A 55,551-nucleotide genomic window follows, 5' to 3' on the forward strand; every position below is an offset into this window, starting at 1 on the left:
TAAGGTTTGAGCCATGCGCGTTCTGATTGCCGAACACGATCACGCTGTTTATGCCCGCCTGTTGCGTCAGGCGGCCCCGGAGCTGGAAGTGCTGACCAGTGGCGACTCCGCCGAGCTGGCACGGTTGGCGGCGGATTGTCCGGTCTGGCTGGGGCAGCCGGACCTGCTGGCCACCCTGCTGCGCCAGGGGCACCAGCCCCAGTGGCTGCAATCCACCTGGGCCGGCATTACCCCGCTGCTGGCCGAGGGCCTGCCGCGGCACTACCGCCTGACCCGGGCCGTGGGCATCTTCGGCCAGGTGATGGCCGAGTACGTGCTGACCTACATCCTAGGCCATGAGCGCGAGGTGCTGGCGCGCCTGGTGAGCCAGGTCGAGCGCAAGTGGGACAACCGTTTGGGCCAGAGCCTGGTGGGGCGCAAGGTGCTGATCGTCGGTACCGGCGACATCGGCCAGAGCGTGGCGCAGTTCCTCCTGCCGTTTGGCGTGAAGCTGTACGGCATCGCCAGCCAGGCCCGGGAGCAGGTGCCCTTTATCGAAGTGGCCGGCCTGCAAGACCTGGGGCGCCTGGTGGGGGAGGTGGACTACGTGGTCAACCTGCTGCCCAACACCCCGAGCACCCACGATCTGTACGACGCGGCGCTGTTCAAGCAGTTCAAGCCCACGGGGTTGTTCATCAATGTTGGCCGGGGTGTGGCGGTGGTCGATGCGGACCTGGTACAGGCCCTCAAGGATGGGCATCTGGCGGGGGCGGTGATCGATGTCTGCCGCCAGGAGCCCTTGCCGCAACGGCATCCGTTCTGGACCGCCTGGGGCTTGCTGCTGACGGGCCACAGTTCGGCGCCGACCTCGCCGGAATTGATGGTGCAGTTGTTCGTCGACAACCTGCGGGCTTATCAGGCTGGGCTGGCCCTGCGCGGCGAAGTGGATTTCGCCCGGGGCTATTGAAACGGACCTGATCGTAGGAGCGAGCTTGCTCGCTAAAGCCGCGCTTGCCAGGCAAGCGCGGCGCCCTTCAGGGCTTCGCGAGCAAGCTCGCTCCTTCAGAGGTGATCGCGGCTTTAGAGGCTGAAATCGCCTTCGGCCACGGTTTCGCTCAGGGGGCGACGCGGGCTTGGCTCTTCCCGGGCCTGGAGGTAGTCGGCCAGGGTCGACTTGTCTCCCAGCTTGCCCACGGCCACGGCGGCGTGCACGGCATAGCCTTCGGGGATCTTCAGTTCCTTGCGGGTCAGTTCCTGGTCGAAACCGGCCATGCCGTGGGTGTGCCAGCCACTGAGGCTGGCTTGCAGGGCCAGGTGGCCCCAGGCCGAACCGGTGTCGAAGGTGTGCCACAGGGCCGGAGTTTCCTCGCTGGCGCCGGGCACGGTGAAGGTGGTCTTGGAAATCACGATCACCAGGGCCGAAGCGTGTTGCGCCCAGCCACGGTTGAATTCGTTGAGCAGGCCGAGGAAGCGTTCCCAATTCGGCGTGTCGCGGCGGGCATAGAGGAAGCGCCAGGGCTGCGAGTTGTAGGCCGAAGGCGCCCAGCGTGCGGCTTCGAAGAAGCTCAGCAGGGTTTCTTCGGGGATGCTTTCGCCGGTGAAGGCCCGGGGCGACCAGCGCTGGGTGAACTGCGGGTGGATGGCGTAGTCGGCAACGCGAGTGTTGGCGCTCATGGAAAAACTCCTGGCAGCATGTGAGATGAGTGGAATAAACCGGCAAGCGCAGATGAGCTGAGCGAAGGGGTATTCCTGACCCCGTGCGGTTTGCCGGGTGCAACGCGGTCAAGCGTTAATGGCACACGGACGCGGGTCGGTCCGAGGGGCAAAGCTACTGTGCCCATGGCCCGCTGACAAGTCCCGGCCTACCGACAGTCGCTAGCGCTTGGCCCGCCGGTTCTTCGGCACTAGACTGGCGGCCTTTTCACCCTCGGATACTGATGCTTGAGCCATGGCCGCCAAAGTCGAACCTTTCTGGATACGCAAAACCCTCGAACAACTCGACCAGGACGAATGGGAGTCGTTGTGCGATGGCTGCGGTCTGTGCTGCCTGCAAAAGCTTGAAGACGAGGACGACAACAGCGTCTATTACACGCGCATCGCCTGCAAGCTTTTGGACCTCAAGACCTGCCAGTGCAGCGATTACCCCAACCGCCGCGACTCGGTGCCCGACTGCATCCAGCTGACCCCGGGCAAGGCCGACGAATTCAAGTGGCTGCCCCCCACCTGCGGCTACCGTCTGGTGAGCGAGGGCAAGGACCTGCCCCTGTGGCACCACCTGGTGTGCGGCGACCGCGATGCGGTGCACCACGAACGTATTTCCCAGTCCGGCCGCATGCTCGCCGAAGGCAGCGTGGCGGAAGAGGATTGGGAGGATCATCTGATTTTCCGCGCAGGCTGAGGGTTCGCCGCGCCGGCTTCAAGGTTTCAATAGCAAGGAGAGGGTATGAGGGTGGGGGCGAAGCTGGCGCTGGCCGCTGCGATGCTGGCATTGAGTGCATCGGCGTTTGCGGCGAAGAAGGTCGATCTGGATTATCACGTGCGCTTCCTGCCCCAGAGCGATCAGGCCGAAGTGCGCCTGACCCTGGCCGACGGCGCGGCGCTGCGCAGCCTGGATTTCGATCTGGGCTCGACCGGCGACTACAGCGACTTCAAGGCCGACGGCCAATGGCAGGCCGCCCCCGCCGGTGCTGGCGGTCAGCGTGGGGTCTGGCGCCCGGCCAGCGGCAAGGCCAGCCTGAGCTACCGGGTACGCCTGAACCACAGCATCAAGAAGGGCAGCTATGACAGCCGCAGTACTGCCAACTGGGCCCTGCTGCGCGGCGAAACCCTGGTGCCGCCGGCGCACCTGGACCAGCAGGACGGCATCGAGCTGGTGGCGCGCCTGGATTTCGAACTGCCCGCCGGCTGGAAGAGCATCGAGACCGCCTGGCCGCGGATCGGCAAGCACCGTTTTCGCATCGACAACCCCTCGCGGCTGTTCGACCGTCCCACCGGCTGGATGCTCGCCGGCACCCTGGGCAGCCGCCGCACGCGCCTGGGGGAAACCGACGTCAGCGTGGTCTCGCCACGGGGCCAGGGCATGCGGCGCATGGATGTGCTGACCCTGCTGACCTTTGTCTGGCCGCAGGTGCAGGCGGTGTTTCCCCGCCAGCCGAGCAAGCTGTTGATCGTCGGCGCGGCCGATCCGATGTGGCGCGCCAGCCTGGCCGGGCGCGATTCACTGTTCCTGCACAGCCGCCTGCCGCTGGTCAGCGAGAGCGGCGCCAGCCCCTTGCTGCGGGAGCTGGTGCAATCTCTGGCACGGATCAACGACAGCCAGCGCAGCGACTGGATCAGTGAAGGGCTGGCGCAGTACTACGCCATCGAGCTGCTGCGCCGTGCCGGTGGCATCAGCGATGAACGTTACCAGGTGCTGGAGAAGCGCCTGGCCCGGGACAGCCACAAGGTCACCAGCCTGCGCGGCGAACAGGTGGACAGCGCCACAGCGGCCAAGGCGGTGTTGCTATTGCAGGAGCTGGATCGGGAGATTCGCCTCAAGACCCGCAACAAGCGCTCCCTGGACGATGTCCTGCAAGCGGCGATGCGCCTGGAAAGCGTCAGCACCGCTGAATTCATCCAGCTCAGTGAAAGCGTGCTGGGCGAGCCCTCCAGGGCCCTCGACACCAGCCTGCTGCGCTGACCCGGCGCGGCTGGGGCCCAGGCGTCCATGAGGACGCCCCGGCCTCAGGCCTTGGGCACCTTCACTTCATCATTGCTGGCGGCCTTGGCGTTGCGGCCGGCGGCTTCGGCATCGGCTTTCAGGTTGCGCAGCTCTTGTGCAGCGCGTTCGATCTTGTTGCGCACGTTGTTCATGTCCTGGCGGCTTTTCTCCAGCAGGCTTTTCGCCGAGCTGTGCCCGGTGATGCCCCGGGCCAGGGCCACGCCGCCGATGGCTACCTGGATCAGGCCGAATACGCCGCCACGGCGCAGGCCCTTGCCCATCATCACCACGCCGCCGGCCAGCGAGCCGATGCGCTCCCAGCCCTGGACATTCTGGGTGGGCTGGCTCTGGAACGGGGTCGATTCGATGGTTTGCAGCTGTTTGCGCTCGCTCATGATCTGTCTCCAAGGGCGGTAAGGGATACAAGGCTGACTGCACGAAGGCGTCACAGGTTCCCGGGCGATGACCGGCGTGTGCTCAGAACTTGGGACCGGAGCGGGTGTTGTTGCCCTTGGCCAGGCGATCATAGAGCACCACGTTGACTGTCGCTGCCAGGTTCATGCAACCGGTGGTGGGGATGTAGACCACGTCCTCGCACCAGTCGCGGATTTCCTTGTCGAGGGAGCCGTCTTCCGGGCCGAAGATGTACAGGGCGCGATCCGGGTGGGTGTATTCGGGCAGTGGGCGGGCACCCTCGACCAGTTCCACGGCCACCGGTATGCAGCCCAGGGGGAGGATTTTCTTCAGGTCGTCGATGCCGATCAGCGGAATGTCCTGGTGGACCTTCTTGGTGTCGGTGACGAAGTCGCGGGCCCGCTCATAGCGCTTGCCGGTGTAGAACACCGAGGCGACGCCATAGCAGCCGGCGGCGCGCATCACCGAACCGACGTTCTCCGGTGACTTGGGGTTATACAAACCGATGCAACTGTACCTTTTGTTTGCCACGAACAAAGCGCCTTGGGGGAAAAGAGCGCGATTATACGGGGATTGCCCACGGCTCGGTGGCTTGTTGTGGCGAGGGAGCTTGCTCCCGACGCCGGCCAATGCGGTATAGCAGGCCGGCCGGGGACACAGGGTTTACGGCTGCCTTGCCGCCGAACGGGAGCACGCTCGCTCGCCACAATATGCCCGGCGGCTGGTGCTTACTCCGGGTCTTTCTTCATCAACCCGGCCAGGGCGGCGAACGGGTTGTGGGTCGCCTTGGCGACTTTCGGGGTGCTCAGGGAGCCTTCGCCGAAGTACTGCTGGTCGGTGTAGCGCGAGTGCTCGTTGTCGTGGCAGTACAGGCACAAGAGTTCCCAGTTGGAACCGTCCTGGGGGTTGTTGTCGTGGTTGTGATCGCGGTGGTGCACGGTCAACTCGCTCAGGCGCTTGCCGGAGAACTCCCGGGCGCAGCGGCCGCAGACATGGGGGTACATTTTCAGCGCCTTGTCGCGGTAGCCCATTTCTCGGTCGCGCTGGGCGTCGGCAAGGATACGGTCCAGCTTGGCGGTGTTGGACGGGGGAGTGGACGAACTCATGGGTTCACCTTTGTAGAAGGACTAATGACGGTAATGGACAAAGTTTAGCTCAGGCCTTGAGCTTCTCGGCAATCCAGATGGTGTGCCGGGTGCCGCGATTGCCATGGGCGAAGACCTGTACTTCCTCGGCCTTGAAGCCGGCCTTGCGCAGGCGCTCGGAGAACTGCCGGTCGGCGCTGGCCGACCACACCGCAAGAATGCCCTTGGGCCGCAGGGCCCGGGCGCAGGCGGCCAGGCCGGCGCTGGAGTAGAGCCAGCTGTTGGCTTTCTGGGTCAGGCCTTCGGGGCCGTTGTCGACGTCGAGCATGATCGCGTCGAAACCCTGGGGCTCGGCCTGCAGGACCTTGGCCACGTCTTCCAGGCGGATCACCGTGCGCGGGTCCAGCAGCGGCCGGCCGGATTTTTCGCCGAGCGGGCCACGGTTCCATTCCACCACCCCGGGCACCAGCTCGGCGACCACCACCTCGGCGCTCTTGCCCAGGTGCTTGAGAGCCGCGGCCAGGGTGAAGCCCATGCCGAGGCCGCCGATCAGCACCCGCGAGTTCGGGCGCCCGGCGACCTTGCTGCAAGGGATCTGCGCCAGGGCGTCCTCGGAACCGTGCATGCGTGTGTTCATCAACTGGCCGCCGTCACCGCCCTGGATCTTGATGACGAAATCCTCACCGTATTCGAACAGGCACAAGGCACCGCCGTTTTCAGGAATCGCAGTAGTGTCCAGCAGTACGAAACGTTTCATGGAGATCTCATTGAGGAAGGCAAAACGCCCCGGTTGGGAGTAGCCTGACGCCAGACAATAGCAATGGAGCCATTGATGAAGCGCACTATTCTAACGGTGATTGCCCAAGCGGCGCTCGCCCTCACCGCAGCCCTGGCGCTTGGTGCCGGCCCGGCTTTGGCCGACGAGCCGCAAAGCGCCCCGGTGGTGACCCCGGCGCCGACCCTCGGCACCCCGGGCACCGCGACCCCTACGCCTTATCCGCAAGTCACCCCGCCCAGCACGCCGAAAGCCGGCAGCAGTGGCAGCGCGCCCCTGCTGCCGCCGATCGACATGCCCAAGCCGCCCAAGGACCAGACCCTGCCAGGGCTGGAGCAGAACGACAGCAAACCCAAGGTTCAGGGTTGATGGAGGTAGCGGGTGATGTGGCGAGGGTACCCCGGGGCTCAGATCTGCTGCGCGAGCAACTGGCCGTCGGCCATGCGCAGCCGCTTTGACAGCGACACGGCCAGGGCGCGGATGATCTTGGCGGCGATCTTTGGCGCATCGTTGAGCATCTTCTCCAGGGAGTCCTTGCCCAGGTTGAGCAACTGGCATTGGCTGGCGGCCACGCAGGTAGCCGAACGTCGCTCGCCATCGAGCACCGCCATTTCGCCAAAGGCCCGGCCGCTGCGCAGGGTAGCGATGGTCAGCAGCTGGCCGTCGTGGTTGCGCTTTTGCACCGCCACCTGGCCGCTGTGGATGATGCACATGAAGCTGCCGGCATCGCCCTCATGAAAGATCGCTTCGCCCTCGGCGATGCTGCTGATGCTGAAGTAGCCGGCCGCAGCGTTGAAGTCGGCGGGCAACAACTGGTCGAACAGGCCGCAGTCCATCAGCCAGTCGCGGATCTCGTTGTTCAGTAAGGTGGGTTCGGACATGGGATCACGGTCTTTTTCTTGTGTCTGTTGCACCGGCGCAGGCCCGGTCCGGCGGTTGCCGGTGGCGTTCTGGGTTAAGACAGGAACGCCGCCGGGAGTTCCTCAGGCCAGGCCCAGAATGTTCAGGATAAAGGCGTATTCGAGGGCTACGTCACGTAATCCCTGGTAACGCCCGCTCATGCCGCCATGGCCGGCCCCCAGCTCGGTCTTGAGCAGCAGCGGGTTGTCGTCGGTCTTGGTGGCCCGCAGCCTGGCCACCCATTTGGCCGCCTCCCAGTACTGCACGCGGCTGTCGTTGTAGCCGGCGATCACCAGGGTTGCCGGGTAGGCCTGGGCGCGCACGTTCTCGTAGGGCGCGTAGGCCTTGATCCGTGCGTAGACCTCGGGCTCCTCGGGGTTGCCCCATTCGTCGTATTCGGTGACGGTCAGCGGCAGTTCCGGGTCGAGCATGGTGTTGAGCACATCGACGAAGGGCACTTCGGCGATGGCGACCTTGAACAGCTCGGGGCGCTGGTTGAGTACCGCGCCGATCAGCAGGCCGCCGGCGCTGCCGCCACTGATGGCCAACTGCTGGGCGCTGGTCAGGCCCTGGGCGATCAGGTGTTCGGCGCAGGCGATGAAGTCGCTGAAGGTGTTGTGCTTGTGTTCCTGCTTGCCGGCGCGGTACCAGGCCTCACCCAGCTCGCCGCCGCCGCGCACGTGGGCGATGGCAAAGGCCACGCCGCGATCGAGCAGGCTCAGGCGGGCGTGGGAGAACCAGGGATCGAGGCTTTCGCCGTAGGCACCGTAGCCGTAGAGGTACAGCGGCGTCGGCTGGCCCAGGCAGTCGCGCTTGACCACCAGGCTGATGGGCACTTGGGTGCCGTCGGCGGCGGTGGCCCAGAGGCGCTGGCTGACGTAGGCCTCGGGGTCGAACGGGCCCAGTACCGGGGTTTCCTTCAGCACCTGCTGCTGGCCGTCGGCCAGTTGCAGCTGGCGCACCTGGGCCGGGCGGTTCAGGGCCTCGTAGCGCAGGCGGATGCGCTCGCTGGAAAACTCCAGGCTGTTCTGCACGTGCAGGCTGTAGGCCGCATCCGGCAGTTGCACGCGGTATACCGGCAGGTCCCGGGGGTGCACTTCGATGATCGGCAGGCCGCCTTCGCGCAGACTCAGGGTCATGGCTGCGGCGTTGAGGGTCACGCCGTCGAGCATCACTTCGGGGTTGTGCGGCACCAGCAGTTGCCAGTCGTCCTGCTCGGGGATCGCGCCGTTGTCTTCTGCCTGGTAGAGGGCGAAGTTGATGCCGTCGCGGTTGCTGCGGATGAACCAGGTCCATTGGCCGTCCAGCAGGCCGTGGTCGACATCGTATTCATGGCCTTCGACCCGTGGCGCCAGGCAAGTGAACGGTAGCTGTGGCTGCGTGGCGTCCAGGGCCCAGGTCTCGCCGGTGGTCTTGCTGCCCAGGGACAGCAGCAGTTGGCGTTCGGAGCTGGAACGGTAGCAATGCAGGAAGAAGCGTCCGTCCGGCTCGTGGAATACTTCCTCGGCGGCGGTGCCATCCAGCCGGTAGCGCAACAGCTTGTGCGGGCGGTGGGTATCGTCCAGCTCGCCGAAGAACAGGGTCAGGCTGTCGTTGGCCCAGGTCATGCTGCCGTCGCAGTTGTCGAAGGACAGCTCGCTGACTTTGTCGCTGGCCAGCTCCTTGACGAACAGGGTGTAGATTTCCTCCCCAGTGGTGTCGAGGCTGTAGGCCAGGCGCTGGTGGTCGGGGCTGATGCTGAAGGCCCCGAGGGAGAAGAAGCCGCCATTGGCCAGGGCGTTGGGGTCCAGCAGCAGTTGCTCGCGGCTTTCGTCCACCGTCAGGCTGTCGTCCGCCGGGCGCGGGCAGCGGTAGTGGCGGGCGTATTCGTCGCCGGCGGTGGTGCGGGTGTAGTACAGGTACGGGCCCCAGGGCGAGGGCAGGGACAGGTCGGTTTCGAGGATCCGCCCCTTGATCTCCTGGAACAGCGTTTCACGCAGGGGCCCCTGATGCGCCAACTGGGCGTCCAGGTAGCTGTTTTCAGCCTTCAGGTAATCGAGCACCGCGTCGGTGTCGCGTTCCTGCAGCCAGGCATACGGGTCAGCGCCTTCGGCCTTGTGGGCAATCGGGGCGCTGCTGTCGTTGGCGGTTAAGGGCATGGGTGGCTCTCGGGCGATGACAAATGAGGGCTGGGCAGACGGCGGTGCAGCCTGACACGGCAAAAGTCGTTATCATAAGCGCCTCTTTGCCTGCCTTGCCATGGACACCATGACCGAGAACGACTATCTGATCGCCTGGGGGCTCTATGCCTTCGCCGCCTTGGGCTGCCTGCTGGTGTGGATGCGCCTGACCCGCTGGATGTGGCGCTGGCTGCGCGAACCGCTGCGAGTGCTGGTGGCGGTGCTGCTGTTCAGCCCGACCATCATCGACCCGGTCAAGGAAAAATTTGCCCCGGCCGTGGCCATCACCGCCCTGGATATAGCCTTCAAGGTCGGCAACAACGCCTGGCGTGCGGTATCCGACCTGTTCATGTACGGCATGATCGCCTTTGGCGTCTACCTGCTGTTCGTGCTGATCCGCTGGCCCATCGAGCGCGCGGCCAGGGAGCGCCGGGAACGCAACGAAGCGGCGAAAGCTGCCGCCAAGGCTGCCGAAGTGGAGGATGACCAGCCCTTCGGTGGCGTCGGCAATGACCGTTACGGCCGCCAGCCTGCAGCCGGCACCCCCCTGAATACGCGGGTCGAACCGCGTTTGTAACGCTGCCCCCGGCATTGAAGCGAGAGTCCGAGCATGTGTGAGTTATTGGGCATGAGCGCCAATGTACCGACCGATATCGTCTTCAGCTTTACCGGGCTGATGCAGCGCGGCGGCCGCACCGGCCCCCATCGCGACGGCTGGGGCATCGCTTTCTATGAAGGCCGCGGCCTGCGCCTGTTCCAGGACCCGGCGGCCAGCAGCGAGTCGGAAGTGGCCAACCTGGTTCAGCGTTACCCGATCAAGAGCGAAGTGGTGATCGGCCATATCCGCCAGGCCAACGTCGGCAAGGTCTGCCTGGCCAACACTCATCCTTTTGTCCGCGAGCTGTGGGGCCGCAACTGGTGCTTTGCGCACAATGGCCAGTTGGCGGATTTCCAGCCCCAGGCCAGCTTCTACCGCCCGGTGGGCGATACCGACAGCGAAGCGGCTTTCTGTGACCTGCTGAACCGGGTGCGGGCCGCCTTTCCCGAGCCGGTGGAAATCGAGGAACTGCTGCCGACCCTGATCCAGGCCTGCAGCGAATACCGCAGCAAGGGCGTGTTCAACGGCCTGCTCAGCGACGGTGACTGGCTGTTCTGCTATTGCTCGACCAAACTGGCGCAGATCACCCGGCGCGCCCCATTCGGCCCGGCGCGGCTGAAGGATGTGGATGTGATCGTCGACTTCCAGGCCGAAACCACGCCCAACGACGTGGTCACGGTGATCGCCACTGAACCCTTGACCGAAAACGAAACCTGGACCCGCTACCAGCCGGGCCAGTGGAGCCTGTGGCGGCGCGGTGAATGCGTCAGCCATGGCCAGACCGAATAAGGACATCCCTATGTTGCTCAGTTATCTGCGGCTGGTGCTGTTCGCCGCCGGCCTGTTGATCGGTGTGCAAGTGCCGGGTTTCATCAGTGATTACGCCAAGCGCGTCGAGGCGCATCTGATCGAGTCGCAGAACAGCCTGCAGGGCTTCCAGGGCACCGCGCAGCAATTCTTCAAGGGCGACATGAACGCCCTGGTGGCCCATTACCGGGCCAGCGACGATCCGGTGTTTCGCAGCGATGCCGAGAGCCTGAGCGGCTTGCTCAGCCGCCAGTTGGCCCTGGACAAGCAATACCAGGCGATGCAGGGGCCCTGGTACATCCGCCTGCTGCAAGTGGCCCTGGCCCCCGACCCGGAAATCCGCAAGGAAACCTGGGACGGCTACAGCTACCAGATCCTGCTGACCCCGGAAGCCATGATCTGGGGTATCAGTGGCGCCTTGCTGCTGTCCTTCGGCCTGGAATGCCTGTACCGGCTGATCGACTGGGTAGTGCTGGGCGGCAAGCGCCTGCGCCAGAGCCGCCCGATTGAAGAGCGCGACCTCAAAGGCCTCTGACCCCCTGTAGGAGCCGGCTTGCCGGCGCAGGGGGCCGCGTGGCTTGTGCCTGGCTGAAGATCGCCTTCGCTGGCAAGCCAGCTCCTACGGGAGCCGTATCGATTTTGTTTTCTGTGTAGGAGCCGGCTTGCCGGCGAAAGCGGCGTGCCTGACACACCGCAGCGCGCGGTTCGCTGGCAAGCCAGCTCCTATGAGGGGGGCGATGGCGATGTTCACTGGGGTTCGCTGAGCACCAGGTAATCCGCGCCGACCTTCTGCCCATAGCGCTGCACCACGCGCTGGCACAGCTCGACTATGTCCTCCACCAATTCCACTCCCACCCGCCACGACACCACCACTTGCAGGTTCGGCGGGCGCTGTTCGATGGCCAGCAGGGTCAGTTCGCCCCGGGCCAGTTCCTCGCGCACCAGCACCGGCGGCAGGGCGCCGATGCCGAAGCCGTCCCGCAGCAGGCGGGTGATGGCCGACACCGAGTTGACGCAGTTGAGCCGCGGCGCCAGCACGCCGTTGGCCTGCATCAGGCTCAGCACCTGCTGGTGGGGCAGGGAGTTCTTCGAGTAGGTGACGATCCGTTCCCGGGCCAGCTCGGCGACGTTGGCGTAGTCGCGGTTGTAGATCGAGTTGCTGGCGGCGATCCAGCCCATGGGATAGCTGGCCAGTTCCAGGCTGCGGATGCTTTCCTGGCGCAGCAGGTCGGTTTGCAGCACCAGGTCCAGAAAGCCCTTTTGCAACTGTTCGCACAGATTCAGCGACGTGTCAGCCACCAGCTCGATTTCCACCTGCGGGTAGTGGTCCATCATCTCCGCCACCAGGGGGCTGAGCCAAGTGTGGATCACCGTATCCATGACCCCGATGCGAACCCGCCCGACCTTGCTCGACGGCGCTTGGATGGACTGTTTCAGCACCTGCAGGGTGTCGAGCATCTGCTCGGCGTGCTCCAGCACCTTGACGCCTTCCGGGGTCAGGCTGACGCCCCGGGAGTCGCGCAGGAACAGCTTCACGCCCAGCTCGCCCTCCAGCACCGCGATGCGGCTGGAGATCGCCGCCTGGGTGGTAAAGAGTTTTTCCGCGGTGTGGCTGAAGCTCTTCAGCCGCGCGACCCAGACGAAGGTTTCGAGGAACTTGAGGTTCATGGGATCAACTTTTCTTATGCATAAGGGCAGTTTTTATTAGTTGGACGCAGTTGGCGCTCGAACCGAAGAATGCGCCAACCCACGATATGCGTCGTCGGGGCCCAGAACAACACCAATAAATTACCCTGGAGATCGCCATGAGTGCGCCCGAAACACTGGCCGCCAAGGCCCCGCGCCGCGCCGGCCCGTTTGACTGGTACCGGGACATCAACCAGCAGGAGCGCCGGACATTCTGGAGCTGCAAGCTTGGTTATGGCCTGGATGGCATGGACACGCAGATGCTCAGTTTCGTGATCCCGACCCTGATCGCACTGTGGGGCATCACCTCCGCCGAAGCCGGGCTGATCCATACCAGTACCTTGCTGGCCTCCGCCCTGGGTGGCTGGATCGCCGGGATCCTCTCCGACCGCATTGGCCGGGTACGCACGTTGCAACTCACGGTCCTGTGGTTCGCATTCTTTACCTTTCTGTGTGGCCTGGCGCAGAACTACGAGCAGTTGCTGATCGCCCGGACCCTGATGGGCTTCGGCTTCGGTGGCGAGTGGACCGCCGGGGCGGTGCTGATCGGCGAGGTGATCCGTGCCAAGAACCGTGGCAAGGCGGTGGGCATGGTGCAGTCCGGCTGGGCCCTGGGCTGGGGCATAACGGCGTTGCTATATGCGCTGCTGTTCTCCCTGCTGCCGCCGGAAGACGCCTGGCGCGGGCTGTTCCTGCTGGGCATCCTGCCGGCGATCTTCGTGATTTTCGTCCGCCGCCTGGTCAAGGACCCTGAGGTCTATCGCCAAACCCGGGCCCGGGAAGAGCCCAGCAACCCGGCCCGGTTCTACGAGATCTTCGCCCCGGGGATCCTCAGCACCACCCTGCGCGCATCGCTGCTGGCGGCGGGGGCCCAGGGCGGCTACTACGCCATCACTTTCTGGCTGCCGACCTTCCTCAAGACCGAGCGCGGCCTGAGCGTGCTGAGCACCGGCGGCTACCTGGCCATGGTGATCTTCGGCTCCTACATGGGCTATGTGATCAGCGCCTACCTGACCGATATTCTCGGGCGCAAGAAGAACTTCGTACTGTTCGCCGCCGGCTCTTTCACCATCGTCCTGCTCTATACGCAAATGCCGGTGAGCAACGCGGTGATGCTCTGGCTGGGCTTTCCCCTGGGCTTTTTCGCCTCGGGCATCTTCAGCGGCATGGGAGCGTTCCTCACCGAACTGTTCCCCACCCGCATCCGCGGTTCCGGCCAGGGTTTCTGCTACAACAGCGGCCGGGCGCTGGCGGCGCTGTTCCCCCTGCTGATCGGCCTGCTCAGCCAGCATGTGCCGCTGGGCGCGGCCATCGGCACCTTTGCCGCGGTGTCCTACGGCGTGGTGGTGCTGGCAGCGCTGAGCCTGCCGGAAACCCGCGGCAAGGAACTTGAGGCACGCTAACTGATAATCTGCCGGGCATTGCCAGCGCTGCCCCGCAGCTGACCCCTTATAAAAAACACAGGAACACTGACCATGAGCCGCCTGTTATTGAATTGCGACATCGGCGAAAGCTTTGGCAACTGGACCCTGGGCCTGGATGCCGAAGTCATGCCCTTTATCGACTGCGCCAACATCGCCTGCGGTTTCCACGCCGGCGACCCGGGCATCATGCGCAAGACCGTGGCCCTGGCCCTGGCCAATGGCGTGCGCATCGGTGCGCACCCGGCCTACCAGGACCTGGCCGGCTTCGGCCGCCGCTCCATGAGCTACTCGCCCGAGGAGATCCAGGACCTGCTGCACTACCAGGTCGGAGCACTGGACGGCATCTGCCGGGCCCAGGGTGGCCGGGTCGAGTACGTCAAACCCCATGGCGCGATGTACAACGACATGATGGCCAAGCCTGCGCAACTGCGGGCGGTGATCCAGGCCGTGGCAGCCTACGACCCGCAACTGCCGCTGATGCTCATGGCCACCCGCGACAACAGCGCGGCCCAGGCCCTGGGCGATGAGTACGGCGTGACCCTGTGGTTCGAAGCCTTTGCCGACCGCGCCTACGACAACGCCGGGCATTTGGTGTCGCGGCAGTTGCCGGGGGCGGTGCACCATGACGCGCAAACCATCCTCCAGCAGGCCCTGACCATCGCCCGCGGCGAGCCCCTGGCCGCCAGCGACGGCAGTGCCTTGCTGCTGCACGCCAACACACTGTGCGTGCATGGCGACAACGCCAGTTCGGTGGCGGCGGTGCAGCGCATTCGCGAGGCCCTGAACCAGCAGTCCGGCCTATGAAGCCACAGGTTGAAGTAGTTGCCATCGACTGCCTGATGGTGCGGCTGTTCGAGGTGATCGCCGAGGACAACATGCCCTGGATGCTGGCCGCCGCCGAAGGGCTGCGGCGGGCCTTCGGCGAGTCTCTGGTCGATCTGGTGCCGTCCTATACCACGCTGATGGTGCATTACGATTTGCTGGCCCTGAGCCCGTCCGAGGCCCGGCAGCGGATCGAGGTCGCCTTGACCGACCTGGCGCCCGGCACCACCCAGGCCGGGCGCGAGCACGTGCTGCCGGTGTGGTACGACCTCAGTGTCGGGCCGGAACTGGTGCTGCTGTCCCGGCGCAGCGGGCTGTCGGTGGCCGAGGTGATCGAGCGTCACAGCCAGCGTGAATATCAAGTGTTTGCCCTGGGCTTCGCTCCCGGGTTTGCCTTCATGGGGCTGGTGGAGGAGGCGCTCGCGGCGCCGCGGCTGAACACCCCGCGCAAGCGGGTGGCGGCGGGCAGTGTGGGGATCGCCGAACGGCAGACCGCGGCTTACCCGGTGGTATCACCCGGGGGCTGGAACCTGATCGGCCGCACCCCGAGCCGGTTGTTCGACCGCGAGCGCGACGGCTACAGCCTGATGCAACCGGGGGACCGGGTGCGCTTTGCCCCAGTGGAGCGGGCCGAGTTCCTGCGCCTGGGGGGCGATGACACGCCACTGGAGGTGCCGGCATGAGCCGACTGACGATCGAGGCCAGCACCCCGCTGTGCCTGCTGCAGGATGCCGGGCGCTTTGGCGTGCGCCACCTGGGCGTGACCCAGGGCGGGGCGCTGGACTGGGTGTCGATGTCCTGGGCCAACTGGCTGCTGGGCAATGCCCTGGATGCGCCGGTGGTGGAAATCACCCTGGGCGGTTTCACCCTGCAGGCCGAGGACTATTGCCTGCTGGCTTTGGCCGGGGCTGATCTTGGGGCCTATGTGGATGAGCGGCCTTTGACCCCGGGGCGCAGTTTCATCCTGCAAAAGGGCCAGCGGCTGCGATTCACCCAGCCATTTTCTGGGGCCCGGGCCTATCTGGCCGCCCCTGGCGGTTTCGACGCGCCCAAGGTGTTGGGCAGTTGCGCCAGTGTGTTGCGTGAAGCCCTGGGTGGCCCCGATGGTTATGGCCGCGCCCTGAGCGAGGGTGGGGTGTTGAGTTATTCGGGAGCTGGCGGTGCGCTCAAGAGCCTGGCGCCTGAGCAACTGCCGGATTGGCAATCCGCTGCACCGCTGGAGGTGATCCTGGGTGCGCAGATCGGCCAGTTCAGCGGTTTGAGCCTGTTCGATGCCTTCAATAGCAGTTGGAGCCTGGACAGCCGGGCCGACCGCATGGGCGCGCGCTTGCTCGGGCCGGTATTGCAGTACCAGGGCCGGCCGATGATTTCCGAGGGCATTCCCCTGGGGGCGATCCAGGTGCCGCCGGACGGCCAGCCGATCGTCCTGCTCAATGATCGGCAGACCATTGGCGGCTATCCACGGCTGGGGGCGTTGACCCCGCTGTCCCTGGCGCGGTTGGCCCAGTGCCTGCCGGGCAGCGAAGTGCGCCTGGCGCCGGTGGTACAGGAAACGGCGCATCGGCAGCAGGTGGCGTTCCTGCGCCGGTTCGGGTGAGGGGCTGAGAGCTTCGCCGGCAAGCCGGCTCCTACATCGCCCTGTAGGAACCAGCTTGCTGGCGAACGGGTTTATTTGGACAGGAAGCGCATGCCTTCTTCCAGGCCACGCAGGGTCAGGGGGTACATCTGGTCTTCGATCAACTCGCGAACGATATTGGTCGAAGCGGTGTAGCCCCAGGTGTCCTTGGGATAGGGGTTGATCCAGATGAGCTTCTTGTACTTCTCCATGAAGCGCTGCATCCACACGTAGCCGGCTTCTTCGTTCCAGTGCTCCACGCTGCCGCCGGCCTGGGTGATTTCATAGGGCGCCATGGCCGCATCCCCGACGAAGATCACTTTGTAGTCGGCGCCGTACTTGTGCAGCAGGTCCTGGGTCGAGGTGCGCTCGGAGCCGCGGCGCATGTTGTTCTTCCACACCGACTCATAGATGAAGTTGTGGAAGTAGTAGTACTCCAGGTGCTTGAACTCGGTCTTGCAGGCCGAGAACAGTTCCTCGCAGATCTTCACGTGGGCATCCATGGAACCGCCGATGTCGAACAGCAACAGCAACTTGATGCTGTTGCGCCGTTCCGGACGCATCTGGATGTTCAGCAGCCCGGCATCCCGGGCGGTGTGGTCGATGGTGCCGTCGATGTCCAGCTCCTCCGCCGCACCCTGGCGCGCGAACTTGCGCAGCCGGCGCAGGGCCACCTTGATGTTGCGGGTGCCCAGTTCCACCGAGTCGTCGAGGTTCTTGTACTCGCGCTGGTCCCAGACTTTCACCGCTTTGCCCTGGCGCTTGCCGGCATCGCCGACGCGGATGCCTTCCGGGTTGAAGCCACCGGAGCCGAACGGGCTGGTGCCGCCGGTGCCGATCCACTTGTTGCCGCCGGCATGGCGTTCCTTCTGTTCTTCCAGGCGTTTCTTGAACTCTTCGATGAGTTTGTCCAGGCCGCCCAGGGACTGGATCTGCGCCCGCTCTTCATCCGTCAGCGAGCGCTCGAACTCCTTGCGCAGCCAATCCTCGGGGATCAGCGCCTGCAGGTGGTCGTCGAGTTTTTCCAGGCCGTTGAAGTAGGCGCCGAAGGCCCGGTCGAACTTGTCGAAATGCCGTTCGTCCTTCACCAGGATCGCCCGGGCGAGGTAGTAGAACTCGTCCATGTCGGCGAAGGTCACGCGCTGCTTGAGCGCGTTGATCAGGTCCAGCAGCTCGCGCACCGACACCGGCACCTTGGCCGCGCGCATTTCATTGAACAGGTTGAGCAGCATGGCATCAGCCTCTTAACGACTACCGCGACGGCTCATGAACGCCAGGCGTTCGAGCAATTGCACATCCTGCTCGTTCTTCACCAGGGCGCCGGCCAGGGGCGGGATGGCCTTGGTCGGATCGCGCTCGCGCAGCACCGCCTCGCCGATGTTGTCGGCCATCAGCAGCTTGAGCCAGTCCACCAGTTCCGAGGTCGAGGGCTTCTTCTTCAGGCCCGGCACTTTGCGCACATCGAAGAACACGTCCAGGGCTTCGCTGACCAGGTCCTTCTTGATGTCCGGGTAGTGCACATCGACGATCTTCTGCAGGGTGGTGCGGTCGGGGAAGGCGATGTAGTGGAAGAAGCAGCGACGCAGGAAGGCGTCCGGCAGCTCTTTCTCGTTGTTGGAGGTAATGATGATGATCGGCCGCTGCTTGGCCTTGATGGTCTCGTCGATCTCGTAGACGTAGAACTCCATCTTGTCGAGTTCCTGCAGCAGGTCGTTGGGGAACTCGATGTCGGCCTTGTCGATCTCGTCGATCAGCAGGATCACCCGCTCCTCGGATTCGAAGGCTTCCCACAGCTTGCCCTTCTTCAGGTAGTTGCGAATGTCGTGCACCTTGTCTACGCCCAGTTGCGAATCGCGCAGGCGGCTGACCGCGTCGTACTCGTACAGGCCCTGGTGGGCCTTGGTGGTGGACTTGATGTGCCAGGTGATCAGCTTGGCGCCGAAGGATTCGGCCAGTTGCTCGGCAAGCATGGTCTTGCCGGTGCCAGGTTCGCCCTTGACCAGCAGCGGACGCTCCAGGGTGATGGCGGCATTGACTGCCAGCTTCAGGTCATCGGTGGCGACATATGCGCTGGTGCCTTCGAACTTCATCTGCAATTCCTCGAACGGTGACGGCGAGCTGCCCGGGGCAGGTCGATTGAATGGGGAGTGATGGCGCGACTATAACGCGCTGCCCGGTCGACTGTGAACGTGGACGCCCCATTCAGTCTCTGAATGGAGCGTCACGGGGTGACTCAGTCAGCCGACGGCTTGGGCTGCTCGTAGCGGGCATTGAAGGCCTGGATGAAACCGTTGCGCAAGATCTGCAAAAACGCCTGGAACGCGCTGATATCTTGCTGGTGCACGCTGCCACTGAGCTCGACCCGGGTGGCGAACTGGTTCTTGCGCTGGTTCTTCAGCAGGGTTTCGCTGGCGCCCACCAGGGCCTCCCACACCGAGCGGAAAATGCTCTTGTTGCGGTTCTCCACGTCCTGCTGCCAGTTGAAGACTTCCACGTCCCGCAACAGCGGCTTGATATAGCCGTGCAACTGGCCCTCTTCGGCCTGGGCTTCGATCACCACGTCACCGTGCCCGGCATTGAAGTCGAACTTGCCGTAGGCCGAGGCGAAGTCGTTGAAGCGCTTGAGCTCGATATCCCGGGCCCGCAGGCGGAACTCGAAGTTCTCGAAGTTGCTCAAGGGGTCGAAGGTGGCGGTGCTTTCCATGGGCGCCTGGCCCTGGAGCAGGGCCTTGCCGTCGAAGCGCGCATCGCGCTTGCCCTGGGTGTCCACCACGTTGGTCAGGTTGTAGAAGCTGGCGTTGACCTGGGTCGCGCCGATGTTCACCGGCGGCTTGGAGCTGAAGTTGCGAAAGTGGATCTTGCCGTCATCGATCCGCACTTCGTCGAGGGTGATGGGCAGCAGCTTGCCCAGTTGGGCTCGCCAGTCGGTGCCCTCACCAGTCTGCGATGCCTGCTTGTCGGCCCCGCCGTCGACGAAGTTCAGCTCCGGCTGGATGAACTGCACCTTGGCCACTACCGCGTGGTCGTACCACAGCGAATGCCAGCTCATCGAGAGGTCGATCAGCGGCGCCTTGACGAAGGGCACCGGCACCTTGCCGCTGACCTTGACGATCTCCAGGCCGTTGATGCGGTAGGCGCCGCGCCACAGGGCCAGGTCGACGTCGCTGATGCGTCCGCGGTAGTCGCCCATGTCCGCCAGCTTGTCGTTCAAGTAGTCGCGCACCAGGTAGGGCAGGGCGATATGCAGGGCCACCAGCAGCACCACCAGGCTTGCCAGGACCCACAGGGGCCAACGGTAACGAGCTTTCATGATCAGCAGCCTCCAGCCGTATACAGGCATTGACTGCGTCCGTTGGCAGACGTTCGAGTCAATGTTCCCGCGGTGGCCTGGGCGCTCCGGCGGGCCGGCGCTGGGGCGCAGGTTCGGGGAACGCAGGAGCCGGGCCATGAACCCGGCGTCGCTGATGTGTCTCTTGCATAGGCTCGACCGACCCGGCTGGCCCGGGTGTTGCGCGACTGGACGCTCAAGGGCGCCAGGCATACCCTTGGGGACTTCTTCACTGCTGCATAAGGACCCAGCCATGAGCCGAATTTTTGCTGATAACGCCCATTCCATCGGCAATACGCCCTTGGTGCAGATCAACCGTATCGCCCCGCGCGGGGTGACCATCCTGGCCAAGATCGAAGGGCGCAACCCGGGCTATTCGGTGAAGTGCCGGATCGGCGCGAACATGATCTGGGACGCCGAAAGCAGCGGCAAGCTCAAGCCGGGCATGACCATCGTCGAGCCCACGTCGGGCAACACCGGGATCGGCCTGGCCTTCGTCGCCGCCGCCCGTGGCTACAAGCTGATGCTGACCATGCCGGCGTCCATGAGCATCGAGCGGCGCAAGGTGCTCAAGGCCCTGGGCGCCGAGCTGGTGCTCACCGAGCCGGCCAAGGGCATGAAGGGGGCGATCGAAAAGGCGGCGGAAATCGTTGCCAGCGACCCGGCCAGGTACTTCATGCCGCAGCAGTTCGATAATCCGGCCAACCCGGCGATCCACGAAAAGACCACCGGTCCGGAAATCTGGAACGATACCGACGGCGCGGTGGACGTGCTGGTGGCCGGGGTTGGCACAGGGGGCACCATCAGCGGTGTGTCGCGCTACATCAAGAAGACCCAGGGCAAGCCGATTCTCTCGGTGGCGGTGGAGCCGGCGACTTCGCCGGTGATCACCCAGAAACTCGCCGGTGAAGAGATCAAGCCCAGCCCCCACAAGATCCAGGGCATCGGCGCCGGTTTCGTGCCCAAGAACCTGGACCTGGCGATGGTCGACCGGGTGGAGCTGGTGACCGATGAAGAGTCCAAGGCCATGGCCCTGCGGCTGATGCAGGAAGAGGGCATCCTCTGCGGCATCTCCTGCGGCGCGGCGATGGCGGTGGCGGTACGCCTGGCGGAAACCCCGGAAATGCAGGGCAAGACCATCGTGGTGATCCTGCCGGACTCCGGTGAGCGCTACCTGTCGAGCATGCTTTTCAGCGACCTGTTCACCGAGCAGGAAAACCAGCAGTAAGCACGGATCAGGCATTCGCCCGCAGGAGCCGGCTTGCCGGCGAATGCTGACCCATATCAGGCCAGGGCCTGGCTGCTTATGCTACTTAACGCCTTTGTTGCATAACCGTTAACGCTGAATGTTGGGTTGTGCGGGTTTTTTAAAGGGCCCAGGAGTGTTTATCATTGCCGGCTGCCAGGTCGGGTGAACGCTCCCCCTACAGGTGCCTATTTCCAAGGAGTCGTTGCATGAGCTTTTCCTTTACCGCCAAGGTCGCGGTGTTGTCGCTGTTCGTCGGCAGCATTCTCTACGTGCACCTGCGCGGCAAGGCGCGTCTGCCGGTACTGCGCCAGTTCGTCAACCATTCGGCGCTGTTTGCCCCCTATAACGCCCTGATGTACCTGTTCTCCGGGGTGCCTTCCAAGCCGTACCTGGACCGCAGCAAGTTTCCCGAGCTGGACATCCTGCGGGACAATTGGGAAGTGATCCGCGAAGAGGCCATGCACCTGTTCGACGAGGGTTACATCCGCGCCGCCGAGAAGAACAACGATGCCGGTTTCGGTTCCTTCTTCAAGAAGGGCTGGAAGCGCTTCTACCTCAAGTGGTACGACAAGCCGCTGCCCTCGGCCGAGGCCCTGTGCCCGAAGACCGTCGAGCTGGTGAGTGCGATTCCCAACGTCAAGGGCGCGATGTTCGCGCTGTTGCCCGGTGGCAGCCACCTCAACCCGCACCGCGACCCCTTCGCCGGTTCCCTGCGTTATCACCTGGGCCTGTCGACCCCCAACTCCGACGCCTGCCGGATCTTCGTCGATGGCCAGGAGTACGCCTGGCGCGACGGTGAAGACGTGATGTTCGACGAGACCTACGTGCATTGGGTGAAGAACGAAACCGAGATCACCCGGGTGATCCTGTTCTGCGACATCGAGCGTCCGCTGAGCAGCCGCCTGATGACCCGCATCAACCGTTGGGTCAGCGCCCAACTGGGCCGCGCCACCGCGCCGCAGAACCTGGATGACGAGCGTGTCGGCGGGATCAACCAGGCCTACGCCTGGAGCAAGCGCTTCAGCGACAGCTTCAGTGGCGTGGTCAAGCAGTGGAAGCGCCGCCATCCCAAGCTGTACCGCATCCTGCGCCCGGTGCTGGCAGTGGTGGTGCTGGTAGTCCTGTGGAAGTGGCTGTTCGGATAAATCTTGCAATGAATATCGGGCGCTGGTTATATTCGGCGTCCGATGAGTCCAGCGACTCAGGTTTTTTCCTCTCTCGAGAACCATCAGTACATGGCCTTTTCCCTCCTCAACGCGGTAGTGGTTTCAGCGGTCAACGCTGGCGTCGTGCCGTGCGGGAATCAGCAGCCTGTGCAGATCGGTCATTACCCCCCACCTGTCAGTAGCACGCCGGTGTACGCAGTCGTATCACCGCCGGGCGTTGGCTTCTCGGGCTGATCAGCAACCGCTGCTGTTCCCTGCGCCCGCCTGAAAAAAACACTACTGAACTTCAGCCTCGGCTGAATTGGCTTCTTGCCTGATTACAGGTGGTTTTCATGTTGCTCATTTCAAAAAAGTCCGCGCTCGCGGCCGCTTCCACGAGCCTGTTCGTCCTGCTCTGGAGCAGTGGCGCCATTTTCTCCAAATGGGGCCTGGCCCACGCTTCACCCTTTGCCTTCCTGCTGCTGCGCTTCGTCATTGCCCTGATCGGCCTGATGCTGCTGGCGCCCCTGCTCAAGCTCAGGTTGCCCCGTGGGCGCCGGGCCATGGGCTTTGCCGTGGCCACCGGCCTGGTGCTGCTGGGGGCCTACCAGATCTTCTACATCCTGGCCCTGGACCTGAAGGTGACCCCCGGGGTCATGGCCACCATCATGGGGGTGCAGCCGATCCTCACGGTGGTGCTGATGGAGCGCCAGCGCTCCTGTAGCCGGCTGTTTGGCCTGAGCCTGGGGCTGGCCGGGCTGGTGATGGTGGTCTACCAGAGCATCGGCCTGGCGGGGATGTCCATCACCGGCATGCTGTGCGGGCTGCTGGCCCTGGTCAGCATGACCGCCGGTTCGATCATGCAGAAACGCATCACCGACAATCCCCTGGGCACGCTGCCGGTGCAGTACCTGGCAGGGCTGCTGCTGTGTGCGCTGTTCGTGCCGTTCCAGCCGTTTCACTTCGAGCACAGTGCAGGTTTCGTGATTCCACTGCTGTGGATGGGGCTGGTGGTGTCGGTGCTGGCCACGCTGCTGCTGTATCGGCTGATTGCCCAGGGCAACCTGGTGAATGTCACCAGCCTGTTCTACCTGGTGCCTGCGGTGACCGCGCTGATGGACTACCTGTTCTTCGGCAACCGCCTGGGGCTGCTGAGCCTGGTGGGCATGGGCCTGATCATCGTCGGGCTGGTGTTCGTGTTCCGCAAGCAGCCTTGACCGTCCTGGGCGGCGTGAGCTCTGCGCACCGTCGCTGACGACACCGGCCGGGTGCAATGCCCGGTCGGTTGTTTTCCCTATTTATGGCATGAAGGGTCGACTTTTATGTTGAATAGTGGCCATATGGCATCATTATCTAAAAGGTACTCGCCAACTGCATTGGGACAGGGCTTCAGCGCCGCGTAGGGCAGCTCGATGAGTCGCCTGAGCAACGCTTGCAGGTGATTTTGATAACCAGCTGATTGGACTTCTTTTCTAATGCTTCCAAACAGTCCATCAGACTTTTCTCAAAATCTAAAGCCCGTACCTAGACTGACGATAAAGTCCTTACACACCAGGAGAGTCAGGATGAACGTAGCGCTTGCTTCCACTGCTTTGAGTCTGTTCCTTGGGCTATCGGGCAGTTGCCTTGCCGCCACTCCCTCAGGGCAAGGCATCATCCGTTTTTACGGCAAGATCGTAGAGTCCAACTGCACCTCCAATGCTGCCAGCGATGGGCTGAACTTGCGGCAGTGCCCTCAGGGCTCGCGTGGGGGATCCATTGACGTTCGGCGGGTCGGCCCGCTGGCCAGCGCCAGCGGCCCGGGAAACACTGTAGTCAAGGTCAAGCTCCTGGCCGACAGCGGGCGCGAGGGGCGCTATTACGACCAGCAATATGCCGTTATCGATCAGGCCGGCAAGGCCGTGACCTCGGGCGCCTACCTGATCACCGTGAGTGTTCCTTGAGCCCCTGGGCGGCATTCAGTCTCGGCTCAGCCCGTGTTCCTTGCGAACCGAGTTCATGAAGGCTTGCATCGCCGATGACTGGATGCGGTGCCGCCGGGTGATCAACCCGAAGGGCGGCAAGCGCGCTTCAAACTGGATCGGCAGCACCGCCAACAGGTGACGTCCGGGATAGTCTTCGACTACCGAAACCGGCGTAACACCGATCATGTCGGTCTGCTGCACCAGAGACAGCAAGGTCATGATCGAGGTGGTCTCGACGATGCTGCTGGGGATATCGACCCGGGCGTTGTGAAACACCTGGTTGATGATCGAGCGCATGGGGCTGGGATGCTGTTGCAAGACCCAGGTTTCGTTCTGCAATTGTGCCCAGCTCAGGTGCGTGGCTTGTGCCAGCGGATTCTGCGCCCCGGCGATCACGCACAGGGCCTCTTCACCCAGGCTGTCGAAGAGCAGTTCCTCGGCCCGTGCGCCGCCGGGAATCCTGCCCAGGACGATGTCCAGTTGATCCTGGAGCAAGGCCTGTACCAGCACGTCGCTGGTGTCGACCTGGATGCTCATGGACAACCGTGGATGGCTTTGCTTGAGAGTGGCGATGGTCCGCGTCAGCAGTCCTGAGGCCAGGGCCGGAATGGCTCCCACCGCTACCCGCCCGAGGTTGCCGGACTCCAGGGCTACCAGTTCCTCACGCATGCCGCTGAGCTCGGCGAAGACCATCTGGGCGTAGTAGAGCACCGTCTCGCCGAAAGGCGTGGGACGCATGCCCCGAGGCAGGCGTTCGAACAGCTCCACACCCAGCAGGTCCTCCGCTTCGTGGAGCATCTTGGTGGCTGCTGGTTGGGTCATGCCAATGTTGTCCGCTGCGCGGCGTAGCGAGCCGAACTCCTGCAAGGCCAGCATCAGCCGCAGTTGTCGCAGGCGCAGGCGGCTGTGGATCACATTGGCATCAGGAATCTTGGTCATGGGCCGGGCTCGCAGTAAAAGGCAGCGGCAAGCCTGACAATAAATGCCAGGCCTTGCCAGGGGCTACGTCAAGGGTAGGGGCTCATTGGGCCGGGGGATGTTCATTCAGCTTTCTGCACGGCGCTGAAGCAGCCGCTGCAGGGCGGCAGACAGCAGCGGCCAGAACAGCATCAGCACCACGTCGAAGAAGGCGTTGTGCACCGAGTAGGCACCAATGGCGCAGACCATGATGATCGACGCAATGATCGAGAACGGAATCCGCAGGATCGAGGCGAACAGCGGCACGGTGACCAGCACCACGATCAGGCTGGCCACGTTGCCCAGGTACATACTGGCGATGAGCCCCCAGACGAAATCGTGCTGCTCGACGAACAGTGTCGGCCCCGGGTGCAGCCCCCAGATCATCAGGCCGCCAAGCATTACCGCAGCGGTGGCAGAGCCGGGAATACCCAGGGTCAGAATCGGCAGCAGGGCGCTGGTGCCGGCGGCGTGGTCGGCGGTTTCCGGGGCGCTCACGCCTTCGATCTCAGTCGACAGGAAGGTCAGCAGCACGCCGCGAAAGGTACCGGGCAGCACTTCCACCAGCATACCCAGCAGTACGCCCACCACCATCAGCCCGATATGGCCGGGCAGGATAAGGCCAATGTCGGCGCCATCCGCTAGGCCTTCGAAATCGCCTGCCGCATGGGCGCCCACCGCCACTGATCGCCGCGTTTCCTTGCTCCCGCATTCCCATGCTTTGGCCGGCAAGGCTATAGAAGTGGGCTTGCCAGCGAAAGGTACGCAAGATATCTGATAACCCAAAAGGACAATAAAAGGTCTCTTGTGATCACCGGCGGTTATCGCTGGATACCCATAAGTGATTAGCCGGTGCCGTCGGCGCTGGCTAAAGTCGCCTCATCGATTGAGCGGCTGTCAGCGACTCCCTCAAACGATCGAACAACTACAAAAAGCCCGCCTTGTCCCTTGCGCAAGGCCTGACCGGCACTCAAGGAACCTCCACATGACCCGTCCAGATTCTGCGCTGGCGCTCGCCAGCGCCATCTCCAAAAGCCGGCTGCGTCTGCTGCCCTTCCTGATCCTGATGTATATCCTGGCCTTTATCGACCGTTCCAACGTCGGCTTCGCCAAGGCGGCGCTGCAAGCCGACACCGGCCTCGGCGATGCAGCCTTCGCTTTTGGCGCGAGCATTTTCTTCATTGGCTACGCCTTCTTCGAAGTGCCCAGCAACTACATGCTGCATCGCCTCGGTGCGCGGGTCTGGTTGTGCCGGATCATGGTCACCTGGGGTCTGGTGTCGGCGGCGATGATGTTCGCTCACAACGCCCAGACGTTTTATGTGCTGCGCTTTCTTCTGGGCGTGGCCGAGGCCGGCTTCTTCCCGGGGATCATTCTCTACCTCACCTACTGGTTTCCAGCCCAGAGCCGGGGCCAGGCCCTGGGGCTGTTCTACTTCGGCCTACCCCTGGCGCTGGTCCTCGGCAGCCCGCTCTCGGGCTGGTTGCTGGAATTCCATGGGGTGTTCGGCCTGACCAACTGGCAATGGCTGTTCGTGGTCGAGGGCCTGATGGCGTCGGTGGTAGGTATCGCCGCCTACTTCTACCTGGTGGATCGTCCCGGCGATGCGCGCTGGTTGAGCGTCGAGCAGAAGCAGGCGCTGCATGACGCCCTGGCCGCAGAGGACGCAAGGAAAAAGGACAGCAGCCCCCACGGCTTCCTCAGTGCCCTGCGCAATCCCCGGGTCCTGCAATTCTGCCTGGCCTATTTCACCATCCAGATGAGCGTCTACGGCGTGGTGTTCTACCTGCCGACACGCATCGCCGGGCTGCTGGACGGCCACGTGGGCCTCAGCGTCGGGCTGATCACTGCGATTCCGTGGATCTGCGCCCTGCTGGTGACCCGCCTGGTGACCCGCTATGCCGACCGCAGTGGTCAGCATCAGCGCCTGGCGGTGGTGATGCTGACCATGGCCGCCCTGGGCATCGCTGCCTCGGCATTGGGCAGCAGCATGGTCCCGGTGGTCCTGGCCTTCTGTTTCGCCGCCGCCGGCTTCGTCGCCGTGCAGCCGCTGTTCTGGACCATCCCCACCGGCTACCTCAGCGGTGCCGCGGCGGCCGGTGGCATCGCCCTGATCAACTCCATCGGCAACCTCGGCGGCTTTGTCGCGCCGAACCTCAAGACCCTGATGGAAACCCAGTTTGCCGATCCACGTGCGGGGATGTTCGCCCTGGCCCTGGTAGGCATCCTCGGCGCCATCCTGCTGTCACGCCTGAATACTCGGCACACCCCGACAGCTCCCAAACAGCTCACACCGGCCCAGGTCGGCTGATCACTACCCACGCCTTGCAAGGAAACCCCCTGATGAAAATCACCGCGATCCGCACCCGTGTATTCGAATGGAAAGGCAAAGTCGTGCCACCTCAGGCGCACTTCTGCACCAATGCCACGGACATCCTCTTCGAGCGTGGCGATGCCATGGGCTCGTTCCGTTTCCACGGCTGGCTGGTGGTGGAAGTGGAAACCGACAACGGCCTGGTGGGCATCGGCAATTGCGCCCTGGCGCCGCGGGTGGCCAAGGAAATCATCGACACCTACCTGGCGCCGATCGCCATCGGTGAGGACCCTTTCGACAACGAATACATCTGGCAGAAAATGTACCGTCAGAGTCACGCCTGGGGGCGCAAGGGCATCGGCATGGCGGCCATCTCGGCGATCGACATCGCCCTCTGGGACATCATGGGCAAGGCGGTGAACAAGCCGGTGTTCAAGCTCCTCGGCGGGCGCACCAAGGACAAGATCTGGACCTACGCCTCCAAGCTCTACGCCAATGACAATCTCGACCTGTTCCTCGAAGAGGCCCAGGGCTACCTCAACCAGGGGTTCACTGCGCTGAAGATGCGCTTCGGCTACGGTCCCAAGGACGGCCCGGCCGGCATGCGCCGCAACATCGAGCAGGTACGCGCTCTGCGCGAACTGGCCGGCCCGGATGTGGACATCATGCTCGAGTGCTATATGGGCTGGACCCTGGAATACGCCCGGCGCATGTTGCCCAAGCTGGCGGAGTTCGAGCCGCGCTGGTTGGAGGAGCCGGTGATCGCCGACGACCTCGAAGGCTACGTCGAACTGAAGAAGATGGGCATCATGCCGATCTCCGGCGGTGAGCACGAGTTCACCTCCTATGGCTTCAAGGACTTGCTGGAACGCCGCGCCGTCGACGTGATCCAGTACGACACCAACCGCGTCGGCGGCATCACCGCCGCGCGCAAGATCAACGCCATGGCCGAAGCCTGGTCGGTGCCTGTGATTCCCCATGCCGGGCAGATGCACAACTACCACTTGACCCTGTCCACCACGGCCTCGCCGATGGCCGAGTTCTTCCCGGTGTTCGACGTCGAGGTCGGCAACGAACTCTTCTACTACGTGTTCAAGGGCGAGCCGCAGCCAGTCAAGGGCTACATCCAGCTCGATGACCACAAGCCGGGCCTGGGCCTGGAAATCTGCGAAGACTACCTGAGCGAATTCAACATCATCGAATAAGCCTCGGGCGCCGCTTGCGGGCGGCGCCGTACACACCTATGGGAGAGCGAACATGCGCTTGATTCAATTTGCCAGCAGCACCGGTCAGCGTCAGGTCGGAGTGATCGAAGAGCAGCAAGTGCGAGTATTGCGCAACACCTCCAGCACCCGTGAACTGGCCCTGGCGGCGATCCGCAACCAGCGCAGCCTGCAGCAGGAAGCGCAGCTGCGCGGCAGTGATCCGGGACCGGACTATGCACAGCTGTTGCAGCAGGGCCGGGTGCTGCCGCCCCTGGACCATGAGGACCCGGCCCATTGCCTGATCAGCGGCACCGGCCTGACCCACCTGGGCAGCGCCTCGACCCGGGACAAGATGCACCAGCATGACGGCGAGGTCGAAGCGGGCATGACCGACACCATGCGCATCTTCAAATGGGGCCTGGAAGGCGGCAAGCCCGAGGCCGGGCAAGTGGGGGCCCAGCCGGAATGGTTCTACAAGGGCGACGGCAGCATTGTCGTGCGTCCCGGCGGCGATTTTCCGCTGCCGCCGTTTGCCGAGGATGGGGGGGAGGAACCGGAGCTCACCGGCCTTTATGTGATCGGTGATGATGGATTGCCGTACCGCGTCGGTTATGCCCTGGGCAACGAGTTCTCCGACCATGTGATGGAGCGGCGCAACTACCTGTACCTGGCCCACTCGAAGCTGCGCTACTGCGCCTACGGCCCGGAATTGCGGGTCGGCGAACTGCCCCGGCACCTGGTGGGCCGCAGCCGCATTATCCGCAACGCTGAAGTGCTCTGGGAAAGGGAGTTTCTCAGCGGTGAGGACAACATGTGCCATAGCCTGGCCAACCTCGAATACCACCACTTCAAGTACGCGCAGTTCCTGCGTCCCGGCGACGTCCATGTGCACTACTTCGGCACCGCCACCCTGTCCTTTGCCGACGGTGTACGCACGCGCCCCGGCGACCGCTTCCAGATCAGCCTCGAAGCCTTCGGCGCGCCCCTGGAAAACACCATCGGTGCAAGCGTCCAGCCCTTGGCCATCGGCCAGGTACGGGCCCTGTAAATCTTCAACCACCGGCCTCTGGCGCCGGTCAAGGAATTCTCATGACTCGCTTGTCTGGACACAACTACATTGGTGGCGCCCGCAGCGCTCTGGGCGAGGTGCAGTTGCACAGCCTGGATGCCAGCAGTGGCCAAGCCCTGCCGGGAAGCTTCTTTCAGGCGACCGCGGCGGAAGTGGATGCCGCGGCCCGGGCCGCGGCGCTGGCCTACCCGCTGTACCGCAACCTCAGCGCCGAGCGGCGTGCGCAGTTTCTCGATGCCATTGCCGATGAACTGGACGGCCTCGGGGATGACTTCATCGCCACTGTCTGCCGGGAAACTGCCTTGCCCGCCGGGCGCATTCAGGGCGAGCGAGGGCGTACCAGCGGCCAGTTGCGTTTGTTCGCCAGGGTCCTGCGTCGGGGCGACTTCTATGCTGCACGCATCGATCGCGCCTTGCCCCAGCGCCAGCCGCTGCCGCGCCCGGACCTGCGCCAGTACCACATCGGCCTGGGCCCGGTGGCGGTGTTTGGTGCCAGCAACTTCCCCCTGGCGTTCTCCACCGCCGGTGGCGACACCGCTGCGGCCCTGGCCGCCGGTTGCCCGGTGGTGTTCAAGGCCCACAGCGGGCACATGGCGACTGCCGAGTGGGTGGCGGACGCGATCATCCGCGCGGCGCAGCGCAGCGGGATGCCCGCCGGAGTGTTCAACATGATCTACGGAGCCGGGGTCGGGGAGTGGCTGGTCAAGCACCCGGCGATCCAGGCGGTGGGCTTTACCGGCTCCCTCAAGGGTGGCAATGCCTTGTGCCAGATGGCCGCGACCCGGCCGCAGCCGATCCCGGTGTTCGCCGAGATGTCGAGCATCAACCCGGTGATCCTGCTGCCCGAGGCTCTCAGGGCCCGGGGTTCGCAGATCGCCGCCGAACTGGCGGGTTCGGTGACCTTGGGTGCGGGTCAGTTCTGTACCAATCCTGGCCTGATCATCGGCCTGCGCTCGCCGCAGTTCAGCGCCTTTCTCCAGCAGTTCAGCACGCAGATGGACCAGCAGGCGCCGCAGACCATGCTCAACAGCGGCACGCTGGTCAGCTATTGTCAGGGGCTTGCAGCCTTGCACCAGCATCCACGTCTGCGGCACCTGGCGGGGCGGCCACAGCAGGGCGCCCAGGCACAGGCTCAGCTATTTCAGGCCGATGTCAGCCTGTTGCTGGAGGGCGATGAACTGCTTCAGGAGGAAGTCTTCGGCCCGGCCAGCATCGTCATCGAAGTGGCGGATCAGCGTGAACTGGCGGCGGCCTTGCAGGGGCTGCGTGGGCAACTGACCGCGACCTTGATCGGCGAGGAACAGGAACTGCTGGAGCATCGCTGGCTCAGCGAGGTCTTGCAGGAAAAGGTCGGCCGGCTATTGCTCAATGGCTATCCGACCGGGGTCGAAGTCTGCGATGCGATGGTTCACGGCGGGCCTTATCCGGCAACGTCGGATGCCCGTGGCACCTCGGTGGGCAGCCTGGCGATCGCGCGCTTCCTGCGCCCGGTATGTTTCCAGAACTACCCGGACGCGCTGCTGCCTGAAGCCCTGCGCAATGCCAACCCGCTGGGTATACGACGCCTGGTGGACGGAGAAATGAGCAACGCCGCGCTTTGACCCTGGGCGGCCGCAACAGGCCTTGAGCAGATGCCGGCAGCCTGTTTCAGGCTGCGGCCTTCACCGCCGGCCTGAGCACCAGCCACAGCGCGGCGGCAATCAGCGCGCCGCCATACAGGTGGGCCATGGACAGCGGCTCGTCCAGCAGTAACGCGCCCCACAGTACGCCGAATGGCGGGATCATGAAGGTCACGGTCATCGAGCGCACCGGGCCGATGGCGCTGAGCAGGCGGAAATACAGCACGTAGGCAAACGCGGTGCAGCCCAGCCCCAGCCCCAAAAGCGATAGCCATACGCTCCAGCCACCCCAGCTGGGGGGCGGGTGGCTGATGGCGTTGTAGGCGAACAGCGGCAACAGCAGCAGGGTCGCTCCCAGCATGCTGCCCAGGGCCGACAGGCGGCTGTCCAGGCCGCCGGCCTGGTCCAGCCAGCGTCGGGCGAGGAACCCGGCGAAGCCGTAGCAGGTGGTGGCCATCAAGCAGGACAGGGCGCCCAGCAGCAGGTCTCGGTCGAAGGCCACGGGGCCGGCGCGGGTCAGGATGCCGACGCCGAGCAGGCCCAGGCAGACCCCGGCGAATTTGCTCGGGGTCAGGCGTTCATGGAAAAACAGGCCGCCGATCAACACCCCCATCAACGGCGTGGTGGCATTGAAGATCGCCGAGTAGCCGGCGGGCAGCACCTGGGCCGCCACCGAGTACATCGTCGCGGGTATCCCGGAGTTGATCACCCCGAGCAGCAGCACGGTCTTGAGCTTGCCGCGAAAGTTCCAGTCGACCCGCATCAAGGCCAGCATCACCAGCAGCCCGAGCGCAGCGATGGACACCCGGAAGAAGGCCGTGGGCACGCTGCCCAGCACCGGGGCGATGATGCGCATGAACAAGAAGCTCGCGCCCCAGATGGCGGCCAGCGACAGCAGGCGCAGCAGATCGACAAGTCTCACGGCACTTTCCTTTGTTGAAGGGCGGCGATGTTGCCCAGAGCCTGGGTACATGGCAAATCCTATCGCACCCGCTACAGAACAAATCGCGTGACCAGGCCATTCAGGTCCACCGCCAGCCGCGACAGTTCCTGGCTCGCGGCGGAGGTCTGGGTGGCGCCCGCGGCCGTCTGGGTCGACAGGTCGCGGATGTTCACCAGGCTGCGGTCCACATCCCGGGCCACCAGTGCCTGCTGCTCGGCGGCACTGGCGATCACCAGGTTGCGCTGGCTGATCTGTGAGATCGCCCCGGTGATCTTCTCCAGCGCGCTGCCTGCGCCGTTGGCCTGCTGCAGGGTTTGCCCGGCCTGTTCGGCGCTGCTCTGCAGAGCGCTGACGGTAGCATCGGTGCCGTGCTGGATACGGTTGATCATCTGTTCGATTTCCTCGGTGGAGTCCTGGGTGCGTTGGGCCAGTGAGCGCACTTCGTCCGCCACCACGGCAAAGCCACGCCCGGCCTCGCCGGCTCGGGCGGCCTCGATTGCGGCATTGAGTGCCAGCAGGTTGGTCTGCCCGGCAATGGCCCGAATTACCTCCAGCACTTTGCTGATGTCCTGGGCCTGGGACGCCAGCCCCTGGGCCTGCTCCGAGGCGCTCAACACTTCACTGACCAGTTGCTGGATCGATGCGATGGTCTGGCTGACTTGATGATGGCCGTGCCGGCTGTCCTGGTCCGAGGCTTGGGAGGCTTCGGCGCTGGAGACCGCGTTGCCGGCGACTTCATCCACGGCCGCGCTCATTTGCGTGACGGCGGTGGCGGCTTGCTCGATTTCATCGTTCTGCAACTGCAGGCCGCGGGTACTTTGTTCCATCACCGAGCTCATCTCCTCGGCGGCCGAGGCCAGCTGCTGCGACGACTCGGCGATGCCACGGATGGTCGAGCGCAGGTTGTCCTGCATGCCGGCCAGGGCCGTCAGCAGTTGCGCCGGTTCATCCCGCCCCTGACCGTTGACGTTCTGGCTCAGGTCGCCGGCGGCGATTGTCCGGGCCACCCCCAGGGCCTGGGCCAGCGGCGCCGTGATGCTGCGGGTCAGCAACCAGGCCAATAGCAAGGTGCTGGCCAGGGCGATTGCAATGATGATGCCGACGATCCACTGCGAACGTTCATAGAGTGTGGCGGCGTCCTCGGCGGCGGTATCGGCGCCTCGCTGGTTGAACTGGATCAGCTCTTCCAGGGCGATGTCCAACTGGCTACCCAGGGGCGCCAGTTCAACATTGAGTCGGGTGTAGGCCTGCTCTTTAAGACCTGCGTCGATCTGCTCGATGATCTGTTGCAGAAGGCGGGTGTACTGGTCGATGGTATTTTTCAGCCGCTCCAGCATTGCCGCTTCCTGCTCATTGGTCATCAGTGCCTTGTGCCGCTCCAGGCGCTGGGCCAGTTCCTGTTGTTCGTCGGCGATCATGCGCTTGCTCTTTTCCCGGCTCTGGGGCTGGTCATTGACCAGCAACCGCAGCGCTTCCAGGCGGATGGTAGCGATGTTGGCAGCACTGTCATGGATGTTCTCGATGCTGGGCATCCACGAGGCTTCTATGACTTTTGCGCTTTCGCGCAGGGTGGCCATCTGCCCCAGGCAGAACAGCCCGACAATCACCAGCAAGCTGGCCAACACCGCAAAACTCAAGCTGGCTCGCAAGCCGATTCGAAGATTCCTGATCAACATCATGTGCTCCTTAAAAACATTAAAAAAACATTCGGCCCTCGCTGATTTAGAGGTGTTGTTTGGGGAGGGTGGGGGCTTTATATGGCAAAGTGCCACTATATTGAAAGGCCCTGAATAGAGCCTTTTCCTCGCTACACCTGAGCTTTTGCAGATGTCGATGGCTTTTTTTTGCGGGGCCGCTTGGCGGGTGTTTCAAGCCTTCACCCCCGCCGGGGGCGGCCTGTAGGTGAATCGATTAAGGTCGGATTCGCCTGACTGATGGTTTTTTGTTGACCGAACGGTCGATTAAAAAACTTGCAGTCAGGCCTGGTAAAGATTTCCTGGCGCGACGGGCCGGGTGAAAAAATGCGCTTCTCCTTGGGACGTTTCACTGGCTAAGCTCTGGCATCGTAAATTCCCGCAGAGGTCTCTTTATGTCGCAGTCATGGCCCGCCGCCGATATCGCTCGAATGATCCTCGATGGCTTCGACGACTACCGCGAGCACTTTCGCCAGATCACCGACGGTGCCCGGCAACGCTTCGAGCAGGCGCAGTGGCAGCAAGCGCAAAAGGCCTCGGCAGCGCGGATCAACCTGTATGAAGAGAAGGTGGGCGAGACCGTGGCCCGCCTGCACCAGGCCTTCAGCACCGAGTCGCTGATGGATGTCAGCCAGTGGCCACTGGTGAAAAGCGCCTACATCAGCCTGATCGACCTGCGCTTTGACGATGAGCTGTCCGAGACCTGGTACAACTCGATCTTCTGCGGCCTGTTCAGCCACGACCTGATCAGCGACGGCTGCATGTTCATCCACACCACCCGGCCCAGCCTGCGCCGGGCCCGGGCCGCGCAGACCCGCAGCTACAAGCCCCAGGGCGAACTGGCAACGATGCTCGAACAGGTGTTCGCCGACTACCGCTTCAGCGAGGACTACGCCGACCTGCCGGGGGACCTGCGGCGCCTGGAGGCGCAATTGCGGGAGAACCTGCCGGATTGGGTGTGCAAGGACCCGGAGCTGACCCTGGAGCTGTTTTCCTCGGTGCTGTACCGCAACAAGGGCGCCTACCTGGTGGGGCGCATCTTCACCCATGAAGAACAGTGGCCGCTGGTGATCCCGCTGCTGCACCGCGAAGGCCGGGGGGTCCAGATCGACGCGCTGATCACCGATGAGGCGGACGTCTCGATCATCTTTTCCTTCACCCGTTCCTACTTCATGGTGGACGTGCCGGTGCCGGCGGAATTCATTGGCTTCCTCAAGCGCATCCTGCCGGGCAAGCACATCGCCGAGCTGTACACCTCCATCGGTTTCTACAAGCACGGCAAGTCGGAGTTCTACCGTGCCCTGATCAACCACCTGGCCAGCACCGACGATCGCTTCATCATGGCTCCCGGGGTGCGCGGTATGGTCATGAGCGTGTTCACCCTGCCGGGCTTCAACACCGTGTTCAAGATCATCAAGGACCGCTTCTCGCCGTCGAAGAACGTCGACCGGGCCACGGTGATCGAGAAATACCGGCTGGTGAAAAGCGTGGATCGGGTGGGCCGCATGGCCGATACCCAGGAGTTCGCCGACTTCCGCTTCCCCCTGAGCAAGTTCGACCCGGCGTGCCTTGAGGAACTGCTGGAAGTGGCGCCCTCCACGGTGGCGGTGGAAGGCCAGACGGTGCTGATCCGCCACTGCTGGACCGAGCGGCGCATGACCCCGCTCAACCTCTACCTGGAGCATGCCAACGAAGCCCAGGTGCGCGAGGCCCTGGAGGACTACGGCCTGGCGATCAAGCAGTTGGCGGCGGCCAACATCTTCCCCGGCGACATGCTGCTGAAGAACTTCGGCGTCACCCGCCATGGCCGGGTGGTGTTCTATGACTACGACGAAATCTGCTTCCTCACCGAAGCCAACTTCCGCCACATTCCGGCCCCCCGCACCCCGGAAGATGAAATGGCTTCCGAACCCTGGTACTCCATCGGCCCCCACGACGTGTTTCCCGAGGAGTTCCCGCCGTTCCTGTTCGCCGATGCCGGCCAGCGCAAGCTGTTCGACCAGCTGCACGGCGAGCTGTACAACGCCGATTACTGGAAGGGCCTGCAGGAGGCCATCCGCGCTGGCAAGGTGATCGATGTCTTCCCTTATCGGCGCCAAGGCCTGGAAGACGAATAAATAGAAGTGCAGGAGCCGGCTTGCCGGCGAAGGCCTCCTCACTGGCCGCTTCGCCGGCAAGCCGGCTCCTACGTATTGCATGGACTTTTCTGCGACAATCGCGCCCTGCCTAAATAGACGACCCTTGCGTACCTGATGACTGACGAATCGCCTGCAATCGACCAACTGCTGAAAAACCTCGATCAAGCCATGCTCGGCGACCGTCACCGGTTGCGCCGGCAGTTGCTCGAACTGCGCAAGAAGCCCGACGAGGCCAAGCTCGCCCAGTGGCTGGAGCGCATGCAGGCTTCCTGCAACCTGGTGACGGCGCGGCGCCAGAGCGTGCCGCAGATCCGCTATGACGACAGCCTGCCGATTGCCGCCAAGCGCGACGAGATCAAGGAGGCGCTGCTCAAGCATCAGGTGCTGATCATTGCCGGCGAGACCGGCTCGGGCAAGACCACCCAGTTGCCGAAGATCTGCCTGGAAATCGGTCGTGGCCAGCATGGCCTGATCGGTCATACCCAGCCCCGGCGGATTGCCGCCCGCAGCGTGGCCAGCCGGGTCGCCGAAGAGCTGGCCACGCCCCTGGGCTCGCTGGTGGGCTACCAGGTGCGCTTCGAGGACCAGAGCGATTCCAGCACCCTGATCAAGCTGATGACCGACGGCATCCTGCTGGCGGAAACCCAGAACGATCGCTACCTGGAACGCTACGACACGATCATCGTCGACGAGGCCCACGAGCGCAGCCTGAACATCGACTTCCTCCTCGGCTACCTCAAGACCCTGCTGCCGCGGCGCCCGGACCTGAAGGTCATCATCACCTCGGCGACCATCGACCTTGAGCGCTTCTCCAAGCACTTCGATAACGCGCCGATCGTCGAGGTCTCCGGCCGTACCTTCCCGGTGGAAACCTGGTATCGCCCGTTGACCCTGGAACAGGACGAGGAGGGCAACCGGGTCGAGGACGACCTCACGGTGGACCAGGCGATCCTCGCCACCCTGGATGAAATCGCCGCCCATGAACGCAGTGAAAGGCGCAGCCCCGGGGATGTGCTGGTGTTCCTGCCCGGCGAGCGGGAGATCCGCGACGCCGCGGAGATGCTGCGCAAGGCCCAGCTCAAGCACACCGAGATCCTGCCGCTGTACGCGCGCCTGTCGCCGGCCGAACAGCAGCGCATCTTCCAGTCCCACCCGGGCCGGCGCGTGGTGCTGGCGACCAACGTCGCCGAAACCTCGCTGACCGTGCCGGGCATCCGCTACGTGATCGACAGCGGCACTGCGCGCATCAGCCGCTACAGCTACCGGGCCAAGGTCCAGCGCCTGCCCATCGAGGCGATTTCCCAGGCCAGCGCCAACCAGCGCAAGGGCCGTTGTGGCCGGGTCGAACCGGGGATCTGCGTACGCCTGTACAGCGAGGAAGATTTCCTCGGCCGGCCGGAATTCACCGACCCGGAGATCCTGCGTACCAACCTGGCGGCGGTGATCCTGCAGATGCTGCACCTGCGCCTGGGGGAAATCACCGCCTTCCCGTTTATCGAACCGCCGGATGGCAAGGCCATCAGTGACGGTTTCAACCTGTTGCAGGAACTCTCGGCGGTCGACCGCAACAGCCAGCTGACACCACTGGGCCGGCAACTGGCGCGCCTGCCGGTGGACCCGCGCATGGGCCGCATGCTGCTGGAAGCGGCCAAGCTCGGCAGCCTCCAGGAAGTGCTGATCGTCGCCAGCGCCATGTCGATCCAGGACCCCCGCGAGCGTCCGCCGGAGCGCCAGCAGGCCGCCGACCAGGCCCACGCCCAGTGGAAGGACGTGGATTCGGACTTCGCCGGGCTGGTCAACCTGTGGCGCGGCTTCGAAGAACAGCGCCAGGCCCTCACCGCCAGCCCGCTGCGCAACTGGTGCCGCAAGAATTTCCTGAACTACCTGCGCCTGCGCGAGTGGCGTGATTCGCACCGGCAATTGAGCCTGATCTGCCGCGACCTGCAACTGAGCCTGAACAAGGAGCCGGCGGACTACCCGAAACTGCACAAGGCGGTGCTGGTAGGCCTGCTCAGCCAGATCGGCCAGAAGACCGAAGACGGTGACTACCTGGGGGCCCGCCAGCGGCGCTTCTGGATCCACCCGTCCTCGGGCCTGGGCAAGAAGCGCCCGCAATGGCTGATGACCGCCGAGCTGGTGGAAACCACCAAGCTCTATGCGCGCATGGTGGCCAGGATCGAGCCGGACTGGATCGAGCCCCTGGCCGGCCATCTGGTGAAGAAGAACCACTTCGAGCCCCATTGGGAGAAGAAGCGCGGCCAGGTAGTGGCCTACGAGCAGATCACCCTGTTCGGCCTGATCGTGGTCGGCCGCCGGCCAGTGCATTACGGCCCGGTGGACCCGGTGGTGTCCCGCGAGCTGTTCATCCGCGAGGCCCTGGTGCGTGGCGAAATCCAGTCCAAGGCCAAGTGCCTGAGCGCCAACACCCAACTGCTGGAACAGCTCGATGCGCTGGAGGCCAAGGCCCGGCGCCGCGACATCCTGGCCGACGAGGAAACCCTGTTCGCCTTCTACGACGCGCGCCTGCCAGCGGAGATCCACCAGACCGCGACCTTCGACAGCTGGTACCGGGTGCACAGCCAGAAGAACCCGCAGTTGTTGATCATGCGCGAGGAAGACGTGCTGGCCCGCGAGGCCAGCGAGGTCACCGCCAAGCAGTACCCGGACACCTTGCATATCGGTGACCTGGAACTGGCCCTGAGTTACCACTTCGAACCCAACCATCCCCGGGACGGCGTGACCCTGCGGGTGCCGGCGCCGCTGCTGCCGGCACTGCCCGCCGAACGCCTGGAATGGCTGGTGCCGGGGCTGATCGAGGCCAAGTGCATCGCCCTGGTGCGCAACCTGCCCAAGGCCCTGCGCAAGAACTTCGTGCCGGTGCCGGACTTCGTCAAGGCCGCCCTGCAGCGCATGGTCTTCGCCGAGGGCTCCTTGCCCCAGGCCCTGGGCCGCGAGCTGCTGCGCATGACCGGGGCCCGGGTCAGCGACGAGGCCTGGAGCGAAGCCGAACAACAGGTGGAAAGCCACCTGCGGATGAACCTGGAAATCGTCGACGCCCAGGGCAAGTTCCTCGGCGAAGGCCGCGACCTGGCCGAACTGACCGCGCGTTTCGCCGAAGCCAGCCAGGCTGCCCTGGCGGTGCCGCAGACTGCCAAGAGCCAGCAACCGGTGCAAGCCAAGGTATTTGCCGCGGTGGCGGAAAAGACCCAGCAGAAGATCGCCGGGCTGTCGATGACGGTGTACCCGGCCCTGGTGGAGGAGGCGGGTACGGTCAAGGAAGGGCGCTTCTCCACCGCTGCCGAAGCCGAGTTCCAGCATCGCCGGGCCTTGCAGCGCCTGCTGTTGCAGCAACTGGCCGAGCCGGCCAAGTTCCTGCGGGGCAAGTTGCCGGGCCTTACCGAGCTGGGCCTGCTGTACCGCGAACTGGGTCGGGTCGATGCGCTGGTGGAGGACATACTCCTGGCCAGCCTCGACAGTTGCATTCTTGAAGGCGAGGCCGTGCTGCCTCGGGATGGCGCGGGCCTGGCCTCCCTGGCCGAGCGCAAGCGTGGTGCCTGGACCGAGCACGCCGAGCGCCTGGCACGCCTGACCCTGGAGATCCTCAAGCTCTGGCACGGCCTGCAAAAACGCTTCAAGGGCAAGATCGACCTGGCCCAGGCCGTGGCCCTCAACGACATCAAGGCCCAGCTGGCGAACCTGGTGTACCCGGGCTTTGTCCGGGAAACCCCGGCCCTGTGGCTCAAGGAACTGCCGCGTTACCTCAAGGCCGTGGAACTGCGCTTCGAGAAACTCGGCAGCCAGGTGCAGAAGGACCGGGTCTGGAGCAGCGAGCTCACGGGCCTGTGGAGCCAGTACCAGACCCGGGCCCAGAAGCATGCCCAGGAAGGCAAGCGCGACCCGCAGCTGGAGCTGTACCGCTGGTGGCTGGAGGAGTACCGGGTGTCCCTGTTCGCCCAGCAGTTGGGGACCAAGGTGCCGATTTCCGACAAGCGCCTGAGCAAGCAGTGGAGCCTGGTCGAGGCCTGATCCAAAGCCCTTCGTAGGCGTTGGGTTGCCAGTGGAAGCGCCGCTAGGGGCGATACCGGGTTGACTCCGTCGATCTTGCAGTTGCGGCGAAATGGCGGAGGTTATGGCAAACTCCGCCGTCATAAATGCCGGCCCCGGCTATCTGCATCGCAGGCAGCCTGGGCGGATCGGAATAAAGCGATGCCAGAAACGGCTCCCTTGGCGGGAATCGTCTCTTTACGGTTTGGCACGTGAGTGCCAATACCTTCTGCCTCAACACATTAGAGGAACGACCGTGCACAACGTCGTCATCAGCGGCACCGGCCTGTTTACCCCGGCCAACAGCATCTCCAACGAAGAGCTGGTGGAATCGTTCAATACCTACGTCCACCAGTTCAACAGTGACAACGCTGCCGCCATCGAGCGCGGCGAAGTGCAGGCCCTGACCGAATCCAACGCTGCCTTCATCGAAAAGGCCTCGGGCATCAAGAGCCGCTTCGTCATGGACAAGGACGGCATCCTCGACCCGCAGCGCATGGCTCCACGCCTGCCGGAACGCTCCAACGACGAGTGGTCGGTACTCTGTCAGATGGCCGTGGCCGCTGCCGAGCAAGCCCTGCAGCGGGCCGGCAAGACTGCCGCCGACATCGACGGGGTGATCGTCGCCTGCTCCAACCTGCAGCGCGCCTACCCGGCCATCGCCATCGAAGTCCAGGCCGCACTGGGCATCCAGGGTTTTGGCTTCGACATGAACGTAGCCTGCTCCTCGGCAACCTTCGGCATCCAGGCCGCCGCCAACAGCGTGCAGCTGGGCCAGGCCCGGGCGATCCTGATGGTCAACCCGGAAGTCTGCACCGGGCACCTGAACTTCCGTGACCGCGACAGCCACTTCATCTTCGGCGACGCTGCCACCGCGGTGATCATCGAACGCGCCGACCTGGCCACCTCCGAGCACCAGTTCGACATCGTCAGCACCAAGCTGCTGACCCAGTTCTCCAACAACATCCGCAACAACTTCGGCTTCCTCAACCGCACGGCGGAAGAGGGCATCGGCGCGCCGGACAAGCTGTTCGTCCAGGAAGGCCGCAAGGTGTTCCGTGACGTGTGCCCGATGGTGGCGGAACTGATCGCCGCGCATCTGGAAGAGAACCAGCTCAACGTCAGCGATGTGAAGCGCTTCTGGCTGCACCAGGCCAACCTCAGCATGAACCACCTGATCGTCAAGAAACTCCTGGGCCGCGAAGCCTCGGTGGAAGAGGCGCCAGTGATTCTCGACACCTACGCCAACACCAGTTCGGCGGGTTCGGTGATTGCCTTCCACAAGTACCAGGACGATCTGGCCAGCGGTTCCCTGGCTGTGCTCAGTTCCTTCGGTGCCGGTTATTCGATTGGTAGCGTCCTGCTGCGCAAGCGTTGATCTAGGCTGATTGAGGTGTGGCGCCGGGCGGGATTGGCGCGTCACACCCTCTCAAACCTGCATGATTGAACGAGGCACGAATGGCTGCTGCTGATGACACGCAACTGCTAGAGCGCCTGTTGGCGGGCGAACAAAAGGCTTACAAGGAGCTGGTTGGCACCTACCAGAGCGCCATGCGCGCCGTGGCTTACGCCATTGTCGGCAACCGCCACGCCGACGAAGTGGTACAGGACGCCTGGCTGTCGGTGGTGCGCAACCTGGCGGGTTTTCAGGGGCGTTCCAGCCTCAAGACCTGGCTGCTGACCATCACCGCCAACGCGGCCAAGAGCCGCTACAAGCAAAATCGCCGGGAAGTATTGCTCGATGATCTGCCGGCGCCCCATGGCACGGTAGGCGATGAGCGTTTCTCTTCCACAGACGGCCACTGGCTGGTGGCGCCTTTCGCCTGGCACGAAGACACCCCGGAAGCCCTGCTGACCGAGTCTGAGCTGCGTGACTGCCTGGAGCACACCCTGCTCAGCCTGTCCGAGTTGCAGAGCAGTGTCCTGCTGTTGCGCGAACGCCAGGGCCTGGAGCTGGAAGAGATCTGTAACCTTTTGGGGCTCACGCTCTCCAATGTCCGGGTACTGCTGCACCGGGCGCGTCTGAAGGTCTTCGCCACCGTGGAGCATTTTGAGGAAACCGGCCAATGCTGACCTGTAAGGAACAAGTGGCACGATCCAGCGATTATCTCGATGGCCAGTTGAGCTTTCGCGAGCGCTTGATGGTGCGCCATCACCTGATGTTCTGCCCCAATTGCCGGCGTTTCATTCGCCAGATGCGCCTGCTCCAGGCCACCTTGCGAGTGCTTCCGGAGCCGCCCCTGGAAGGTCTCGATGAACTGGCCGAGCGTCTGGCCGCCGAGCGCCAGAACCACCGCTGATCCTGCCTCCCCCCATGACTCTGTAGCCGCTGTCGAGCCCCGGCGAGGCTGCGAAAAGGCCCGCAGGGCCTTGCTTGACGGTCTCCCGTCGAACCTGCAGCGCCCTCGGGATCGCGGCGTCTCCTACGGAGCCGTGCGCCGCCTCGCCGGGGCTCGACGGCTACAGACGCCACATGAAACTGTCATCCGATCAAAGGTGACAGGGTTCTTGTGTCCCCCTATTCCCCCGCAAAACCCAGGGCAAAGGCTCTAGTACAGGCTTTTTGCCTTATTTCATTTCGAAGTAAAAAAGTTCCCCTGTAATCAAATCTTTATCTATCAGCAACCCGGCTGAAATAACCCCTCGCCAAGATTCCCACCCAACACCAGCGGGCCAACCCCGCGTGTTTTCCAACGCTACAGACCACCAATTAGGGGAACTCTTCGATGATCCGTAAGCACTTCGCCGGTTTTGCCGCCAGCGCCCTGGCCCTGGCAGTAACCGCCCAGGCTTTCGCTGGCACCGTCACCACCGACGGCGCCGATATCGTAGTCAAAACCAAGGGCGGCCTTGAGGTTGCTACCACCGACTCCGCGTTCAGCTTCAAGCTGGGCGGTCGTCTGCAAGCCGACTATGGCCGTTTCGACGGGTTCTACACCAAGAATGGTGACAGCGGCGACGGCGCGTACTTCCGCCGCGCCTATCTGGAATTGGGCGGCACCGCCTACAAGGATTGGAAATACCAGATCAACTACGACTTCTCCCACAACTCGGGCACCGCCGATGACGGTTACTTCGACGAGGCGTCCATCTCCTACGTCGGCTTCAAGCCGGTGACCCTGCGCGCCGGCCGCTTCGACGAAGACTTCGGCCTGGAGAAGGCCACCAGTTCCAAGTGGGTTACCGCCATGGAGCGTAACGCCGCCTACGAGCTGGCCGACTGGGTCAACTCCCACGAGAACGGCATGGGCCTGCAGGCCAGCTCGGTGGTCGCCGACATGGCCTACCTGTCCGGCAGCGTGGCGGCCAAGGACATCAACGACAAGGACGGCGACAGCGTCAAGCAGTTCAACGCGCGTGCCGTGTTCGCCCCGATGCACGAGACCGGCAACGTCCTGCACTTCGGTCTGGACTTTGCCAGCCGTGATGTGAGCGACACCGCTTTCGACTCGCGGATCCGCCCACGCCTGGGCGTGCGTGGTATCGCCACCAACGGCGGCAACGATGCCGGCACCAACGGCAACCGTGCCACCTTCGGCGGCGGCGCCGGCCTCAACGCGTCGAGCCAGACGGCCGTTGGCGCCTATGACAATGACCGGGTGTTCGGCGGTGAATTCGCCTTCGCCACCGGCCCGTTCTCGGCCCAGGCGGAATACCTGACCCGCAAGCTGCAGGCCGACAGCAACGCCTACAAGGACGTCAAGGCCACCGGTTTCTACGGCCAACTGGCCTATACCCTGACCGGCGAGGCCCGGGTGTACAAACTCGACGGCGCCAAGTTCGACACCATCAAGCCCGAGAACAAGCAGTACGGTGCCTGGGAAGTGTTCTACCGCTACGACAACATCAAGGTCGATGACAAGAACGTCGTAGCCGCCACCGCCACCCGTGACGTCGGCGATGCCAAGGCCACCATGAACACCATCGGGGTCAACTGGTACGCCAACGAGGCGATCAAGATTTCCGCCAACTACATCAAGGTCAACACCGACAAGATCACCAACAACGTTGGCGATGACAGCGGCGATGCCCTCGTAGCCCGTGTGCAGTACGTGTTCTAACGCTGTTGCAACACCCAGGTAGAGCTCTTTCTCATCCGTTATAGCTCCTCTCGTTTTAACCCCGCCCCGGCGGGGTTTTTTTTTGCCCGCTGCACGGGCGCCTCTCAAGGGCAGGCGGTTTCGTGCAGGTACAGCCACTGCGCCGCATCGCCCTGCACGCGAATGATCGCCAGGGACAGGCGCGCGCTTTCGACCTGGCCCAGGCGGTGGGTTTCCTTGTAGTGGATCGCCGCGCTCTGGCCTTCCTGCCACACACAGCGCACCTGGCTGATGCTGATTTCCAGACCGGGGCGTTGGCCCAGGCCTTCGCGAAACAGCTGTTCCACCTGCTCGCGGCCGACCATGGCGCCGCCGGTGGTGACCATCTGGAAGTCTTCGGCGAACAGCCCCAGCAAGGGATCGATGCAGGCCTCGGCATCCCCGCGCTGGTTGGTGAAGACGCTGTGAATCAGTTGGTGAATCCAGTGCACGCTGTATTGCGCCTGTCTAGCGATCGAGTTGGGCATGGGAGGCCTCGGGTGGTGGGAGTCGGTTCAGGGTCAACAGGGGTAGCAGGCCGGCTGCGGCGGCCAGCAAAAGGCTCAGGTGGTAGGCGCCGGTGACGCCCCGATAACCCAGCAGCGGGTTGTAGAGCATCAGCAGCAAGGCCGCGCCGAGGCTGAAGGCCATCTGCCGGTTGATGTTCCAGATCACGCTGGCCTTGTGCGTATCGGCGCCGTCGAAGTCCAGCAGGGCGGTGGTCTGCGCGGTATTGGCACCGGCGCCGCCGCCCAGGCCCATCAGCAGGTAGGCCAGGCTGATCAGGGGCAGATCGGCCAGCGAATCGACCCCGTACAGGCTGGCGATGCCGGCGCTGTGCAGCACCAGGGCGATGGCGAACAGCCGTGCGGCGCCCAGGCGATTGTACAAACGTCCGCAGGCGAGCATCGCCAGCAGTGCGCCGGCGGCATACAGCAGCATGAACATGCCGCTGTGCTGGGCGCTCAGGTGCAGGCTCTCCTGAAGGAAGAACAGGCTCAGCAGATTGACCCCGGTGAAGAGCCCGGGGATCGCGTGATAGATAGCCACCGACAGGCCCAGGCGCGGATTTTTCAGCAGCCGCAGTTCGACGATGGGCCGGGCGCAGGCCCGACAGTGACGCCGGTAGCACTCGGCCAATAGCAGGCCGGCAACCAGGCCCGGTGCGGCCTGATGGGCCGGGTAGCCGCTGCCGTACAGCGACATGCCGAGCAACAGGCAGCCCAGGCTCGCAGTCACCAGCAGCAGGCCGCGCAGGTCCGGGCGCGGCGGTGGCGCCGAGCGCTCGGCGTTGATCCAGCACCAGGACAGCAACGCCGCCAGCAGCGACAGCGGCAGGCTGGCGAAGAACACCCAGCGCCAGGAACTGTGGTCGACAATGGCCCCACCCACCGTGGGCGACAGCGCTGGCGCCAGTAGCGCCACGGCCATCACCAGGGTGGAGATCCGCGCCCGTTGCGTGCCCTGGAACAGGTTGAAGGTCAGTGCCTGCCCCAGGGGAATCAGCAGGCCGCCGGCCATGCCCTGGACCAGCCGCCAGAACACCAGTGGCATGAAGCTGTCGGCCAGCCCGCACATCAGCCCGGCAACGCTGAACAGCAGCATCGAGGCGCAGAGCACCTGGCGGTTGCCGAAACGCGCCGCGAGCCAGGTGCTGATGGCGATCACCAGGGTCAGGCCGAGGATGTAGGCATTGGCGACCCAGGCCACGGCGGCGCTGGACACTTGCAGTTGGGCGGCGATAGCGGGCATGGCCACCGCCGACATGAAAATGTTGACGCAGTCGATGAAGAACCCGAGAAGGAATACCACCGCCACTTTGTATCTGTAAGTCATGCCGTCTCCCTTTTGGCGCGCAGCTTAGGGAGCTTGGGGGCAGGGTGTCGAGGTGCCTATACTTGACGCATTGTTTAATAGGATTTGACAGTGAGCGAAAATTTTCACGGCCAGCTGCACCGGGTACAGACCTTTCTTGCGGTGGTGGACTTCGGCTCATACACCCGCGCCGCGCAGTACCTGGGCATCAGCAAGGCCATGGCCAGCCTGCACATAAAGGCCCTGGAGCAAGCGCTGGCGAGCACCTTGCTGATCCGCACCACGCGGCAGGTGACACTGACCGAGACCGGCCAGGCCCTCTACGACGAGTTCAAGGGGATTGTCGCCAATATCGACACCGCCTTCGACAATGTGCTGCACGGGCGCGACCGGGTCAGTGGCAAGTTGCGCATCAGCTCCACGGCGGAGTATGCCGAGACGTTTGTGTTGCCGATCCTGCCGTTGTTCACCGCGCGTTATCCCGAGGTGCGCCTGAGTTATCACTTCAACTCGTCGTTGAATGATCTGGTGGCGGAAAAGCTCGACCTGGTGATCCGCCTCGGGCACCTGGCGGACTCGGGGTTCAAGGGGCGCCAGCTGGCGGACTACGCCATTGTCCTGGTGGCCAGCCCGGCGCTGCTCAAGGACCGGCAGGTGACGCAGCCTGAAGAGTTCGATGCCTGGCCCTGGATTGGCAACAGCAACCTGGGCGGGCCGCCGGGCTGGACCTTCAGTCATCCGCGCCGTGGCGAGGTGGAGGTCAAGGTCAGCCCCGGGCACGAGTCCAACTCGGCGACGGCGATTCGCGCCATGGCCCTGGCCGGCCTGGGGCTGGCGGTGCTGCCGGAGTGGATGGTCCTCGATGACCTGGGCAACGGGCGGCTGGTGCGGGTATTGCCCGAGTACCGGCTGGCCACGCAGCCGGTGCATGTGCTGTTTCCCAACAGTGCGCACCTGCCGCGCAAGTCCCGGGTGTTCATCGACTTTCTGGCGGAGCACCTGGGGCGCTAGCGCTGCGGCGGTTTCGGTGAACCCGGGGATGGAGGATACTCCCCGGGTTGTTCGATCTGAATTCCGGGGACCCCGATGCCGCTGCAATCCTTGAACAGCCTGTCCGCCGTCGATCCTGCGCAATGGGATGGCCTGCTCAAGGACGGGCAGCCCTTTGTGCGCCACGCCTTTCTCAGTGCCCTGGAAGACAGCGGCAGCCTTGGCCCGCGCTCTGGCTGGCAGGCCGAGCACCTGCTGCATGTCGAAGACGGTCGGCTGCTGGCGGCGCTGCCCAGCTATCGCAAATGGCATTCCTACGGCGAATACGTGTTCGATCATGGCTGGGCGGATGCCTGCGACCGGGCCGGAATCGACTACTACCCCAAGCTGCTGACGGCGGTGCCGTTCAGCCCGGTGAGCGGCGCCCGGGTGCTGGCAGCGACCCAGGCAGATGCGCTCGAACTGCTGAAAAGCCTGCCCGGCTACCTGGAGATCGAAGGACTTTCCAGTGCCCATATCAACTTCACCGACGATTTCAGCGACGCGGCCCTGGAGCAGCAACCGGGCTGGCTGCAGCGCCTGGGCTGCCAGTTTCACTGGCAGAACCGTGGCTACCGGGACTTTCAGGATTTCCTCGATGCCCTGAGCTCGCGCAAGCGCAAGCAGATGCGCAAGGAGCGCGAGCAGGTGGCGGGGCAGGGCATTGATTTCCAGTGGCTTGAAGGCCATGAACTGGACCAGGGGCAGTGGGATTTCGTCTATGCCTGCTACGCCAACACCTACGCAGTGCGGCGCCAGTCACCCTACCTGACCCGAGCATTTTTCAGCCTGCTGGCCGAGCGCATGCCCGAAGCGATCCGCGTGGTCCTGGCCAAGCAGGGCGGGCGCCCGGTGGCCATGGCCTTCAGCCTGGTGGGCGGCGACAGTTTCTATGGGCGCTACTGGGGTTGCCTGGCGGAGTTCGACCGCCTGCATTTCGAGACCTGTTTCTACCAGGGCATGGAGTACGCCATCGCCCAGGGGCTGCAGCGCTTCGACGCCGGCGCCCAGGGCGAGCACAAGCTGATTCGCGGCTTCGAGCCGGTGCTCACCCGCTCCTGGCACTACCTGCGCCATCCCGGGCTGAAGGCTGCGGTGAAGGATTTCCTGCAACAGGAACAGGCCGGAATCCGCGCCTATGCGCAAGAGGCGAGGGACGCCTTGCCCTATCGGCAGGCGTGACCCTCGCCAGCGTTGCTCAGCCGTCTTCCTTGCCCAGCCAGCGATAGACCACACCGCCGATCACTGCGCCAAGGATCGGCGCCAGCCAGAACATCCACAGCTGCTGCAACGCCCAGCCGCCGACGATCAGCGCCGGTCCGGTGCTGCGGGCCGGGTTGACCGAGGTGTTGGTGACCGGGATCGAGATCAGGTGGATCAGGGTCAGGGCCAGGCCGATGGCGATGGGCGCCAGCCCCGCCGGGGCGCGTTTGTCGGTGGCGCCGAGGATGATCACCACGAACATCAAGGTCATCACCAACTCACAGACAAAACCCGCGGCCATGGAGTAGCCGCCGGGGGAGTGTGCGCCATAGCCGTTGGACGCCAGCCCCGAGGCCAGTTCGAACCCCGGCTTGCCGCTGGCGATGAAGTACAGCAGCGCCGCGGCGATTACCCCGCCGATCACCTGCGCGACGATATAGGCCGGCAGTTCCCTGGCCGGAAAGCGTCCACCCACCACCAGCCCGACGGACACCGCGGGGTTCAGGTGGCAACCGGAGATATGTCCGATGGCGAAGGCCATGGTCAGCACCGTCAGGCCGAAGGCCAGGGCGACCCCGAGCAGGCCGATACCGACGTTGGGAAAGGCCGCCGCCAGCACGGCGCTGCCGCAACCGCCCAGGACCAGCCAGAACGTACCGAGCAATTCGGTGACAGAACGTTTGAACAAAGACATGAGAGAGTCCTTGATAGGTCAACCTATCAACGCGATACAACTGTTATGCATCCCGCAGGTTAACTACAGGTTCCGCTCCGGAACCTAGGCTGAGTACAGCAGGCTTTCGGCGCAATTCCACTCGCCCATGAAAAACGCCAGGGCCCCCTGAAACCGGGGGCTCTGGCGCATTGTGCGGCAGCGGCTACAGAGGCTCAGTCGATGCCGACGAAGCCTCCGGTCTGGTGCTGCCACAGGCGCGCATACAGGCCGCCATGGGCCAGCAGTTCGGCGTGGGTACCGGTCTCGGCGATGCGCCCCTGTTCCAGGACCACCAGGCGGTCCATGCGGGCGATGGTGGAGAGGCGGTGGGCGATGGCGATCACGGTCTTGCCTTGCATCAGGGTCTCCAGGCTTTCCTGGATCGCCGCTTCCACTTCCGAGTCCAGGGCCGAGGTGGCTTCGTCCATGATCAGGATCGGTGCATCCTTGAGCAGCACCCGGGCAATGGCGATGCGCTGGCGCTGGCCGCCGGACAACTTGACCCCGCGTTCGCCGACATGGGCGTCGAAGCCGGTGCGGCCCTGGGCGTCGGACAACAACGGGATGAACTCGTCGGCACGCGCCTTGCGCACTGCTTCCCAGAGTTCCTCGTCGGTGGCGTCGGGGCGGCCGTAGAGCAGGTTGTCGCGGATCGAGCGGTGCAGCAGCGAGGTGTCCTGGGTGATCATGCCGATGCGTTCGCGCAGGCTTTCCTGGGTTACCCCGGCGATGTCCTGGCCGTCGATGAGGATCTTGCCGCCCTGTAGGTCGTAGAGGCGCAGCAGCAGGTTGACCAGGGTTGATTTGCCGGCCCCGGACGGGCCGATCAGGCCGATCTTCTCTCCCGGGCGGATCTCCAGGTTGAGGTCGCTGATGACCCGGTTGGCCTTGTCGTAGTGGAATTCCACATGTTCGAAACGCACGCCGCCCTGGGCCACCGCCAGCTTCGGCGCCTGCTCGCGGTCGGTGAGTTGCAGGGGCTGGGCGATGGTCTTCAGGCCGTCCTCGACCATGCCGATGTTTTCGAAGATGCCGTTGATCACCCACATGATCCAGCCGGACATGTTGACGATGCGGATCACCAGCCCGGTGGCCAGGGCAATGGCCCCGGCGCTGATCAGCGACTGGCTCCACAGCCACAGGGCCAGGCCGGTGGTGCCGGCGATCAGCAGGCCGTTGAGGCTGGTGATGGTCACGTCCATGGCGGTGACCACGCGCCCGGCCAGCTGGCTCTTTTCGGTCTGCTCCGCGATCGCCTCGCGGGCGTAGCTCTGCTCGAAGTGGGTATGGGCGAAGAGCTTGAGGGTGGTGATGTTGGTGTAGCCGTCGACGATTCGCCCCATCAGCTTGGAGCGGGCGTCGGAGGCGTCCACCGAGCGCTTCTGGATGCGTGGCACGAAGTAGCGCATGGCACCGATGAAGCCGGCGATCCACAGCAGCAGCGGGATCATCAGGCGCCAGTCGGCGTCGGCGAACAGCACCAGGGAACCGATGGCGTAGATGGTCACGTGCCACAGGGCATCGATCACCTGCACCGAGGAGTCCTGCAGCGAATAGCCGGTCTGCATGATGCGCTGGGCGATGCGCCCGGCGAAGTCGTTCTGGAAGAAGTTCAGGCTCTGGCGCAGCACGTAGCTGTGGTTCTGCCAGCGGATCAGGCTGGTCATGCCAGGGTTGATGGTCTGGTGCATCAGGAGGTCGTGCAGGCCCACCATCAGGGGCCGGAACAGCAGCGCCACCACCGCCATCCAGGCCAGTTCCAGGCCGTGGTCGGAAAACACCTGGACGCTGGGGGTGCCCTGGGCCAGGTCGATGATGGTGCTCAGGTAGCTGAACAGCGACACCTCGATCAGGGCCACGAACAGGCCCACCACCAGCAGGGCGACGAAGCTCGGCCAGACTTGCTTTATGTAGTGGAAGTAGAAGGGCAGGACCCGGTTGGGCGGGGTGGCGCTGGGAGCGTCGCGGAAGATGTCGATCAGTTGTTCAAAACGACGAAAGAGCATGGGGTCTGAAGCCCGGGGTACGGGCTCTCCTGTGCAGAAAACGGACGGGGCGCCGGGTAGGGCGCCGCCGTCGGGACAGGCTGCGAAGTATCAGTCGATACGCTTGGCCGACTTGATCAGTACCGGGTCGATCGGCACGTTCTGCATGCCCTGCTTGGTGGTGGTCTGGGAGTTGACGATCTGGTCCACCACGTCCATGCCGCTCACCACCTTGGCGAATACGGCGTAGCCGGCATCGCGGCCCGGGTCGAGGAAGGCGTTGTCGGCGACGTTGATGAAGAACTGGCTGGTGGCCGAGTTGGGGTTCGAGGTACGGGCCATGGACAGGGTGCCACGCACGTTATGCAGGCCGTTGGAGGCTTCGTTCTTGATCGGGTCGCGTGTGTCTTTCTGCACCATCTGCGCGGTGAAGCCACCGCCCTGGACCATGAACCCCGGGATCACCCGGTGGAAGATGGTGTTGGTGTAGAAGCCGCTGTCGACGTAGTCGAGGAAGTTCTTGCTGGAGATCGGTGCCTTGACCGGGTCCAGTTCCACTTCGATCTTGCCGAAGCTGGTGTCCAGCAGGACGTGGGGCGCCTTGGCCGGTTGCGCGGCCATCAGGTTGGCCGCGAAGAGTACGGAGCCGGCGACGAGGGCGATTTTTTTCAGCATGGGTCAGTGATCCTGGGTGGTGGTGTCGACTGTGGTCATGAAGTCCAGCAGGGTTTGGTTGAAGCGCTGCGGCTGGTCCAGCGGCGTGGCGTGTCGGGAGTCCTCGATCACCACCAGCCGCGCGTCCGGCAGCAGTTTGACATAAGCCTCCTTGAGCGCCACCGGGGTGTAGTCGCGGTCGGCGCTGACGACCAGGGTTGGACAGGTGATTCGTGACAGACGTTCCTGAACCCCCCAACCGACGATGGCGTCGAAGCTGGCGAGATAAGCACGTTTGTCGTTTTTTGCCCAGCGCTCGGCCATCTTCTGCCGCAGCTCGCTCTGCTCCGGCTTGGGAAACAGCCGCGGGCCCAGGGCCTTGCCGATGGCGCTCGGGCTCAGCACCCGGGCCAGGCTCCAGCGCTTGAACCACTGCCAGTAGTCGTTGGCGCTGCGCAGCTTGACCTCGGGGCCGCTGTTGACGATGCACAGGCTCTTGAGCAACTGCGGCTGGTCCACCCCCAGCTGGAAGCCGATCATGCCGCCCATGGACAGCCCGACGTAGTGGGCCGGGCCCAGGTTCAGGTGCTCGATCAGCGCCACGATGTCGGCGGTGAAGCCCGGGATGCTGTAACGCTCCCGGGGTTTGTCGGAACGTCCGTGACCGCGAATGTCCGGGATGATCAGCCGGTAGCGGGCCGAGAGTTCGGGGATCTGTTTTTCCCAGTCCAGGGCGCTGGAGCCCAGGCCATGGACCAGCAGCAGGGGTTCGCCCCGGCCGTATTCCTCGTAGTGCAGGGTGCAACCTTCATGCTCGAAATAGGCCATGGCAGAACTCCTGTTCTGGTGGGGGTGGCGTCAGGCTTGCTCGGGGGCGGCAAAGGGCGCATCCAGGGGCGCGGTGTCGAAGGTGCGCAGCAGCTCCACGAGGATCTGCGTCGCCGGGCCCAGGGGTTTGTCCTTGTTGGAGTAAAGGTAGAAGGTCGGGTGGCGGCTGCCGCCCTGGTCCAGGGGCAGGACCTTGAGCAGGCCTTCGCGCAGCTCGCGCTCGATCAGGTGCCGGGGCAGCCAGGCAAAGCCCAGGCCGCTGCCGACGAAGGTCGCGGCGGTGGCCAGGCTGCCCACGGTCCAGCGCTGTTCGGCGCCGAGCCAGCCGACATCTCGCGGTTGCTGGCGGCCGGAGTCGCGGATCACCACTTGCAACTGGCTTTCCAGGTCCTGGAAATGCAGTTCCCGCTGCAGGCGGTGCAGGGCGTGTTCCGGGTGGGCCACGGCGACGAACTCCACCGAGCTCATCTCGGTACCCAGGTAGCCGGGAATGTTGAAGCCGCTGATGGCCAGGTCGGCCACGCCTTCGAGTAGCACTTCCTCGACCCCGGACAGCACTTCTTCGCGCAGGCGCACGCGGCAGCCACGGCTTTGCGGCATGAAGGCGGTCAGGGCGCGTACGAGGCGCGCGTTGGGGTAGGCAGCGTCCACCACCAGGCGTACTTCGGCTTCCCAGCCCTGTTCCATATGGTGGGCCAGGTCTTCCAGCTGGCTGGCCTGCTTGACCAGTTGCCGGGAGCGGCGCAGCAACACGCCGCCGGCTTCGGTGAGCACCGCCTTGCGGCCGTCGATGCGTAGCAGCGGCACGCCGAGCTGGTCCTGCATGCGGGCCACGGTGTAGCTGACCGAGGACTGGGACCGGTGCAGCGCTTCGGCGGCCTGGGCGAAACCGCCGTGGTCGACCACCGCCTGCAGGGTGCGCCATTGATCCAGGGTCACGCGGGGCGCTTTCATGAGGGGCTCCTCTTGTCCTAAGCTGGCGCTCCTTACTGGAGACTGCCGAATGAGAAAATTCTGTTGTGTGTTGCTGGCTCTGTTGCCCTTGAGCGCCTGGGCCTATCCCATCGAAGTCCAGAAGCAGCTCAACGGCCAGAGCATCGATTACACCGCCTATGACACCGATGAAGACATCGGCTCCATCCAGTTGAACAACTACGGCAAGAGCGATGCGCTGTGCTCGGTGGTGTTTCGCAATGGCCCCGAAGCGCCGCGCACCCGCAAGGTGGAAGTCGCCACAGGGCAGAGCAAGAACGTCACCGCCAAGTTCAATCGCAAGATCATCAAGCTGCGCCTGGACCTGACCTGCCAGGCCAAATGATCGAAGTGGGCCCGGCCCGGCCGATTGCTGCAGGGCTGGCTCCGCTTATAAACGAATTTGTTGATTGGTTATAGCAGTTATTTGCGCTTTTTCATCGATATCACTCTGTTTAATCTGCGCTCCATCGACTTACGCATACCCCCGATGGAGATTTGTGCCATGTCCCGCGTCCTGATCATTGAAAGCAGTGCCCGCCAGCAGGATTCCGTATCCCGCCAGTTGACCCAGACCTTTATCCAGCAATGGCAAGCCGCCCACCCGGGTGATTCGATCACGGTACGCGACCTGGCCCGCAACCCGGTGCCGCACCTGGATGCCAACCTGCTGGGGGGCTGGATGAAACCCGCCGAGCAGCGCAGCGCCGCCGAGCAGGACTCCCTGCAACGCTCCAATGAATTGACCGAGGAATTGCTGGCCGCCGACGTCCTGGTCATGGCCGCGCCGATGTACAACTTCGCCATTCCCAGCACCCTCAAGGCCTGGCTCGACCACGTACTGCGCGCCGGGGTGACCTTCAAGTACACCGACACCGGGCCCCAGGGCCTGCTCACCGGCAAGCGTGCCTACGTGCTTACTGCCCGCGGCGGTATCTACGCCGGCAGCACCGCGGACCACCAGGAACCCTACCTGCGCCAGGTGATGGGCTTTATCGGCATTCACGATGTCGAGTTCATCCACGCCGAAGGCCTGAACCTGGGGGGCGACTTCCACGAGAAGGGCCTGAACCAGGCCAATGCCAAGCTGGCCCAGGTGGCCTGAGCCGCGATTCTTGAGCCCAGGCGCCGCTCAGCGAAGGGCAGGGCGGCGCCGTTAATCCGCAGATAATCCACCGGTGTTCAAGTAGCGCCTGCGCATCCCCCTTCAAGCCGGTTCGCGCATCGAACCTCCCTTTGTACTGGTTGCTACTTCAGTACCGACGCCCGATTGCACGCCTAGCGAGATCGGGCTTTTTTTTTGCCCGGGATTTCATCTGAGGGGGCAAAACCGCTATCGTCGCCGCCATTCAAGACGAGGCGAACATGGGCTATCTACTTTTTGTCACGCTGATCCAGGCGTTTTCCTTCAGCCTGATCGGCGAATACCTGGCCGGGCATGTCGACAGTTACTTCGCGGTGCTGGTGCGGGTGCTGCTGGCGGGGCTGGTGTTCATTCCACTGACCCGCTGGCGCCGGGTGGCCCCGGCCTTCATGCGCGGCATGCTGCTGATCGGTGCGCTGCAGTTCGGCATCACCTACGTGTGCCTGTACCTGAGCTTTCGCGTGCTGACGGTGCCGGAAGTACTGCTGTTCACCATCCTCACGCCGTTGCATGTGACCCTGATCGAAGACGCCCTGAACCGGCGCTTCAACCCCTGGGGCCTGCTGGCGGCGCTGGTGGCGGTGGCAGGCGCGGTGGTGATCCGCTACGACAGCGTCAACCCGGACTTCTTCATGGGCTTCTTGCTGCTGCAACTGGCCAACTTCACCTATGCCGCCGGGCAAGTGCTGTACAAGCACCTGGTGGCGCGCTACCCCAGCGACGAGCCGCACTACCGCCGCTTCGGCTACTTCTACCTGGGGGCGCTGCTGGTGGTGTTGCCGGCGTTCCTGCTGTTCGGCAAGGCCCACTACCTGCCCGACGCGCCGCTGCAATGGGCGGTGCTGCTGTTCCTCGGCCTGGTGTCCACGGCCCTGGGCATGTACTGGTGGAACAAGGGCGCGTGCCTGGTGACCGGCGCCACCCTGGCGGTGATGAACAACCTGCATGTGCCGGTGGGGCTGTTGATCAACCTGCTGATCTGGAACCAGCACGAAGACCTGGGGCGGCTGTTGCTGGGCGGGTTGGTGATTCTGGGGGCGGTGTGGATCAGCCGCCGGGGCGCGGCGCCGCGCCTGACGCCCTAACCTGTAGGAGCCGGCTTGCCGGCGAAAGGGCCCGCAAGCGTTGCGTCTGGCCGGCCAACGCCTTCGCTGGCAAGCCAGCTCCTACCGGGTTATAGAGCCTGCTTCTCTACCGTCGGCACATGGCTGGCCCCCAGCACCGCGGGCAGTAGGCCGGCCCGCAGGTCGGTGCCGCTGGGGTGCTGGTACAGGTTCAGGCCGAATTCCGGCATCACCGCCAGCAGGTAATCGAAGATATCCCCCTGGATGCGCTCGTAATCCACCCACGCGGTGGTGCGGGTGAAGCAGTAGATCTCCAGGGGAATGCCCTGGGCCGTGGTCTGCATCTGGCGCACCATGCAGGTCATGTTCGGCTGGATTTCCGGGTGGCTCTTCAGGTACGCCAGGGCATAGGCGCGAAAGGTGCCGATAT

Annotated in this window: 52 protein-coding genes and 1 pseudogene (1 of these 53 running past the window's edge); 30 read left to right on the forward strand and 23 right to left on the reverse strand. The window is 64.1% G+C overall.

The genetic code is table 11. The annotated features are described in order from the left end of the window. Positions 1–13 precede the first annotated feature (13 nt). Positions 14–946, forward strand: coding sequence for a D-2-hydroxyacid dehydrogenase (locus ABCR88_RS08115; RefSeq protein WP_350023725.1), 933 nt, complete (start codon positions 14–16; stop codon positions 944–946). Positions 947–1,059: 113 nt separating this feature from the next. Here ABCR88_RS08115 and ABCR88_RS08120 read toward each other — a convergent pair whose 3' ends face one another. Continuing rightward, positions 1,060–1,653, reverse strand: coding sequence for a nitroreductase family protein (locus tag ABCR88_RS08120; protein WP_011059836.1), 594 nt, complete (start codon positions 1,651–1,653; stop codon positions 1,060–1,062). A gap of 274 nt (positions 1,654–1,927) precedes the next feature. On the opposite strand from ABCR88_RS08120, the gene ABCR88_RS08125 reads away from it, so the two are divergent. Then, positions 1,928–2,377: a YcgN family cysteine cluster protein gene (locus ABCR88_RS08125; protein WP_015634549.1), complete on the forward strand. Its 450-nt coding sequence runs from the start codon at positions 1,928–1,930 to the stop codon at positions 2,375–2,377. Between the two features lie 45 nt (positions 2,378–2,422). Next, entirely contained in the window at positions 2,423–3,658 is a 1,236-nt protein-coding gene (locus ABCR88_RS08130) for a hypothetical protein (RefSeq protein WP_350023726.1), read from the forward strand. 44 nt (positions 3,659–3,702) lie between these two features. Here ABCR88_RS08130 and ABCR88_RS08135 read toward each other — a convergent pair whose 3' ends face one another. The 4 genes from ABCR88_RS08135 to ABCR88_RS08150 all read right to left on the reverse strand — a co-directional run bounded on the left by ABCR88_RS08135 (position 3,703) and on the right by ABCR88_RS08150 (position 5,935). Beyond that, positions 3,703–4,074, reverse strand: a complete 372-nt coding sequence (locus tag ABCR88_RS08135; RefSeq protein ID WP_232642646.1) for a DUF2892 domain-containing protein — start codon at positions 4,072–4,074, stop codon at positions 3,703–3,705. Between the two features lie 82 nt (positions 4,075–4,156). Beyond that, the gene (locus tag ABCR88_RS08140; protein ID WP_011059840.1) at positions 4,157–4,624 is read right to left on the reverse strand and encodes an RNA methyltransferase; all 468 of its coding nucleotides are present in this window, start codon (positions 4,622–4,624) and stop codon (positions 4,157–4,159) included. Between the two features lie 197 nt (positions 4,625–4,821). Continuing rightward, on the reverse strand, positions 4,822–5,199 hold the full coding sequence (locus ABCR88_RS08145; protein ID WP_011059841.1) for a YajD family HNH nuclease: 378 nt from the start codon (positions 5,197–5,199) through the stop codon (positions 4,822–4,824). Between the two features lie 49 nt (positions 5,200–5,248). Beyond that, positions 5,249–5,935, reverse strand: a complete 687-nt coding sequence (locus ABCR88_RS08150) for a hypothetical protein (protein WP_015634551.1) — start codon at positions 5,933–5,935, stop codon at positions 5,249–5,251. A 75-nt stretch (positions 5,936–6,010) separates the two neighbouring features. Here ABCR88_RS08150 and ABCR88_RS08155 point away from each other — a divergent pair, with 75 nt between their 5' ends. Then, complete coding sequence (locus tag ABCR88_RS08155; RefSeq protein ID WP_011059843.1) at positions 6,011–6,322, forward strand: hypothetical protein; 312 nt, start codon at positions 6,011–6,013, stop codon at positions 6,320–6,322. A gap of 38 nt (positions 6,323–6,360) precedes the next feature. Here ABCR88_RS08155 and ABCR88_RS08160 read toward each other — a convergent pair whose 3' ends face one another. Then, positions 6,361–6,834, reverse strand: a complete 474-nt coding sequence (locus ABCR88_RS08160) for a cyclic nucleotide-binding domain-containing protein (RefSeq protein WP_041116532.1) — start codon at positions 6,832–6,834, stop codon at positions 6,361–6,363. Between the two features lie 102 nt (positions 6,835–6,936). Beyond that, positions 6,937–8,991, reverse strand: coding sequence for a S9 family peptidase (locus ABCR88_RS08165; RefSeq protein ID WP_041116534.1), 2,055 nt, complete (start codon positions 8,989–8,991; stop codon positions 6,937–6,939). A gap of 100 nt (positions 8,992–9,091) precedes the next feature. On the opposite strand from ABCR88_RS08165, the gene ABCR88_RS08170 reads away from it, so the two are divergent. The 3 genes from ABCR88_RS08170 to ABCR88_RS08180 are packed head-to-tail and all read left to right on the forward strand — an operon-like array spanning position 9,092 to position 10,952. Continuing rightward, complete coding sequence (locus tag ABCR88_RS08170; protein ID WP_350404385.1) at positions 9,092–9,589, forward strand: MFS transporter; 498 nt, start codon at positions 9,092–9,094, stop codon at positions 9,587–9,589. A gap of 33 nt (positions 9,590–9,622) precedes the next feature. Continuing rightward, the gene (locus ABCR88_RS08175; RefSeq protein ID WP_011059847.1) at positions 9,623–10,399 is read left to right on the forward strand and encodes a class II glutamine amidotransferase; all 777 of its coding nucleotides are present in this window, start codon (positions 9,623–9,625) and stop codon (positions 10,397–10,399) included. Positions 10,400–10,409: 10 nt separating this feature from the next. Beyond that, positions 10,410–10,952 carry a DUF2937 family protein gene (locus ABCR88_RS08180; RefSeq protein WP_041116536.1) on the forward strand — a complete coding sequence of 181 codons (543 nt, stop codon included), beginning with the start codon at positions 10,410–10,412 and terminating at the stop codon, positions 10,950–10,952. A gap of 212 nt (positions 10,953–11,164) precedes the next feature. Here ABCR88_RS08180 and ABCR88_RS08185 read toward each other — a convergent pair whose 3' ends face one another. Further along, positions 11,165–12,085, reverse strand: a complete 921-nt coding sequence (locus tag ABCR88_RS08185; RefSeq protein WP_053156822.1) for a LysR family transcriptional regulator — start codon at positions 12,083–12,085, stop codon at positions 11,165–11,167. A gap of 137 nt (positions 12,086–12,222) precedes the next feature. Between ABCR88_RS08185 and ABCR88_RS08190 the strand changes: the two genes are divergently transcribed. From ABCR88_RS08190 to ABCR88_RS08205, 4 genes are all read left to right on the forward strand, one after another. Continuing rightward, positions 12,223–13,506 (forward strand): MFS transporter, encoded by a 1,284-nt coding sequence (locus tag ABCR88_RS08190; protein ID WP_011059850.1) that lies wholly within the window; start codon positions 12,223–12,225, stop codon positions 13,504–13,506. A gap of 72 nt (positions 13,507–13,578) precedes the next feature. Continuing rightward, positions 13,579–14,331, forward strand: coding sequence for a 5-oxoprolinase subunit PxpA (locus ABCR88_RS08195; protein ID WP_011059851.1), 753 nt, complete (start codon positions 13,579–13,581; stop codon positions 14,329–14,331). Next, positions 14,328–15,032 (forward strand): 5-oxoprolinase subunit PxpB, encoded by a 705-nt coding sequence (gene pxpB, locus ABCR88_RS08200; RefSeq protein WP_011059852.1) that lies wholly within the window; start codon positions 14,328–14,330, stop codon positions 15,030–15,032. The genes ABCR88_RS08195 and pxpB overlap by 4 nt, the downstream gene beginning before the upstream one ends. Continuing rightward, entirely contained in the window at positions 15,029–15,946 is a 918-nt protein-coding gene (locus ABCR88_RS08205) for a biotin-dependent carboxyltransferase family protein (RefSeq protein WP_041116543.1), read from the forward strand. Before pxpB ends, ABCR88_RS08205 begins: the two co-directional genes overlap by 4 nt. Positions 15,947–16,017: 71 nt before the next feature. On the opposite strand, the gene ABCR88_RS08210 is transcribed toward ABCR88_RS08205, so the two are convergent. From ABCR88_RS08210 to ABCR88_RS08220, 3 genes are all read right to left on the reverse strand, one after another. Then, positions 16,018–17,196, reverse strand: coding sequence for a VWA domain-containing protein (locus ABCR88_RS08210; RefSeq protein ID WP_011059854.1), 1,179 nt, complete (start codon positions 17,194–17,196; stop codon positions 16,018–16,020). A 12-nt stretch (positions 17,197–17,208) separates the two neighbouring features. Next, positions 17,209–18,054: a MoxR family ATPase gene (locus ABCR88_RS08215; RefSeq protein ID WP_011059855.1), complete on the reverse strand. Its 846-nt coding sequence runs from the start codon at positions 18,052–18,054 to the stop codon at positions 17,209–17,211. A 143-nt stretch (positions 18,055–18,197) separates the two neighbouring features. Continuing rightward, positions 18,198–19,274: a DUF748 domain-containing protein gene (locus ABCR88_RS08220; RefSeq protein WP_350023730.1), complete on the reverse strand. Its 1,077-nt coding sequence runs from the start codon at positions 19,272–19,274 to the stop codon at positions 18,198–18,200. A 271-nt stretch (positions 19,275–19,545) separates the two neighbouring features. Between ABCR88_RS08220 and cysK the strand changes: the two genes are divergently transcribed. The 4 genes from cysK to ABCR88_RS08240 all read left to right on the forward strand — a co-directional run bounded on the left by cysK (position 19,546) and on the right by ABCR88_RS08240 (position 23,629). Continuing rightward, a complete protein-coding gene (cysK, locus tag ABCR88_RS08225; protein WP_041116549.1) occupies positions 19,546–20,520 on the forward strand; it encodes a cysteine synthase A in 975 nt (324 codons plus the stop codon). Positions 20,521–20,747: 227 nt separating this feature from the next. Further along, a complete protein-coding gene (locus ABCR88_RS08230) occupies positions 20,748–21,686 on the forward strand; it encodes an aspartyl/asparaginyl beta-hydroxylase domain-containing protein (protein ID WP_011059858.1) in 939 nt (312 codons plus the stop codon). A 353-nt stretch (positions 21,687–22,039) separates the two neighbouring features. After that, complete coding sequence (locus tag ABCR88_RS08235) at positions 22,040–22,903, forward strand: DMT family transporter (protein WP_350023731.1); 864 nt, start codon at positions 22,040–22,042, stop codon at positions 22,901–22,903. Between the two features lie 348 nt (positions 22,904–23,251). Next, complete coding sequence (locus ABCR88_RS08240; protein ID WP_041116553.1) at positions 23,252–23,629, forward strand: hypothetical protein; 378 nt, start codon at positions 23,252–23,254, stop codon at positions 23,627–23,629. A 15-nt stretch (positions 23,630–23,644) separates the two neighbouring features. Here the strand turns inward: ABCR88_RS08240 and ABCR88_RS08245 are convergent, their stop codons facing one another. Together ABCR88_RS08245 and ABCR88_RS08250 are read right to left on the reverse strand one after the other, a co-directional pair. Further along, a complete protein-coding gene (locus tag ABCR88_RS08245; RefSeq protein WP_350404390.1) occupies positions 23,645–24,589 on the reverse strand; it encodes a LysR family transcriptional regulator in 945 nt (314 codons plus the stop codon). A gap of 129 nt (positions 24,590–24,718) precedes the next feature. After that, positions 24,719–25,117, reverse strand: a pseudogene (locus ABCR88_RS08250) (tripartite tricarboxylate transporter permease); the annotation flags it as partial. A 475-nt stretch (positions 25,118–25,592) separates the two neighbouring features. On the opposite strand from ABCR88_RS08250, the gene ABCR88_RS08255 reads away from it, so the two are divergent. The 4 genes from ABCR88_RS08255 to ABCR88_RS08270 are packed head-to-tail and all read left to right on the forward strand — an operon-like array spanning position 25,593 to position 30,796. Beyond that, complete coding sequence (locus ABCR88_RS08255; protein WP_053149626.1) at positions 25,593–26,918, forward strand: MFS transporter; 1,326 nt, start codon at positions 25,593–25,595, stop codon at positions 26,916–26,918. 32 nt (positions 26,919–26,950) lie between these two features. Continuing rightward, a complete protein-coding gene (locus ABCR88_RS08260) occupies positions 26,951–28,126 on the forward strand; it encodes an L-rhamnonate dehydratase (protein WP_015634565.1) in 1,176 nt (391 codons plus the stop codon). 52 nt (positions 28,127–28,178) lie between these two features. After that, positions 28,179–29,174: an AraD1 family protein gene (gene araD1, locus ABCR88_RS08265; RefSeq protein ID WP_015634566.1), complete on the forward strand. Its 996-nt coding sequence runs from the start codon at positions 28,179–28,181 to the stop codon at positions 29,172–29,174. A 41-nt stretch (positions 29,175–29,215) separates the two neighbouring features. Next, positions 29,216–30,796 (forward strand): aldehyde dehydrogenase (NADP(+)), encoded by a 1,581-nt coding sequence (locus tag ABCR88_RS08270; RefSeq protein ID WP_015634567.1) that lies wholly within the window; start codon positions 29,216–29,218, stop codon positions 30,794–30,796. Between the two features lie 46 nt (positions 30,797–30,842). On the opposite strand, the gene ABCR88_RS08275 is transcribed toward ABCR88_RS08270, so the two are convergent. Both ABCR88_RS08275 and ABCR88_RS08280 read right to left on the reverse strand, forming a co-directional pair. Further along, the gene (locus tag ABCR88_RS08275; protein ID WP_232642632.1) at positions 30,843–31,736 is read right to left on the reverse strand and encodes a DMT family transporter; all 894 of its coding nucleotides are present in this window, start codon (positions 31,734–31,736) and stop codon (positions 30,843–30,845) included. A 71-nt stretch (positions 31,737–31,807) separates the two neighbouring features. Next, positions 31,808–33,433: a methyl-accepting chemotaxis protein gene (locus tag ABCR88_RS08280; RefSeq protein WP_350404391.1), complete on the reverse strand. Its 1,626-nt coding sequence runs from the start codon at positions 33,431–33,433 to the stop codon at positions 31,808–31,810. A gap of 413 nt (positions 33,434–33,846) precedes the next feature. On the opposite strand from ABCR88_RS08280, the gene aceK reads away from it, so the two are divergent. From aceK to ABCR88_RS08310, 6 genes are all read left to right on the forward strand, one after another. Beyond that, complete coding sequence (gene aceK / locus ABCR88_RS08285; RefSeq protein ID WP_350404393.1) at positions 33,847–35,568, forward strand: bifunctional isocitrate dehydrogenase kinase/phosphatase; 1,722 nt, start codon at positions 33,847–33,849, stop codon at positions 35,566–35,568. Between the two features lie 135 nt (positions 35,569–35,703). Beyond that, complete coding sequence (gene hrpA, locus ABCR88_RS08290) at positions 35,704–39,615, forward strand: ATP-dependent RNA helicase HrpA (protein ID WP_232642630.1); 3,912 nt, start codon at positions 35,704–35,706, stop codon at positions 39,613–39,615. Positions 39,616–39,889: 274 nt separating this feature from the next. Further along, positions 39,890–41,011, forward strand: a complete 1,122-nt coding sequence (locus tag ABCR88_RS08295) for a beta-ketoacyl-ACP synthase III (protein ID WP_232642629.1) — start codon at positions 39,890–39,892, stop codon at positions 41,009–41,011. A gap of 80 nt (positions 41,012–41,091) precedes the next feature. After that, positions 41,092–41,706: an RNA polymerase sigma factor gene (locus ABCR88_RS08300; protein ID WP_350404395.1), complete on the forward strand. Its 615-nt coding sequence runs from the start codon at positions 41,092–41,094 to the stop codon at positions 41,704–41,706. Then, positions 41,700–41,933: a zf-HC2 domain-containing protein gene (locus ABCR88_RS08305; protein WP_232642628.1), complete on the forward strand. Its 234-nt coding sequence runs from the start codon at positions 41,700–41,702 to the stop codon at positions 41,931–41,933. Before ABCR88_RS08300 ends, ABCR88_RS08305 begins: the two co-directional genes overlap by 7 nt. A 426-nt stretch (positions 41,934–42,359) precedes the next feature. Beyond that, positions 42,360–43,694: an OprO/OprP family phosphate-selective porin gene (locus ABCR88_RS08310; protein ID WP_011059873.1), complete on the forward strand. Its 1,335-nt coding sequence runs from the start codon at positions 42,360–42,362 to the stop codon at positions 43,692–43,694. A 104-nt stretch (positions 43,695–43,798) separates the two neighbouring features. On the opposite strand, the gene ABCR88_RS08315 is transcribed toward ABCR88_RS08310, so the two are convergent. After that, positions 43,799–44,200, reverse strand: coding sequence for a nuclear transport factor 2 family protein (locus tag ABCR88_RS08315; RefSeq protein ID WP_026019998.1), 402 nt, complete (start codon positions 44,198–44,200; stop codon positions 43,799–43,801). After that, a complete protein-coding gene (locus ABCR88_RS08320) occupies positions 44,181–45,548 on the reverse strand; it encodes an MFS transporter (protein ID WP_350404398.1) in 1,368 nt (455 codons plus the stop codon). The genes ABCR88_RS08315 and ABCR88_RS08320 overlap by 20 nt, the downstream gene beginning before the upstream one ends. Before the next feature lie 84 nt (positions 45,549–45,632). On the opposite strand from ABCR88_RS08320, the gene ABCR88_RS08325 reads away from it, so the two are divergent. Further along, the gene (locus tag ABCR88_RS08325) at positions 45,633–46,538 is read left to right on the forward strand and encodes a LysR family transcriptional regulator (protein WP_350404399.1); all 906 of its coding nucleotides are present in this window, start codon (positions 45,633–45,635) and stop codon (positions 46,536–46,538) included. Between the two features lie 75 nt (positions 46,539–46,613). After that, a complete protein-coding gene (locus tag ABCR88_RS08330) occupies positions 46,614–47,738 on the forward strand; it encodes a GNAT family N-acetyltransferase (protein ID WP_232642624.1) in 1,125 nt (374 codons plus the stop codon). 16 nt (positions 47,739–47,754) lie between these two features. Here the strand turns inward: ABCR88_RS08330 and aqpZ are convergent, their stop codons facing one another. From aqpZ to ABCR88_RS08355, 5 genes are all read right to left on the reverse strand, one after another. Then, complete coding sequence (aqpZ, locus tag ABCR88_RS08335; protein ID WP_011059878.1) at positions 47,755–48,453, reverse strand: aquaporin Z; 699 nt, start codon at positions 48,451–48,453, stop codon at positions 47,755–47,757. Between the two features lie 194 nt (positions 48,454–48,647). After that, on the reverse strand, positions 48,648–50,480 hold the full coding sequence (locus ABCR88_RS08340; RefSeq protein WP_350404400.1) for an ABC transporter ATP-binding protein: 1,833 nt from the start codon (positions 50,478–50,480) through the stop codon (positions 48,648–48,650). A gap of 90 nt (positions 50,481–50,570) precedes the next feature. Then, positions 50,571–51,134: a peptidylprolyl isomerase A gene (locus tag ABCR88_RS08345; RefSeq protein WP_011059880.1), complete on the reverse strand. Its 564-nt coding sequence runs from the start codon at positions 51,132–51,134 to the stop codon at positions 50,571–50,573. Between the two features lie 3 nt (positions 51,135–51,137). Further along, positions 51,138–51,941: an alpha/beta hydrolase gene (locus ABCR88_RS08350; protein WP_350404401.1), complete on the reverse strand. Its 804-nt coding sequence runs from the start codon at positions 51,939–51,941 to the stop codon at positions 51,138–51,140. 30 nt (positions 51,942–51,971) lie between these two features. Continuing rightward, complete coding sequence (locus ABCR88_RS08355) at positions 51,972–52,895, reverse strand: LysR family transcriptional regulator (RefSeq protein ID WP_011059882.1); 924 nt, start codon at positions 52,893–52,895, stop codon at positions 51,972–51,974. Between the two features lie 49 nt (positions 52,896–52,944). Here ABCR88_RS08355 and ABCR88_RS08360 point away from each other — a divergent pair, with 49 nt between their 5' ends. From ABCR88_RS08360 to ABCR88_RS08370, 3 genes are all read left to right on the forward strand, one after another. Further along, positions 52,945–53,259: a 3-phosphoglycerate kinase gene (locus ABCR88_RS08360; protein WP_350404402.1), complete on the forward strand. Its 315-nt coding sequence runs from the start codon at positions 52,945–52,947 to the stop codon at positions 53,257–53,259. 159 nt (positions 53,260–53,418) lie between these two features. Then, on the forward strand, positions 53,419–54,018 hold the full coding sequence (locus tag ABCR88_RS08365; protein ID WP_011059884.1) for an FMN-dependent NADH-azoreductase: 600 nt from the start codon (positions 53,419–53,421) through the stop codon (positions 54,016–54,018). Between the two features lie 260 nt (positions 54,019–54,278). After that, positions 54,279–55,142: a carboxylate/amino acid/amine transporter gene (locus ABCR88_RS08370; RefSeq protein ID WP_011059885.1), complete on the forward strand. Its 864-nt coding sequence runs from the start codon at positions 54,279–54,281 to the stop codon at positions 55,140–55,142. An 89-nt stretch (positions 55,143–55,231) separates the two neighbouring features. On the opposite strand, the gene ABCR88_RS08375 is transcribed toward ABCR88_RS08370, so the two are convergent. Then, positions 55,232–55,551, reverse strand: partial view of a mechanosensitive ion channel family protein gene (locus ABCR88_RS08375; protein WP_350404404.1) — the 3' end only. Its footprint extends 979 nt past the window's final position; the window shows 320 of its 1,299 coding nt (coding positions 980–1,299); its start codon lies beyond the right edge, outside the window — the gene reads right to left on this strand; the stop codon is at positions 55,232–55,234.

This window comes from Pseudomonas sp. W17 (assembly GCF_040268305.1).
Classification (GTDB): Bacteria; Pseudomonadota; Gammaproteobacteria; order Pseudomonadales; family Pseudomonadaceae; genus Aquipseudomonas; species Aquipseudomonas protegens.

Excerpts from the sequence above, each read along its gene's own strand:
- aceK (WP_350404393.1), top strand. The coding sequence starts at position 33,847 with ATGTCGCAGTCATGGCCCGCCGCCGATATCGCTCGAATGATCCTCGAT.
- ABCR88_RS08230 (WP_011059858.1), top strand. The coding sequence starts at position 20,748 with ATGAGCTTTTCCTTTACCGCCAAGGTCGCGGTGTTGTCGCTGTTCGTC.
- ABCR88_RS08320 (WP_350404398.1), bottom strand. The coding sequence starts at position 45,548 with ATGACTTACAGATACAAAGTGGCGGTGGTATTCCTTCTCGGGTTCTTC.
- ABCR88_RS08345 (WP_011059880.1), bottom strand. The coding sequence starts at position 51,134 with ATGCTGAAAAAAATCGCCCTCGTCGCCGGCTCCGTACTCTTCGCGGCC.
- ABCR88_RS08340 (WP_350404400.1), bottom strand. The coding sequence starts at position 50,480 with ATGCTCTTTCGTCGTTTTGAACAACTGATCGACATCTTCCGCGACGCT.
- ABCR88_RS08175 (WP_011059847.1), top strand. The coding sequence starts at position 9,623 with ATGTGTGAGTTATTGGGCATGAGCGCCAATGTACCGACCGATATCGTC.
- ABCR88_RS08220 (WP_350023730.1), bottom strand. The coding sequence starts at position 19,274 with ATGAAAGCTCGTTACCGTTGGCCCCTGTGGGTCCTGGCAAGCCTGGTG.
- ABCR88_RS08235 (WP_350023731.1), top strand. The coding sequence starts at position 22,040 with ATGTTGCTCATTTCAAAAAAGTCCGCGCTCGCGGCCGCTTCCACGAGC.
- ABCR88_RS08145 (WP_011059841.1), bottom strand. The coding sequence starts at position 5,199 with ATGAGTTCGTCCACTCCCCCGTCCAACACCGCCAAGCTGGACCGTATC.
- ABCR88_RS08190 (WP_011059850.1), top strand. The coding sequence starts at position 12,223 with ATGAGTGCGCCCGAAACACTGGCCGCCAAGGCCCCGCGCCGCGCCGGC.
- ABCR88_RS08210 (WP_011059854.1), bottom strand. The coding sequence starts at position 17,196 with ATGCTGCTCAACCTGTTCAATGAAATGCGCGCGGCCAAGGTGCCGGTG.
- ABCR88_RS08240 (WP_041116553.1), top strand. The coding sequence starts at position 23,252 with ATGAACGTAGCGCTTGCTTCCACTGCTTTGAGTCTGTTCCTTGGGCTA.
- ABCR88_RS08115 (WP_350023725.1), top strand. The coding sequence starts at position 14 with ATGCGCGTTCTGATTGCCGAACACGATCACGCTGTTTATGCCCGCCTG.
- ABCR88_RS08155 (WP_011059843.1), top strand. The coding sequence starts at position 6,011 with ATGAAGCGCACTATTCTAACGGTGATTGCCCAAGCGGCGCTCGCCCTC.
- ABCR88_RS08305 (WP_232642628.1), top strand. The coding sequence starts at position 41,700 with ATGCTGACCTGTAAGGAACAAGTGGCACGATCCAGCGATTATCTCGAT.
- ABCR88_RS08120 (WP_011059836.1), bottom strand. The coding sequence starts at position 1,653 with ATGAGCGCCAACACTCGCGTTGCCGACTACGCCATCCACCCGCAGTTC.
- ABCR88_RS08165 (WP_041116534.1), bottom strand. The coding sequence starts at position 8,991 with ATGCCCTTAACCGCCAACGACAGCAGCGCCCCGATTGCCCACAAGGCC.
- araD1 (WP_015634566.1), top strand. The coding sequence starts at position 28,179 with ATGCGCTTGATTCAATTTGCCAGCAGCACCGGTCAGCGTCAGGTCGGA.
- ABCR88_RS08330 (WP_232642624.1), top strand. The coding sequence starts at position 46,614 with ATGCCGCTGCAATCCTTGAACAGCCTGTCCGCCGTCGATCCTGCGCAA.
- ABCR88_RS08300 (WP_350404395.1), top strand. The coding sequence starts at position 41,092 with ATGGCTGCTGCTGATGACACGCAACTGCTAGAGCGCCTGTTGGCGGGC.
- ABCR88_RS08195 (WP_011059851.1), top strand. The coding sequence starts at position 13,579 with ATGAGCCGCCTGTTATTGAATTGCGACATCGGCGAAAGCTTTGGCAAC.
- ABCR88_RS08310 (WP_011059873.1), top strand. The coding sequence starts at position 42,360 with ATGATCCGTAAGCACTTCGCCGGTTTTGCCGCCAGCGCCCTGGCCCTG.
- ABCR88_RS08245 (WP_350404390.1), bottom strand. The coding sequence starts at position 24,589 with ATGACCAAGATTCCTGATGCCAATGTGATCCACAGCCGCCTGCGCCTG.
- ABCR88_RS08125 (WP_015634549.1), top strand. The coding sequence starts at position 1,928 with ATGGCCGCCAAAGTCGAACCTTTCTGGATACGCAAAACCCTCGAACAA.
- ABCR88_RS08260 (WP_015634565.1), top strand. The coding sequence starts at position 26,951 with ATGAAAATCACCGCGATCCGCACCCGTGTATTCGAATGGAAAGGCAAA.
- ABCR88_RS08170 (WP_350404385.1), top strand. The coding sequence starts at position 9,092 with ATGGACACCATGACCGAGAACGACTATCTGATCGCCTGGGGGCTCTAT.
- hrpA (WP_232642630.1), top strand. The coding sequence starts at position 35,704 with ATGACTGACGAATCGCCTGCAATCGACCAACTGCTGAAAAACCTCGAT.
- ABCR88_RS08215 (WP_011059855.1), bottom strand. The coding sequence starts at position 18,054 with ATGAAGTTCGAAGGCACCAGCGCATATGTCGCCACCGATGACCTGAAG.
- cysK (WP_041116549.1), top strand. The coding sequence starts at position 19,546 with ATGAGCCGAATTTTTGCTGATAACGCCCATTCCATCGGCAATACGCCC.
- ABCR88_RS08270 (WP_015634567.1), top strand. The coding sequence starts at position 29,216 with ATGACTCGCTTGTCTGGACACAACTACATTGGTGGCGCCCGCAGCGCT.
- ABCR88_RS08150 (WP_015634551.1), bottom strand. The coding sequence starts at position 5,935 with ATGAAACGTTTCGTACTGCTGGACACTACTGCGATTCCTGAAAACGGC.
- ABCR88_RS08135 (WP_232642646.1), bottom strand. The coding sequence starts at position 4,074 with ATGAGCGAGCGCAAACAGCTGCAAACCATCGAATCGACCCCGTTCCAG.
- ABCR88_RS08160 (WP_041116532.1), bottom strand. The coding sequence starts at position 6,834 with ATGTCCGAACCCACCTTACTGAACAACGAGATCCGCGACTGGCTGATG.
- ABCR88_RS08355 (WP_011059882.1), bottom strand. The coding sequence starts at position 52,895 with ATGAAAGCGCCCCGCGTGACCCTGGATCAATGGCGCACCCTGCAGGCG.
- aqpZ (WP_011059878.1), bottom strand. The coding sequence starts at position 48,453 with ATGTCTTTGTTCAAACGTTCTGTCACCGAATTGCTCGGTACGTTCTGG.
- ABCR88_RS08370 (WP_011059885.1), top strand. The coding sequence starts at position 54,279 with ATGGGCTATCTACTTTTTGTCACGCTGATCCAGGCGTTTTCCTTCAGC.
- ABCR88_RS08255 (WP_053149626.1), top strand. The coding sequence starts at position 25,593 with ATGACCCGTCCAGATTCTGCGCTGGCGCTCGCCAGCGCCATCTCCAAA.
- pxpB (WP_011059852.1), top strand. The coding sequence starts at position 14,328 with ATGAAGCCACAGGTTGAAGTAGTTGCCATCGACTGCCTGATGGTGCGG.
- ABCR88_RS08205 (WP_041116543.1), top strand. The coding sequence starts at position 15,029 with ATGAGCCGACTGACGATCGAGGCCAGCACCCCGCTGTGCCTGCTGCAG.
- ABCR88_RS08185 (WP_053156822.1), bottom strand. The coding sequence starts at position 12,085 with ATGAACCTCAAGTTCCTCGAAACCTTCGTCTGGGTCGCGCGGCTGAAG.
- ABCR88_RS08360 (WP_350404402.1), top strand. The coding sequence starts at position 52,945 with ATGAGAAAATTCTGTTGTGTGTTGCTGGCTCTGTTGCCCTTGAGCGCC.
- ABCR88_RS08280 (WP_350404391.1), bottom strand. The coding sequence starts at position 33,433 with ATGTTGATCAGGAATCTTCGAATCGGCTTGCGAGCCAGCTTGAGTTTT.
- ABCR88_RS08350 (WP_350404401.1), bottom strand. The coding sequence starts at position 51,941 with ATGGCCTATTTCGAGCATGAAGGTTGCACCCTGCACTACGAGGAATAC.
- ABCR88_RS08180 (WP_041116536.1), top strand. The coding sequence starts at position 10,410 with ATGTTGCTCAGTTATCTGCGGCTGGTGCTGTTCGCCGCCGGCCTGTTG.
- ABCR88_RS08365 (WP_011059884.1), top strand. The coding sequence starts at position 53,419 with ATGTCCCGCGTCCTGATCATTGAAAGCAGTGCCCGCCAGCAGGATTCC.
- ABCR88_RS08130 (WP_350023726.1), top strand. The coding sequence starts at position 2,423 with ATGAGGGTGGGGGCGAAGCTGGCGCTGGCCGCTGCGATGCTGGCATTG.
- ABCR88_RS08315 (WP_026019998.1), bottom strand. The coding sequence starts at position 44,200 with ATGCCCAACTCGATCGCTAGACAGGCGCAATACAGCGTGCACTGGATT.